We start from the raw sequence: 56,439 nt of genomic DNA on the forward strand, positions 1-56,439 counted from the left end.
GGCCGGCCGTTCACTCAGCAGCACGCGGGCGGTTTCCAGGATCGCGCTGCGGCGGGCCTCGACCTGCTCGGGGCTGCGGGCGCGCTGGAAGCTCATACTCCAAAAATATCAGACCGCCGGGCTCTTGTTAAGAGACCATCAGTCTGTTAGCTTGGTGACGGACGATAACAGCCCATCGGTCTCTTGGAGTGGAACATGGCCCGCTCGACACCCGACATCGCAGTCCCCGACCTCACCGGAAAGCTCGCTGTCATCACCGGCGCCAACAGCGGTCTCGGCTTCGGGCTCACCCGTCGCTTCGCCCAGGCCGGCGCCGAGGTGATCCTCGCGGTCCGCAACCAGCAGAAGGGCGAGGCCGCGATCGCGCAGCTGCGCGCCGACGTTCCGGCCGCCAAGCTCGGCCTCCGGCAGCTCGACCTCGCGTCGCTGGCGAGCATCGCCGCACTCGGTGAGCAGCTCAACGCCGAAGGCCGGCCGATCGACTTCCTGCTCAACAACGCCGGCCTGATGATGCCGCCACAGCGCGCCCTCACCGAGGACGGCTTCGAGCTGCAGTTCGGCGGCAACCACCTCGGCCACTTCGCGCTGACCGGGCACCTGCTGCCGTTGCTTCAGGCGGCCGGCACGTCGCGCGTGACGACGATGAGCAGCGGCATCGCGCGGATGGGCCGGCTCGACTTCGACGACCTGCAGAGCGAGCGTTACCAGCCGCAGCGGTCGTACGGCACGTCCAAGCTCGCCAACCTGATGTTCGCCCGCGAGCTCGACCGCCGCAGCCAGGCTGACGGCTGGGGGATCCGCAGCACCGCGGCACATCCCGGCGCGACGCGGACGAACCTGCAGACCACCGGCCCGACCCACGCCGGAGCCCGGCCCGGCCAGCTGGCCAGGATCTTCCAGCTCACCTACAACTGGCGCTGGATGTGGCAGGACGTCGACACCGGCTGCCTGCCGGCGCTCTACGCCGCGACCAGCCCGGACGCGGCCGGCGGCGGCTACTACGGACCGGACGGCTTCGGCGAGCTGACCGGCGGCCCGGCGCCGGCGAAGGTTCCGCCGCGGGCGGAGAACCAGGCCGACGCCGAACGTCTCTGGGCGGAGTCCGAACGCCTGACCGGCGTGCAGTTCCCCGCCGCGTAGGCCGGCTACTCGACCGCGAGGCCGAACACGCTCACGATCGTGTAGATGCCGAGGACGCCGATCGCGACACTGCTGATGACGAGCAACGCGTTGAACACCTTGCCGCCGTACAACCGGCTGTCCACCTCGGCCTTCCGCAGCCACCACATGGCGACGACGACCGCGAGCAGGAAGATGCCGGTCATCACGCCGCCGACCTGCACCATGACCACCGGCGAGGAGATCACCAGGAACGCCGCACCCCAGATCAGCGGCAGCGCGACGATGAAGCCGCGGATCCACTTCTGCCGGGTCACCGGGTCGCTCCAGTCGACGAGGCCCAACGTGGCGAGCACGTTGACGTACATCCGCGACCAGCTCGGGATCGCCGCCCACAACGTCGATCCGAGCACCGCGATCGCGCCGACCAGGAAGCCGATCGTGGCCCACTCGCCGAGCGTGTCGGTGTACATCCGGCCGAGCGTCTCCAGCATCTCGTTGCCTTCGGGCTTCAGGCCCTGCGGATGCAACACCGCCGCGCCCATCAGGTAGAACGCCAGCGTCGCGAACGTGTAGATCACCCAGGACAGGACGCAGTCCTTGTACATGACGCGAATCCAGCCGTTGGCGCGCCGCACCCAGGCCTCGCTGCCGTCCGGCGGTCCGGCCCAGCGCGCGTAGCCCTTCTCCACACACCAGTACGTGTAGAACGTGATCTCGTCCGCGCCGACGCCGGTGATGCCGAACATCGCGACGGCCGCACCGACCGCGGCGGCCGGCAGCCGGAACTCCAGGCCGGACAGCAGCTCGCCACCGCCGTACGCGAACGGCGTGAACGGCAGGCCGAACGCGATCAGCACGGTGACGATCGAGAAGACCACCACGAGGCAGAACGCACCACGCTCGATCAGGCTGTAGCGGTTGGCGTACAGCATCACGATGCTGACCGCGACGACGACGACCGTCCAGATCGTCAGCGACGTGGTGCCGAGCGGATCGCCGCCGATCGGCAACAGGATGCTGAGCGCGGCGGCGACCCCGCCGACGATTCCTCCGAGCTGCAGGATCTTCGACAGCGACAGGATGATCCACAGCACGTTGACCCAGCCGATCCGGCCGAACTTCGGCGGGACGTCGTTGTATCCGGTCAGCGCGGGCTTGCCGGTCGCGATCGTCCAGCGGGCCAGCTCGATCTGGACGGCCACCTTCACCGTGGTGGAGATGATGACCATCCACAGCAGGACGAAGCCGATCTGGGCGCCGAGTGCCGTGGTGGCGATCAGCTCGCCCGAGCCGACAATCGAGGCACTGACGATCAGGCCGGGGCCGAGATAGCGGAGGCTCGCGCCCCAGCCGGTCGGTGGTTCCTTGACACCTTCGGGTGTGAGCCGGTACGGATCCTGCACAGCCGCAACGGCGGCTGGTCGGTCGCTCGTCATCGGGCACCTCCGGTTTGTGACCAGGGTGCTTACCGAAGGAGCCGAGGTCTACCCATTTCGGCCGGATTCGGTCACTGCCGGCTGAGGGCACGATCCCCGCTCTATCCATGCGCCGCACGGAACTCGGTGAACGGCGTGCGGTCGAAGATGAAGCGGTTGTAGGTGATCCGCCCGTCGCGCACCTGAACGTACTCCGCCGCCGGCGCGCTTTTGGCCGGCACTGTTTCGGTGTCGTACATGAGGATCGCGCTGGTGTCGTCGCCGAACGCGGCGATCAGCTCCGCCCGGATCAGGAATCGCCCGGCGAACGGCCCGAGAAACTCGCGGTACCCGTCGAGGCCCACGATCCGGCCCGCCGGTGCGTCCAGGACGACGTCGGGGTCGATGTGGGTCAAGGCGGCGTCGAGGTCCTTGGCCGTCCACGCGTGAAAGTAGGCGAGGGCGGTCTGCAATGCTGTGTTCGTCATGCAGGTTGAGACACCAGGACCGCTCGGATCGGAACGGTCGGACTTCGATCAGCGAGTCGGGGCCTACCGCCGCGAGTTGTTGCTGCACTGCTACCGCATGGTGGGCTCACTCAGCGACGCCGAGGACGTGCTGCAGGAGACCCTGCTGGCGGCCTGGCAAGGGCTGCCGGGCTTCGAGGGCCGCTCCTCGTTGCGGGCGTGGCTCTACCGCATCGCCACCAACCGCTGCCTCAACCTGCTGCGCGACAACCGGCGGCGCATCCCGGCCGAGCCGCTGCCGCCGTTCGAGCCGCCCGAGCCAACCCGCCGCGCCGACCTGCCGTGGCTGCGACCATTCCCGGACGCGCTGCTGCCGGAGGACCGTTACACCGCGCTCGAGTCCGTCGAGCTCGCGTTCGTCGCCGCGCTCCAGCGGATCCCGCCGCGGCAGGTCGCCGTCGTCGTGCTCTGTGACGTCCTGGGGTACTCCCTCGCAGAGGCGGCGTCGATGCTCGACGCGACATCGACGGCGGTCAAGGGCCTGCTGCAGCGAGCCCGAAGCGCCTTGCGGCAGAGCGCCACCGCGACGCACCGGAGTCCCGGCACAGTGCGGGAGCAGGAGGTGGTCCGGCGGTTCGCCGAGGCGTTCACCAAGGACGACATCGACGGCGTACTCGACCTGCTCACCGACGACGCCTGGCTGGCGATGCCGCCCGCGCCGCACGAGTACGTCGGTGCGGAAGCGATCGCGGCGTTCCTGCGGGCAAGTACGGCCTGGCGGGTCGGGGAGAACCTGCGGATCGAGCTTCGACCCACGCGAGTCAACGGCCAGCCGGCGTTCGACTGCCTTCACGTCGGCGCCGAGGAGTATCCCGCCGGCACGATCGTGCTCACCCTCGCCGGCGCCCGGGTGCGGGGGATCACGCGCTTCCTGCCAGTCGGCTAGCCGAAGTCGGTCTTGCGGATCAGGGCATGGATGCCGGTCGTACGGTCGACCACCTGCGACACTTCGAAGTCGGTCGCGGCCGAGAGGTAGGCGTAGGCGACGGCCTTGGCCATGCCGAGTTCCTCGTGGAGGAACGCCAGTGCGTTGCGTACCGCCGTCTTCATCGCGAGGTCGAGCGACGTCTGTTGGCCGCCGACGGGGCCGTCCGGGTCGGACAGGCCGATCGGGATCCAGTAGTCGTCGGTCTCGGCGAAGGGGTACGAGAACGCAGCCTCCGGTGCGGCGCCGCCCGGCCGGATCACGGTCAGCCGGAACGTCGCGCGGAGCGATGCCTCCAGCGCGGTCAGCGCCACCTCCCCATCGCCCTGGGCGAAGTGGGGATCACCGGCGAAGAACAACGCGCCAGGCACCTGCACCGGCAGGTAGAGCGTCGAGCCCACGCCGAGCTCGTTGATGTCGATGTTCCCACCGGCGATCGTCGGAGGCACCGAGTGCACGCGATCGGACGTGTCGGTGGCCACACCCATCAGGCCCATGAACGGTGCGAGCGGGAAGCGGACCTCTCCCTTGCCCGCCGGCAGAATCCCGCGGCCGTGCCGGACGGGTGTGAAGACCGAGATGTTGTCGAACGCGTTGAGGTACGGCCGGCTGGCCGGGTCGTCCACGAAGCCTTCCGGATACTCGCCGGGCAGTGCGCCCTTGCCGTGCCGGTTCGAGATCACGCCGTACGGCACGCGAGGGAGCAATTCCAGCACGTCGATCCGGAGGACGTCGCCGGGCCGTGCGCCGCTGACGGCGACCGGGCCGGTCACCACGTGCGGGCCGTCGGCGTCGAAGTCGTGTACGAGCGGGGATGCCGCGATCGCCCTGGCATCGGCGAGCACCTGGTCCTCGGGTACGCCGTGGTCGCCGAAGTAGGTCACCGGATCCCTGCCCTGGTCCTCGAGGATCCCCTCGTGCGAAACGGTGTCGATCGTGACGGTCGACCCGGACCGGATCGTCAACACCGGCTTGCTCACTCGGTTGGGCAGGAACCCCCAGCTCACCGTCTCCGGCGTCGACGGCAGGTACGCTCCAGGCCGTCGCCCGTTACCGGGTTGCAGGATGGCCGGTGTCTCCGGTGCCGGCCCCGCCGCGGCAGGTGCCGGCCCCGCCAGCTCGTTCGCGGTCATACCGGTCGCGCCGAGTGCGGCGCCGGCCACGAAGAGATCTCGTCGTCCGATCATGCTGGCACGCTAGGCACGGCCGATTGCGTGCGTGTTGCGCCGGGATCACAAGGCTCGAACCTCGACGGGCCTCGGTGGGTCTCAGTAAGTCTTGTAGTAGATCAGCTCGCCGGCCTCGCCCAGTGCCGCTCCCTCGCTCGGCACGAACAACGTCACGACGAGCGCCGGCCGGCCGTCGGGCGCGCGTAGCGCCGTGACGCTCGGGTTGGCGAACGCCGTGCTCCCACCGGCGGTCCGGATCGTCGTCTGGTCGGCGTTCCCGGTCTGGTAGTCGTAGACGAACGTCCGCCAGGAGCCGAAGTCACCCTTCACGAACTGGCCCTCGATCAGCCCGAAGTCGTAGCCACGGAAGTGGACCGCGTCCCGGTCGCCGATGTTGCCGCCGACACCCCAGTACAGCAACGCGTTGTCGTAGTTCGGCTGCGCGGAGGTCGACCACGAGGAGAAGTTGGTGAGCCTGCCACGCTGTTGCCGGTCGCGGTCGCAGTTCCACCAGTAGTGCCCGCCGACGTCGATGACGGAATGGTCGATATCCGGGGAGAGCGTGACGGAGTAGATGTTCGGCGTGCCCTCGGCGCACGACGACAGCGAGAGTGGCGCGTCGAACCGCCGCGAGACCGCGCCGTTCAGCAGGTCGGCCCGGTTGGCGAAGTAGCGGAACGCGAAGTGGTTGCTGGGCTCCTGCTCCCACGCCATCACGTAGCCACCGTTGGAGATCTGCGTGATCGTCGGCTGGGAGGCGCCACCACCGGTTCCGCTGCCGGCGAGCTCGCGCACCCAGCGCCAGTTGAGGAGATCGCTCGACGTCGCGAGGTTGACCTTGAAGCGTCCGTCGGTGTGCATGTGGTGGTAGACCGCGAGGTAGCCACCGGTCGAGTCCTGGATGATCTTCGCCGTGTCCATCGTGTGGCCCGCGTCGTCGTGCGCGGAGTAGCGCACACCGTCCGCGCTCACAACGTTCTCCACGATGCCGCGTAGTTCGGCCCGCGCCGGATCGGATGGCGCCGCCGCCGAGGCGGGGGCGGCCAGAGCGGCGCCGGCGAGGACCGAAACGCCCAGGCACACAATGAGTCTCCGCATGCCGATATCGTGAACGTACGGCACGGCGCTGTGAAGCGATCCGGCAACAAGTGGTCAGCCCGGCAGCCCGACCGTGACGTCCAGCCCACCTGCGGGCTGCGCGACGGCCTGGATCCGCCCGCCGTGCGTGTGCACCACGGAGCGCACGATCGACAGCCCCAGCCCGACGCCGTGCCCGTCGGAGACCCGTGCGTCGCCGAGGCGGTGGAACGGCTCGAACAGCCCGTCGACCTCGTACGGCGGCACGTGCGGCCCGGTGTTGCGTACCCGGAGCTCCACCCAGCCCGGCTCCTCCGCGGGTCCGGTCGTCACCATGACCGTTCCGCCGGGGACGTTGTGCCGGACGGCGTTCTGCACCAGGTTCATCGCGACCCGTTCCAGCAGCGACGGATCTCCGGTGGTCGGGGCGGGCTCGGGTTCGGCGTCGACCACCACACCGGTCTTGGCGGCCTCGGCCACCACCTCCTCGACCGCGTGCGCCGCGATGTCGGACAGGTCGACCTCCCGCCGCTGTGGCGAGAGGTTCTCGCTGCGCGCGAGTACGAGCAGGCCGTCCAGCAGGCGTTCGCTGCGGTCGTTGGTGGCCAGCAGCGTGTTGACGACCGACCGCATCTCCGGCGACAGGTCCGTGGTGGTGCCGGCGACCTCGAGCAATGTCCGGTTGACGGCGAGCGGCGTGCGCAACTCGTGCGACGCGTTCGCCACGAAGCGGCGCTGGCTGTCGAACGACTTGTCCAGCCGCTCCAGCATCGCGTCGAAGGTGTCGGCGAGCTCCTTGAACTCGTCGCGCGGCCCGGGCAGGTTGATCCGTTCGTGGAGGCTGCGATCGGCCACCCTGCGGGCGGTTTCGGTGATCTTCTGCACGGGCCGCAGCGCACGTCCCGCCAGCAGCCAGCCGGCACCGATCGCCGCGAGCGCGATCACGCCGACCGCGAGGCCGGACTGCCGCAACATCGAGCCCAGCGCGTCGTCGCGCTGCCTGTCGAGCGCGGTCACGGCCTGTTTGATGAATTCGTTGCGCTGCTCGGCGGTGAAGTCCTCCGACGTCATCCGTTCGATCGCCTTCGGATAGTTTCGCGCCAGTACGGTCAGCGCCGAGCTTTTTCCGGTCGGGAAGCTGTTCTCGAACGCGGTGTAGAAGAACACGGTCAGCAGCGAGCAGGCGACCAGGAACAGCGCGGCGAACAGCAGCGTGAGCTTGACCCGCATCGTCGGGCCCAGGGCTCTGAACGGCGATCTCATGGGATCCGGTACCCCGCTCCCAGCACGGTCTCGATCGGACAGGGGTCGCCGAGCTTGCGCCGCAACGTCATCACGGTGACGCGTACGACATGGGTGAACGGGTCGATGTTCTCGTCCCAGGCCTTCTCCAGCAGCTGTTCGGACGAGACGACCGAGCCGTCGGCCCGCATCAGCTCCTCCAGCACGAGGAACTCCTTGGCTCGTAGCGTCAGCGGCCGGCCGTCTCGCGAGACGGCGCGGCGGGCCGGGTCGAGCCGGATGCCGGCGCGTTCCAGGACGGGCGGCGCGGGCTCGCGCGAACGCCGGCTCAGCGCCCGGATCCGCGCCACCAGCTCGGTGAACGCGAACGGCTTGGCGAGGTAGTCGTCGGCGCCGATGCCGAGCCCTTCGACCCGATCGTCGAGCTCACCGGCCGCGGTCAGCATCAGGATCCGGACCGGCGAGCCGGTGTCGACCAGGTGCCGGCATACGTCGTCGCCGTGGACTCGTGGCAGATCGCGATCGAGCACTACCACGTCGTAGTCGTTGACCGTGAGCCGTTCCAGCGCCGCGTCGCCCTCGTAGGCCACGTCGACGGCGAACAGCTCGCGGCGCAGGCCCTTGGCGACCGCCTCGGCGAGCGGTCGCTCGTCCTCCACTACCAGTACGCGCATGCCCCCATCCTCGCCCGCCCGCCGTCACATGGAGGTAAACGCGCGGTTTAACAGTGGTTTGACGCCGTCCCCGGTCGAATCGGCCTGCACAACCAATCCGATCCGATGGAATCCGATGAGACAGGAGACGACAGATGAGGCGGCAGTTGAGTTCCGCCGTACTGGCCGTGCCGCTGGTTCTCGTACTGCTGGCCGGCTGTAGTGCCGGCACCGACGGCGACCCGGACGTCGCGTCAGCCGACCAGGGGGCCACGACCAGCGCGAAGCCGACGACCAGTGCGGAGCCCGCGAGCGACCCGGACGAACGGATGTTGCAGTTCACGGAGTGCCTGCGTGATCACGGCCTGAACGTCAAGGACTACGACCCGAACGATCCCAATCCGTTCGGGGACCTGAAGGACGTCGACCCGAAGAAACGCCAGGCGGCGATGGACGAGTGCCAGAAGTACGCACCCGGCGGCAAGCAGGGCCCCGGGCTTTCGGAGGAGGGCAAGGCCCAGATGCTCGAGTACGTCAAATGCCTGCGCGGGCAGGGCCTGGAGATCGGCGACCCGGACCCGAACACCGGCATCCCTCCGATCGCGGACCTGAAGAAGATCCGGCAGGGCGGCAAGGACGTGAAGAAGGCGCAGGAAGCCTGCCAGGACAAGGCTCCCAAGGCGGTGATGGGGAAGTGAGCGACACCGACCTGAACTCGGAGGTGAAGCAGTCCCGCCCGGCCGAGCGCCGCCGGCGTCGCGGTGTCCGCAAGACCGCCGTCACGGTCGTCGTGCTGGGTGCGCTGGGCGCCGGTGGCTGGTACGCCTACAGCCAGGGCTATGTCGACCAGCTGGTCGAGCAGCTGCGCGACGGCGGGCAGGCGGCCGCGGCACCCACACCGACGCTGCCGCCGGAGACGACCACCGTGACCAGCCAGACCCTGCAGCGGACCGAGGAAGTCGAAGGGACGCTCGGCTACGGCGACGAGTACGAGCTCAAGAGCTCCAAGCAGGGCGTGGTGACCAAGCTGCCGGCCGAGGGCGCGACGGTCAGCCGCGGCCAGGCGCTCTACTGGATCGACAACCAGCCGGTCGTCCTGATGTACGGCGCGCTGCCGCTCTACCGCACGCTCGCCGACGGCGTGGACGACGGCCCGGACGTCCAGCAGCTGGAGGAGAACCTCGCGGAGCTCGGCTACGACGGCTTCACCGTCGACGAGGAGTTCACCGAGAACACCGCCGACGCCGTGGAGGAGTGGCAGGAGGACCTCGGGCTGGAGGAGACCGGCAGGGTCGACCCGGGCCAGATCGTCTTTCTCACCAAGGCCGTCCGGGTCGCCGACCAGCTGGCGAACGTCGGCGACCGCGTGGGCGGCCCGGTGCTGAAGTACACCGGAACCCAGCGTGTCGTCTCGATCGACCTCGACGTCGACAACCGCGGGCTGGTAGAGAAGGGCGACAAGGTGACCGCCACGCTGCCCGACGACACCGAGCTCAAGGGCACGATCGCGACCATCGGCACGGTCGCGCACACCTCGGGCGGCGGGCAGTCCGGCGAGGAGGAGACGTCGACGATCGACGTCACGGTCACGCTCGACGACCCGAAGTCGACGGCCGGCTTCGACCAGGCTCCGGTCGACATCGAGCTGGTCAGTGACAGGCGGGAGAACGTCCTCACCGTTCCGATCAGCGCGCTGCTGGCGTTGCGGGAGGGCGGTTACGGCCTGGAGGTCGTCGAGGGCGGCAAGTCGAGAGTCGTCTCCATCGAGGTCGGGATGTTCGCCGACGGCCGGGTCGAGGTCAGTGGCCCCGGCATCAAGGAGGGCGTCAAGGTCGGGGTGGCCAAATCATGAGTGAGGCCGTGAGCCAGCCGGTGAGTCGTCCCGTGAGTCGTCCCGTGAGTCGTCCCGTGAGTCGTCCCGTGAGTCGTCCCGTGAGTGTCGTGGAGTTGCGCGACGTCTGGCGTACCTATGTCGGCGTACAGGCGGTTCGCGGTGTCTCGTTCGCCATCGAGTACGGCGAGTTCGTCGCGATCGTCGGGCCGTCCGGCTCGGGCAAGTCGACGATGCTGCACCTGATGGGCACGCTCGACCGGCCGAGCAAGGGGGTCGTACGCGTCGACGGCCACGACATCTCCGCGATGTCGGACCGCAGGTTGTCGGCGTTGCGTGCCCGCCGGGTCGGGTTCGTCTTCCAGCAGTTCTTCCTGTCCGTCGGGCAGTCGGCGATCGACAACGTGGCCGACGGCCTGATGTACAGCGGGGTGCCGTTGCGCGAACGCCGGCGCCGCGCGGAGGCCGCGCTGCTGCAAGTCGGTCTCGGGCACCGGCTCGACCACCGTCCACATGAGATGTCCGGTGGTGAACGCCAGCGGGTGGCGATCGCCCGGGCCGTCGTCGGGCAACCGCCGTTGCTGCTGGCCGACGAACCGACCGGGAACCTCGACAGCCACTCCGGCGAGGAGGTCCTGCGGTTGCTGAACGAGCTGCACGCGAACGGCACGACGGTCGTGGTCATCACCCACGACCACGACGTCGCCGCGGCCATGCACCGGCAGATCGAGATGCGGGACGGCCGGGTGGTCGCCGACTCCGGAACACCTGTCCTGGAAGGAGTCGGACGATGAACCGGCTGAAGGGATCGAAGCTGCGGGCTCGCGATGTGATCCGGGTCGGCGGGCACGGCCTGCGTACCCGGCCGCTGCGGGTCGTGCTGTCCGCGCTGGGTATCGCGATCGGCATCGGCGCGATGGTCGCGGTGGTCGGCTTGTCGTCGTCCAGCCAGGCCGAGCTGAACCGGCTGCTCGCGCAGATCGGCACGAACCTGCTGACCGTCGCGCCCGGCCAGACGCTCGGTGGCGAACAGGCACAGCTGCCGGACGAGTCGGTCGCGATGGTCGAACGGATCGCGCCGGTCGAGCATGCGACGGCGACGGGAACGGTGGCAGACACCCACGTCTACCGCAACGACCACATCCCGGAGGAGGAGACCAAGTCGATCGCCGTGCTGGCCGCCCGGCTGGACCTGCTCGACACGGTGAGCGCGACGGTCGCGAGCGGCCGCTGGCTGAACGCGGCGACGTCGGAGTACCCCGGCGTCGTGCTCGGCCGGACCGCGGCTGAACGGCTCGGCCTGTACAAGGCGGGGCCGGACGTGCTGGTCTGGCTCGGTGGCGAATGGTTCAACGTGGTCGGGATCCTCGACCCCGCGCCGTTGGCTCCCGAGCTCGACAGTGCCGCACTGGTCGGCTGGCCGGTCGCCGAGCAACGGCTGGCATTCGACGGGCATCCGACGACGATCTACGAGCGTTCCTCCGACGCCGCGGTCGAAGCGGTGCAGGCGGTGCTGCCGCAGACCGCGAACCCGGAACACCCCGAAGAGGTCAATGTCAGCAGACCTTCTGACGCCTTGGCTGCCAAGGCCGCGGCCGACGAGACGCTCACCACCATGCTGCTCGGCCTCGGCGGAGTCGCGTTGCTCGTCGGTGGCGTCGGTGTGGCGAACACGATGGTGATCTCGGTCCTCGAACGCCGCAACGAGATCGGCCTGCGGCGTTCGCTCGGAGCGACCAAGGGACACATCACGGTTCAGTTTCTTTCCGAAGCCCTGTTGCTGTCCGGGATCGGCGGAGTAGCAGGAGTCGTGGTGGGTCTCGTGGTTACCGCCGGGTACGCCATGTCGCAGCAGTGGCCGACTGTCGTTCCACCATGGGCGATGGCCGGCGGTGTCGGCGCGACCTTGCTCATCGGTGCGATCGCCGGTCTCTACCCGGCCGTCCGCGCGGCCCGGCTCGCACCCACTGTCGCGTTGGCGACAACCTAGCCAGGACCTGTCTACGACCGAGAACGGACGTAGACATGTCCATCGGGGGCCCGGAGGCCGTCCCCGAGGTGATGCGGTCGACGCGGCCCGAGCGATAGGTGCAGAATGTTCACCCTTGGGGATGTGGGCCTGGGATTGGGCCCTGGGCAATGAGCGCTGCGCTGGTGTGGATGGGATCTGAAGGGTGAGGGTCGTGTTGATTCCGCTGTTCGTCGTTGCCGTCCTGGCTACGGTGGCCGGAGTCGTACTACTGGGACGAACAGATCAGTGGCACGGCCTCGCGCCCTGGTTCGACAGGGGACTGCGTCTGCTCTCGGTCGGGCTCGGTGCGCTGGCCGCGCTGCTGGCGTTCTTCAAGGTGACGGCGAACGGCTTCGCCGTCGTCCAGGTGCTGCTGCTCGTCGGCCTGCCGTTGGTTGTCGTCGTGCTCGCCACGTTTCTGCCGCTCTCGACGCGTGGCAACCAGATCGCGGGCTGGCTCGGCGCTGCTTTCCTGGTGGGCTTCGTGATCGTGCAGGCGTCGGGCGTCGGTGCGTACTTCGTGCTGCCCGCGCTCGTCATGGTCGCGGCGGCGGTGGCCGTGACGCCGCTACCGGTGCATGTCGCGCGCTGGCTGCACGTCGAGCCCCGATAGCGACGACCGCGGGTCGCTCAGGCCAGGCCGTCGAGGGTTTCGGCGAGCTTGGCCGGTTCGGAGAACATCGGCCAGTGGCCGGTGGGCACGTGCGCGAACTCCCACTGCTTGCCGCCGAAGCCGGCGAAGAACGGATGGCCGTCGGCGATCATCTGGTCGACCTGCTCGAGCGGGAACATGCATGTCACCAGCGCGTGCGGGATCGTGTTCCGGGCAGTCTCGTTGGTGTGGACCGGCCGCTGGGCGTTCGCGGCCAGCGGCTGGTCGACCGCCCGGCTCGCGAACGTCGCGCGTTCCTGCTCGCCCAGCCCTCTGATGATCGCCTCGTCGAAGTCCTCCCAGCGCGGCAGCGGACCGCGCCAGCCGTTCTCCGGGTCGTCCTTCATCCGTGCGAGTGCCGCGTCGCGCGCTTCGGGGCCTTCGGTGTCGAGCTGCGAGACGCCGCTCGGCAGCGGGCCGCTCTCGACGTAGACCAGCTTCGCGATCCGTTCCGGGATCCGCTCGGCGGCTCCGGTCACCGGCAGCCCGCCGTAGCTGTGCCCGACCAGCACCACGTCATGCAGGTTCGCGTACTCGATGGTGTTCACGATGTCGTCGACATGGGTGTCGAGCGTCACCTGCGCGCCGGCCAGGTGCACCCGGTCACCGAGACCGGTCAGCGTCACCGGATGAACCGCGTGCCCGGCCGCCGTCAGCCGTTCCGCGACCTGCTCCCACGCCCAGCCACCGAGCCAGTTCCCCGCCACGAGCACGTACGTCGCCATCTCGGAAGTCCTCTCGTTCGTCGTTGATGTCGAGGCTAAGCTTGAATCCGGGCGGATTCGGTCCGCATTGGCTCTGCTATTTACCGACGAAAGATGTGATCTGTGCCGCACTCGGCGTCCCGCGTGCTCGCGATGCTCGAGCTGCTCCAGGCGCACCACCGCCTGACCGGCGTCGAGCTGGCCGAGCGGCTCGGTGTCGACCAGCGGACCGTCCGGCGCTACGCCACCCAGCTGATCGAGCTCGGCATCCCGGTCGAGGCGGACCGTGGCCGGCACGGCGGCTACCACCTGCTGCCCGGATTCAAGCTGCCGCCACTGATGTTCACCGACGACGAGGCGACAGCTGTTGTTCTCGGCCTGCTCGCCGGTCGCGTCGTCGGACTGAGCACGACGTCGTCGACCGGACCGGCCACGGAGACCGCGCTGGCCAAGGTGCAGCGCGTGCTGCCCCGGCCGCTCGGCGAGCGGATCACGGCCGTCCAGGACACGCTCGGCCTCACGCTGCGGCCACGCGAGGGCGTCGCACCCGAGACGGCGACCGTGCTGACGCTGGCCGCCGCGGCGCACCAGCACCGGCGGGTCCACCTGGAGTACGGCTCGTGGCGCGGCGAGCGCACCGAACGCGACCTCGATCCGTACGGCCTGGTCGCCCACGGCGGGCGCTGGTACGTCACCGGCTTCGACCATCGGCGTTCGCAGGTCCGCACGTTCCGCCTGGACCGGATCGCGAGCCTGCGGCTGACCGCCGAGACGTTCACGCCACCCGACGACTTCGACCCGGTGGGCCACGTGGTGACCTCGCTGTCGAACGTGCCGTACGCCCACGAGGTCGAGGTCACGCTGCGCACGACGATGGAGCTCGCCCGGCGCCGGATCCCGCGCTCGGCCGCCCGGCTCACCCAGGCCGGCGACGACTCCGTACTGCTGCGCTCGCGGGCGGAGTCGTTGGACGGCATGGCCCAGCTGCTGGCGGGCCTCGGCTGGCCGTTCGTCGTCCACCGTCCTCCGGCGTTGCGTCAGGCCGTCCGCCGCCTGGCGGTTTCGCTGCAGGCGTACGCCGAAATGCCGGCGACCGACGCATAGTTGTAATCGTGTAATCAACCTTGCGTTCGGGAGGGGACGGCCGGCATGGACGCCTACTCGGAAATCGTCACGCGGGTCGCGGACGAGCTGATCCCAAGAGTCGCGAGCCTGAATGTCCGATTTGAGACATCAAGTGGACGCAACGAGGGAGCGGGCTCGGGAGTGGTGTTCACAGAGGATGGTTATGTCCTCACCAACGGGCATGTCGTGCAACATGCGCGTGAGGGCCACGCAGCGTTCGCCGATGGCACTGAGGCCGCCTTCGATGTCGTTGGTGTCGACCCTCTGTCCGATCTGGCCGTGCTCCGGGTCCGGCGGCAGGCGCCGGACCCGGCACGGCTGGGCGACGCCGACCAGTTGAAGGTCGGCCAGCTGGTCGTCGCGGTCGGCAACCCGCTCGGGCTGGCCGGCTCCATCACCGCTGGTGTGGTCAGCGCGCTCGGCCGCTCGCTGCCGGCCCGCGACGGCCGTACGGTCCGGCTGATCGAGGATGTCATCCAGACCGACGCGGCCCTCAACCCCGGCAACTCCGGTGGCGCGCTCGCGACCTCGGACGGCGAGGTGGTCGGCATCAACACCGCGGTCGCCGGCATCGGCGTCGGGCTCGCGGTGCCGTTGAACGCCACCACCCGCCGGATCATCGGCGAGCTGATGCACGATGGCCGCGTCCGGCGGGCCTACCTCGGCCTGGTCAGTACCCCAGCCCCCGTTCCGGCCGGGCTGGCCGGCAAGCTCGGGTTCGCCAAGGCCCTGCGGATCGCCGAGGTGGTCGGCGGCAGCCCGGCCGAGGCCGCCGGCCTGCACCCCGGCGACCTGCTGCTGGCCGCGGGCGGCAAGCCCACCCGGCGCGCGCAGGACCTGTCGTCGTTGATGTTCGCCGAAGCCATCGGCCACCCGATCGAGCTGACCGTGCTCCGCAACGGCGCCATGGTCGACGTGATCGCCGTCCCGTCCGAGCTGACCGCCCGCCGGCGTTAGCGCCTGGACGGCCGTCCCTCGAACCCTCGGCGGAGGGTCTGCCACCTCGCCGGCCGCGGGTGCCGATCGCGTAATCTGCCGTGCCATGACGAAATCTCCCGTACACGTGACGATCAGCGGCGCGGCCGGCAATGTGGCGTACCCGTTGCTGTTCCGCATCGCGTCTGGTGAGCTGTTCGGGCCGGAGACCCCGGTCGTGCTCCGGCTGCTGGAGATCGAGCCCGCGCTCGGCGCGCTCGAAGGCGTCGCGATGGAGCTCGACGACTGCGCGTTCCCGCTGCTCGCCGGCATCGTGCCGACGGCGAAGCTGGAGGAGGCGTTCGACGGCACGTCCTGGGCGCTGCTGATCGGTGCCATGCCGCGTAAGCAGGGCATGGAGCGCGGCGACCTGCTGTCGATGAACGCCGGCATCTTCGGCCCGCAGGGCCAGGCGATCGCGGCGCACGCGGCTTCCGACGTACGCGTCCTGGTGGCGGGCAACCCCTGCAACACCAACTGCCTGATCGCGGCGTCCAACGGTGCCGACGTGCCGGCCGACCGGTGGTTCTCGATGACCCGCCTGGACGAGAACCGCGCCAAGGCACAGCTCGCCAAGCGCGCGGGCGCCGGCTTCGGTGAGGTCACCAACCTGGCGATCTGGGGCAACCACTCGGCGACGCAGTACCCCGACGCGTTCCACGCCAGGATCCAGGGTCGCCCCGCCCAGGACGTGATCGGCGACGACGCCTGGCTGCGCGGCGACTTCCTCACGACCGTCCAGCAGCGTGGTGCCGAGATCATCAAGGCTCGCGGCGCGTCGTCGGCTGCTTCGGCCGCCAACGCCGTCCTCGACTCCGTACGTTCGATCGCGTTCGGCACGCCCGAGGGTGACTGGACCTCGCTGGGTGTGCAGAGCCGCGGTGAGTACGGCGTCCCGGAGGGCCTGAACTTCAGCTACCCGATCGCCACCGACGGCAGCCAGTGGCACGTCGTCGAGGGCATCGAGCACGACGCCGAGGCGCAGGAGCGGATCCGCAAGACGACCGACGAGCTGGTCACCGAGCGCGAGCTCGTGAAGGACCACCTCCGCTGAGCACTCGTTGGCCGGAGAGTCCGAACAGGTCCGCCGGCTCGGCCAGTTAAGTGGCGGCGGGAAACACGACCTAGCCCGGTCGGCGAAGTGCCGAGCGGGCCAGGGAGAACTCGGCTTCCCAGTCCTCCTCTGCCGGGTCGGTGCCGGCGAGATGGGTCGCGAGCACGGCCAGGTACGCATGCCACCCAGCGGCGTACCCAGGTGCGGGCCGGGCCTCCACGCCGGTCTGCAAGAGCTCGAGCCGGGTTCCGCCGCCGGCTGGAGCGAGCCGCATCGTCACCTCCGACTCGGTTTCCTCGTGGTCCCACTTCCATGACGTGACGAGCAGGTGGTCCGCCTCGCAGGTCCGTACGGTGCCGGTCGCCCTGCCGTTGGTGAAGGTCGCCGTCCAGGCGCTGCCGGACTCCAGCAAGACCGTCGCGAACCAGCGACGCAGCCGCGCCGGGTCGGTGACCGCGGACCACACGTCGGCAGGCGCGGCGGCGTACTGGCGTTCCGCGCGGAGGACGGCCGTCTCGCCTTCCACCGCGACCGACGGCAAGGGCTTGGCGTCCAGCGCCGCCCAGACCGGAGCCAGGGCGGCTTCGTTCGCAGGCCACGAGATCGCTTCGGGGTCGGCGGCGCGGACCAGAGCGTCCAGCCGCTCCAGGAAGTCCTCCCAGCCCGGGCCGTAGCCGGCGGCGCGAGCCGGTGCCAGCCGTTCGTGCTCCAACTCCAGCAGTGTTCCGCCTCCCTCGGCACGGAGCCGCAGCTCGACTTCGGAGTCCGGCTCGCCGGGATGCACCCACTGCACCCGCAGGCGTTCGGAAGGCTCACACACTTCGATCCGGCACTGCACGCGAATCTCGTCCGTCATGTCGACGACGGCGGTGCCGCCCTGCTTCAGTTCTCCGCTCACCTCGGCGAACCAGCGGCGCAGCCGCTCCGGCCGGGTCCAGGCGTCCCACACCTCGGCCGCGGTCGCGGCGTAGTGGCGCCGGATCAGCAGTGCCCTCGCGTCGCCGGCCAGCCGGACGTGCCGGTGCGTGCTCTCGCTCACGATGTCTCCTCTCGTCTGCCCCGCCGCAACTCGGTGTCCAGGGCGTCCAGGCGCTGTGTCCAGAAGCCGCGATAGCGGTCCAGCCAGGCGTCGATCTCCCGCAGCGGACCAGGCTCGAACGCGTAGATCCGGCGCGTGCCCTCTGCTCGTACGGTCGCGAAGCCGTTCTCGCGCAGCACGCGCAGGTGTTGTGACACCGCTGGCTGCGTGATCCCGAACTCGTCCTGCACAACGGCGCTCACCTCACCGGCCGGCAGCTCACCGTCGGCCAGCAGCTCGAGAATCCGCCGCCGCACCGGATCGCCGAGGACGTCGAACGCGTGCATGTCGCCGACTATTTCAGAGTGCGCTTAAATAAGTCAAGCCTTAAGTTCGGCCAGTACGGGTGGTTCCCAGCCGAAGGCCGACCCTGCGGCGTTCGCGAACAACGGCTCCGGAACGCCGAGCGCGATCGCGTTCCGCACCACGCCGACGACCGGGCTCGACGTCTGGAGCAGCCCGGCGAGCCGGCCGGAGAACCGAGCCATCCGCTGGCCACGCGGCCGCCGGGCGGCGTCGTAGGCGGGCAGGCCACCGGCGGCGAGCACCACGGCGTCCTCGATCGCCAGGCACGCGCCCTGCCCGATGTCGGGCGTGACGGCGTGCGCCGCGTCGCCGAGCAGCGCGACCCGGCCGCGGACGAAGCCCGGCAGCCGGGCACGGAGGTAGTAGACGTCGTGCCGGAGCAGCGCCTCTTCGGGCGTGGCCGCCAGCAGGTGGGGGATCGGCCGGTGCCAGCCCCGGAAGCGTTCGACCAGAGGCGCGAGCCGGTGCTCCGGCCGCGCGTGTTCGGGAAGGCTCTCGCCGGCGAACCAGTAGACCTGCCCGTCGTTGATGACCGCGTACCCGAAGCGCAGGCCCTTGCCCCAGGTCTCCGTCAGCACCGCGGGTACGTCGAGCCTCGCTGCGCGATCGGCGGGCACGAGTCCGCGCCAGACGGTGTAGCCCGCGTAGTCCGGCCCGGCGTACCGCGGGAACAGCTCCGCCCGCAGCCGGCTGTGGACGCCATCGGCGGCCACGACCAGGTCCGCCGTCGCGGTCACCGGGCCGCTCGGCGCGTCGAAACGCACCGTCCCCGCCTCCGGGGTGACGCCGACCGCGCGGTGACCCGTGTGCAAGCAGGCGGGATCCAGCCGGCGCAGCAGGATGCGGTGCAGCTCCGCTCGGTGCAGCGCGTAGAACGAAGCGCCGTAACGCCGGTCGATACCGGCGGCCGACAGGTGCGCCAGCCGGCGGCCCGACTGGGCGCGGACCTCAAGGCCGGCTTGGAGCCGGCCCCGCTCCCGCACGTCGTCGCCCAGTCCGAGAACGTCCAGCGCCTTCATCGCATTGGGTGCGATGCCGATCCCCGCGCCGACCGGGCCGATCTCCGGCGCCTGCTCGTAGACCTCGACCTGCCATCCCATGCGCTGGAGCGCGTGTGCTGCCGTCAGCCCGCCGATCCCGGCTCCGACGACGATTGCCGAACCTCTCATGCCGCATCCCTGCCCTCAATCGGTCGTTTGAAACGTTCGCTTGAAACGGACGATATAACATGTGCCGCGTGCCCACCCGAGAGCGGTTGATCGAGACGGCGATCGAGTTGTTCGGCGAACGCGGGATCGCGGCGACGTCGCTGCGCGCGCTGACCGAGACGGCCGGGACCAATATCGCGGCGGTCAACTACCACTTCCGTTCCAAGGAAGGCCTGTTGCGCGCAGTCATCGACGAGACCATGCGTGCGGTCAACGCCGAACGCCGGCGCCGGCTCGACGAGCTCGAGGCGGCGAGCCAACCGCCGCCGGTCCCCGAGCTGGTGCGCGCGTTCGTCGAGCCGGGCCTCCACCCCGACCGTGCGGTCGCGCGCTTCCTCGGCCGGGTGATCAGCGAACCCGACCCTCGGGTCCGGCAGCTGTTCGCCGAGCAGGTCGCCGCGGTCGAGGGCCGGTACGAGGCCGCGCTCGGTGCCTTCCCCTACGCCTGCATGCTCGGGCTGCTGGCCGTCCACCAGTCCGGTGCGTTCGCCGCGCTGGACGACGGCGAGCGGCTGATCGAGTTCATCACCGCCGGGGTGGTCGCATGCGGGTAGCCGGACTGATGTCGGGCACGTCGTACGACGCCATCGACGTAGCCGTCGCCGAGCTGAGCTTCGGCCGCGAACCAGGCGAGATCGAGCTGGTGCCGCTCGGCGCGCTCAGCGTCGACCACGACCCGGCCGTACGCGAGCTGATCGCCGCCGCGTTGCCGCCCGCCGAGGCTCCGCTCGAACTGGTCTGCCGGCTCGACACCCTGCTCGGTCAGGCCTTCGCCGCAGCCGCCCAGCAGGGCATCGACGCGTTCGCCGAGGATCAGGGCTGCGACCTCGTGGTCTCCCACGGCCAGACCGTCTTCCACTGGGTCGAAGCAGGCCGCGCCCGCGGCACGTTGCAGCTCGGCCGGCCCGCCTGGATCGCCGAACGCACGGGCTTGCCGGTCGTCTCCGACCTGCGCAGCCGCGACATCGCGGCAGGTGGTCAGGGCGCACCACTCGTACCGATCTTCGACCTGTTGTTGCTTCCGCCGGCCGGCGCTCCGCGGGCCGCGCTCAACCTCGGCGGCATCGCCAACATGACCGTCATCGCGCCCGGCCGCGACGTCGTGGCCTACGACCTCGGACCCGCCAACGCGCTGATCGACGCGGCGACGACCCGCTTCCACGGCGAGCCGTACGACCGGGACGGCCGGCATGCCGCGGCGGGCACCGTGCACGAAGGACTGCTGGCCGCGCTGGAGGACCATCCGTACTTTCGCCGCGAGGCACCCAAATCCACCGGCAAGGAGCTCTTCAACGCCGCCTACCTGTCCGACCGGCTGGCCGCTTTCGGCGAGCTCCCGCCGGACGACGTGATCGCCACCGTCACCGAGCTCACGGCGCGGATCGTCCGAGCCGACGCGCGTAAGCACGGCGTGACCGAGCTGGTCGTCTCCGGTGGCGGCGCCCGCAATCCGTCCCTCATGAGCCGGATCGCCGAGCACGTCGCGACCAGGCCGATCGACGACTTCGGCATCCCCGGTGACGCCAAGGAGGCCTACGCGTTCGCCCTGCTCGGATTTCTGACCGTCCACGGTTTGCCGGCTGCTGTACCGTCCTGCACGGGAGCTTCCAAGGCTTCCGTGTTGGGCAGCATCACTCCAGGAAAGAACGGCTGGCCACGCCTCGATCCGCCGGGAGTGCCGCCCACCCGGCTGCGGATCGCACCGACAGGCGGGAGAATCGACGCATGACCGATACGAACACCGAGACGACCGCGGCGGAGAAGCCCGAGGATTCGGCGGGGGCAGAGCCACAGGCCGCCGAACCGGCGCCGGCCACAGGTACGACGGGCACGGGGGAGAACGAAGAAGGGGCGCTCGCAGACATCGCGGTGACTGGCCTGGCGACGATGGGGCGCAACCTCGCCCGCAACCTCGCCCGGCACGGCCACACCGTCGCTGTGCACAACCGCACAAAGACTCGCACGGACGCGCTGATCGCCGAGCACGGCGACGACGGGAAGTTCGTTCCGGCCGGATCGCTCGAGGAGCTGGTCCAGTCGCTGAAGCGGCCGCGCACCGTCATCATCATGGTGAAGGCCGGCCCCGGCACCGACGCCGTGATCGACCAGCTGGCCGAGCTGCTCGAGCCGGGCGACATCGTGGTCGACGGCGGCAACGCGCACTACCTCGACACCCGGCGCCGCGAGTCGGCGCTGGCCGGCAAGGGGCTGCACTTCGTCGGCACCGGCATCTCCGGCGGCGAGGAGGGCGCGCTCAACGGGCCGAGCATCATGCCGGGTGGCACGCCCGAGTCGTACGAAACGCTCGGGCCGATGCTGGAGTCGATCGCCGCGAACGTCGACGGCACGCCCTGCTGTGTGCACGTCGGACCCGATGGGGCCGGGCACTTCGTCAAGATGGTGCACAACGGCATCGAGTACGCCGACATGCAGCTGATCGCCGAGGCTTACGACCTGCTGCGCAGCCTGCTGGGCCGGTCGCCGACGCAGCTCGCCGAGATCTTCGAGACCTGGAACGCCGGCGACCTCGAGTCGTTCCTGATCGAGATCACCGCCGAGGTGCTGAAGACACGCGACCCACGTACTGGCGGCTGGTTCGTCGACGTGATCCTCGACCAGGCCGAGCAGAAGGGCACCGGACGCTGGACCGTCCAGGCCGCGCTCGACCTCGGTACGCCGGTGTCGGGCATCGCCGAGGCGGTGTTCGCGCGGGCGTTGTCGGGCCACGCCGAGCAGCGTGACGCGGCCCGGGGCGTGCTGTCCGGTCCGTCGACCGAGGTGACGATCTCCGACCCCGACGCGTTCATCGACGACGTGCGGCAGGCGCTGTACGCCTCGAAGGTCGTCGCCTACGCCCAGGGGTTCGACATGATCCGCGCGGGCAGCGAGGCCTACGACTGGGACATCGACCTCGGTGCGATGGCGACGATCTGGCGTGGTGGCTGCATCATCCGGGCCCGGTTCCTGGACCGGATCAAGGAGGCCTACGACAAGACGGCCGAGCTGCAGTCGCTGCTGCTCGACCCGTACTTCGCCGACGCGGTCTCGCAGGCGCAGGAGTCGTGGCGGCGGGTCGTCGCGGCGGCCGCGTCGGCGGGGATCCCGGTGCCGGGATTCGCCTCGGCGCTGGCCTACTACGACGGGCTGCGGCGGGACCGGCTGCCGGCCTCGCTGCTGCAGGGCCTGCGCGACCTGTTCGGCGCACACACCTACAAGCGGGTCGACGTGCCAGGCGAGTTCCACATTGACTGGTCCGGCGACAAGTCCGAACAGGAGGCGTGAGCGCGTTGCAGATCGCACTTTCGTCGGACCTGTCCGCCGGTGTCGCGACCGTGCTCGCCGACGAGATCCGCAAGCGCGGGCACGAGGTCGTCACGCACGGAGCCTTGAACGCCGAGGAACGCGACGACTGGGCATGGGCATCCGAAGCCGCCGCCCGTGACGTCGCCGAGGGCCGGGCCGACCAGGCAGTCGTGTGCTGCTGGACCGGCACCGGCGCCTCGATCGCCGCCAACAAGGTGCCGGGCGTTCGCGCGGCGCTGTGCGCCGACGCCTACACCGCGACCGGCGCTCGTAAGTGGAACGACGCCAACGTGCTGGCACTGAGCCTGCGCGTGGTGTCGGCTCCGTTGCTGGGCGAGATCCTCGACGCCTGGTTCGAGTCGAAGCCGAGCACGGAGCCGGACGACCGGGCAAACGTCAGCCACGTCGACGAGATCGCCTCGAGCTGACTGCCGTCAGCTGTCGGCGGGAACCCTCGTAGCGGGGTTCCCGTCGACGGCGGCGGACAGCTGCGGCACCAGGCCGTCGACTCGGAGGCGTACTCTTGCCGACATGCCCGGAACCACCCCCGTCCGTTATGCCTATCTAGGCCCGGAAGGTACGTTCACCGAAGCCGCCCTGCGCACGATCCCCGGCACCGACGAGGCCGAGCTGATCCCGTGCGCGACCGTCCCGGTGGCGCTCGACGCCGTACGTTCCGGCGACGCCGACGGCGCTGTCGTACCCATCGAGAACTCCGTCGAGGGCGCGGTTCCGGTCACGCTCGACGAGCTGGCCGGCGGTCACCTGGTGATCACCCGCGAGGTGCTGCTCCACGTCAGCTTCGCGCTGCTGGCCCGGCCCGGCACGTCGCTCGAGGACGTCAAGACCGTCGCCACCCACCCGCACGCGGCGGCGCAGACCAGGCGCTGGGTCTCGGCGAACCTGCCACTGGCCGACGTACAGCTGACCAGCTCGACGGCGGCGGCCGCGGCGGCGGTGGGCGAGCCAGGCTCCACCCTCGACGCGGCGATCGCACCGCCGATCGCGGCCGGCCACTACGGCCTGACCGCGATCGCCGAGGAGATCGAGGACACCCAGGACGCCGTCACCCGCTTCGTTCACGTCGCGCGGCCGCGGCCGGTGACCAAGCCGACCGGCGCCGACAAGACCTCGCTGGTCGCGTTCATCCGCGACGACCACCCGGGCGCGCTGCTGGAGATCCTCGAGGAGTTCTCGGTACGCGGCGTCAACCTGACCCGGATCGAGTCGCGGCCCACCGGCGACGGGCTCGGCCGCTACTGCTTCTCGATCGACTGCGAGGGCCACCTGGCCGAGGCGAGGGTCGGCGAGGCCGTGATGGGCCTGCGCCGGGTGTGTGCCGATGTGCGCTACCTCGGCTCCTACCCCCGCGCCGACGGCACCCGGGTCACCCTGCGCGCCGGCACCACCGACGAAGACTTCCGGGGAGCCGAAGCCTGGCTGGCCGCGCTCAAGGCCGGCCGGACCGAGTAAGAAACCCAGAAATGAACGCCGCGGTCTTCGGGTCAGCGGGATAGAACGCCTCGATCGCGAGCTCCTCCACGGTCACGTCCATCGGCGTGCCGAACGCCGCGCTGATCGAGACGAAGCTCAGCTCGGTCTCGGCGTACCGGTAGCGCAACGGCACCACGATCGATCCGTGGCCGGTCTCGGGCTGCTCGCCACCGGGGTAAGCCCGCAGCTCCTCCCACAGCGTGACCAGCTCCGCCGACCCTGAGCGTTCCGCCTGCCGCCGTAGCCGCGCGAGGATGTGCGCGCGCCACTCGGCGAGGTTCGCGATCCGGCTCGCCATGCCGTCCGGATGCAGGCTGAGCCGCAGGGCGTTCACCGGCGGTTCGAGCAGGTGAGGTGCGGCCCCGGTCAGGAACAGGTCCACGCCCGCGTTCGCGTCGACCAGATCCCAGCCCTGGTCGACGATCAGCGCGGGGTTCGGCTCGTGGGCGTCGAGGAGCCGGCGCAGTGCGCTGGTGACCGCGCTCATCTCGGGTGCGTCCAGCTTCGACTCGGAGTACGCGGGCGCGAAGCCGCCGGCGAGCAGCAGCTGGTTGCGTTCCCGCAGCGGAACTTCGAGGCGCTCGGCCAGGCGGAGGATCATCTCACTGCTCGGCCTGGACCGTCCGGTCTCGACGAAGCTCAGGTGCCGGGAGGAGATCTCGGCGTCCAGCGCGAGGTCGAGCTGGCTGAGCCGCCGCCGCTGCCGCCAGTCGCGCAGCAGCTCGCCGACCGGTCGTTGCTTCGTCGTCACCACGAGCCCGACCGTATGCGACCAGACAGGGCTGGGCCATTACGTCCCACGTAATCGACGGGCTGACGTTCTCCGGCTTGGCTTCGGGTCATGAACAACGATGCGAACGATGTGAACACAGTGGTCGACCGGTACATCCGGTCGTGGAACGAGACCGACACCGAAGCCAGGCGGGCGTTGCTGGCGGAGCTGTGGACCGAAACCGGCAGCTACGTCGACCCGCTGGTCGTCGCGGACGGGCTGGACGCCATCGACGCGACGATCGCGGGGGCGCAGCAGCAGTTCGCGGGTCTGGAGTTCCGCCTCGTGCCCGGCGTGGACGCGCACCACAACCTGGCGCGGTTCAGCTGGGAGCTCGGACCCGCCGGCGGTGAGGCGATCGTGGTCGGGTTCGACGTCGCGGTGCTCGCCGAGGACGGCCGGTTGCGGGCAGTGCACGGCTTCCTCGACAAGGTCCCCGCGTAACGCTTGGCTGAGAAACGCTTGTTGCGAGCACTGTTGATCGGTACGGTGCCGTTCGTGACCGACACAGTGCTCGCCTACGCAGGGATCGCGGTCGGAGTACTCGGACTGCTGGTCGCGGTGTTCGCCCTCATTCGCGCCAATCGCGCCATGTACGGCGCGCCCGGGCAGCTCGTCGACGACGAAGAAGCAGAGCTGGCCCGGCTGCGTTCGGAGCTCGACGGCGTGCTGGTCGGGCTTTCGGAGACGCTTCGTCACATCGCGGTCGTGCGCTACGACGTCGCCGACGAGCTCGACGTCGCGGGCAGCAACCACTCCTGGTCGCTCGCCCTGCTCGACGACGCGGGCGACGGCGTGGTGCTCACGTCGTTGCCCGGTCGCGGCGACCAGCGGACCTACGCCAAGAACATCCGTGGCGGCGAGTGCGACATCGACCTCACCGAGGAGGAGCGACAGGCGGTCGACTACGCCCGTGGCGTCGCTCACGGCCGCTGAGCTCACCCAGGCGGCTGCCTGCTCAGCACGTCGATCAGCTTGCGGTACTCCTCCACGAACCGTTCCATGAACTCCGGAGAGCCCGGATCGGTCTCAGGGCCGAAGATGCTGCGCGCGACGTGTGGCAACGCCACAGGCGCAAGCGCGGCCGCCATCGACATCAGCAGGAAGTACTTCATGTCGAGCTCGGCGGGCAGCTCTCCCGCCGCCTGCCGCCGGCGTAGGTCCTCCACACCCGCGTCCATTCGCGCGGTGCGCGCGTGCGCGCCCGGATCGTCGGTGTCGTAGGTCAAGCCTTCCCAGATCAGCAGCCTGGCGAGCTTCCGGTCCTGCGGTCGCGGCGAGATGAAGCTCGCCGAGAGCTCGCCGATCGTCATGTCCCGCTGTTCGGGAGCGGCTTCGTGCTGGTCCTGCAGCCACTGCTCGGTGATCGCGCGGTAGAGCCCTTCCTTGCCGCCGAAGTAGTACGAGATCAGCTGCTTGTTGGCGCCGGCGCGCGCAGCGATCTCACTGACCCGTGCGCCGGCGTATCCGTGGGCCGCGAACTCGTCGGTGGCCGCTTCGAGGATCCGGGCCTTGGTGCGCTCGGGGTCGCGCTGGCGCCGGGCTGCTGGGGGTTGTCGAGCCATCACGCAAGCGTATCAAACCCTTGGTTGATTGTTTCATCCACTCGGTTGACAGTTTCATCCGTCTGGTTGATACTCGACGGCATGACGAATGAACAACGCACTTCCGTCCTTGTCGTTGGTGGCGCGCTGACCGGCTTGTCCAGTGCGTTCTTCCTGGCCTCGCACGGCGTCGACTGCGTGGTCGTGGAGCGCCACCCCGACCTCCTGCTGCACCCGCGCCTGCGCGGCATCAACCCCCGGACGGTCGAGATCTTCCGGCAGCTCGGCCTGGAGCAGGACATCCGGGCGAACTGCTTCGGCGACCCCGACACCTACGTGTTCCAGCTGATCCGTGCCGAGACCCTGGCCGACGAGGAGTACGGCACGATCGAGGAGGCCGAAGGCGGTGGTGGCCTGAGCGCGGCCAGCCCCTCGCCGTTCGCGCCGATCGACCAGGACAAGCTGGAGATCCTGCTGCGGGCTCACGCGCGGGAACGTGGTGCCGATCTCCGTTTCTCCACCGAGCTGGTGTCGTTCGAGGCTGACGACTCCGGCGTGACGGCTGTCCTGCGTCCGGCCGGCGGCGAGGAGTACACCCTCGCCGCCGACTACCTGGTCGCCGCCGACGGCGCGAACAGCCCGATCCGGAAGGCCCTTGGCATCGAGGTCGACGGCCCGGGCGTGCTCTACAACACGATCACCGCCATGGTCGACGCCGACCTCAACCCCGTCACGCTCGGCCGCGAGGTCGGGATCGCCTACCTGCAGCAGCCCCGGCCGTTCACCGCACTGCTGGCCCACGACCACGAGGCCAGGCAGTGGGTGTTCGCGATGGGCTACGACCCGGAGCGCGAGTCGATCGAGGAGTACACCGACGAGCGGGTCGCCGATGTGGTGCGAGCCGCCTCCGGGCTGCCGGACGTCGAGGTGACCGTGCGGTCGCAGATCCCCGGCACCGAGCTCAAGGTGCTGGGCTTCGCGATCAGCGCCCAGGTGGCGCGGCGGTTCGACGACGAGACCGGACGCGTCTTCCTCGCGGGTGACGCCGGCCGGACCAACCCGCCGACCGGTGGACTCGGCGGCAACATCGGCGTGCAGGACGCGCACAACCTGGCGTGGAAGCTGGCCGCCGTCCTTTCGGGGCAGGCGGGTCCAGAGCTGCTCCAGACATACGCGCAGGAGCGGCGGCCGGTCGCCGAGCTCAGCATGTGGCAGATGTTCGCGCGGTTCGGCTCGCGGATGGGGCAGGGCGCCGAGATCGAGATGATCGACTACGACGCGGTGGCGATGGGCTACCAGTACCGCTCGTCCGCGGTCGTCGGAGCGGCCGAGGACGCCTCGCCGCTTCCGCTGCCGCGGTTGTCCGCCCAGCCGGGCACACGCGCGCCGCACGTGGAGCTCGCCGCCGGCCGGTCCACGATCGACCTGTACGGCAAGGGATTCGTCCTGCTCACCGGCCCGGACGGCGACTGGGACAACCAGGCCAAGGCGGCTGCCGGACAGCTCGGCATCTCGCTTTCGACCCACGTTCTGGACAGCGCGGACGTGCGCGAGCGGCACGGCATCACGGCGTCCGGCGCGGTTCTGGTGCGTCCCGACGGGTTCGTCGCGTGGCGAGCTCCGGACGCATCTGGCGCACCCGGCAGCGAACTGGAGCAGGTGCTGCGTAATCTCCTGTCTCGTGTGGGATAAGGACATCCTCGGCGACGACTACCAAGCTCGTACGCTCGCGTTTCCCTCGGACTACCAAGGCGAGGCGCTCGCGACCCTCGTCAGGCACCGTCCGGCCTCGGTGGCCGGGCCCAGCTCCAGCCGGGCGGTGCTCTACGTACACGGCTACACCGACTATTTCTTCCAGACCCACCTCGCCGAGGCGTTCGCCAAGCAGGGTTACGACTTCTACGCGCTCGACCTGCGCAAGGCGGGCCGCTCGATCCGGCCGCACCACACTCCGCACCACATCCGCGCGATCTCGGAGTACTTCCCGGAGATCGCCGAGGCGGTGCGGATCATCCGGGAGGAGGAAGACCACGACACACTCGTGGTCAACGCGCACTCGACCGGCGGGCTCACGGTCTCGCTGTGGGCCGACAGCGTGCGCGGTCAGGGCCTGGTCGACGCGCTGACGCTGAACAGCCCGTTCTTCGACTTCAACGCCTCAGCCGTGGCCCGCCGGGTGCTGCCGCCGCTGGTCCGGCCGGTCAGCCGCCGCACACCGCTTCGCGTACTCCCGTTGGGCGTCTCGACCGTCTACGGCCGGAGCATCCACGCAGACCACGGCGGCGACTGGACGTACGACCTGGTGCTGAAGCCGCTGGCAGGCGCACCGGTGACCGCGGGCTGGCTGATGGCGATCCACGCAGCGCACCACCAGCTCCACCACGGCCTGGCGATCGACGTTCCCGTGTTCGTGGCGTGCTCGACGCAGACCTACCGCAAGCGCAACGCCCCCGCCGACGCCGCACGCATGGACACCGTGCTCGACGTCGACCACATCGCCCAGTGGACGCCGAAGCTGGGCCCGCACACCACACTCGTCCGCGTTCCCGGCGGCCTCCACGACCTGGCCCTGTCCGCGCGCGAGCCCCGCACGTTCTACTTCGACGAACTCTTCAAGTGGCTCGCGACGTACGGCACCTAGTTTGGTGCGGTCGGACTCTGAAGCTGAGGCCTCTCGGGTAGACGGCTGAGAGGCCCCAGGCCGTACCTCAGGGGCTAACGCGCTCTTGTGCGACTGCCGAAGTAGTAGGCACCGGCACCTATGACCAGCGTTCCTGCGGGATTCAGCAGTTGCTCGAAGAGCGCTCCCGCCTCTGTGGGTGGGAGGCGGAACGCGTTGACGATGGCCGCAAGGACGAGCAGAACGAACAGGACAATGGCCATCCACACCAGCCGTTCGCGTATGCGTGTGTTGCTCTGTTGGATCTCCCGGGTGATGTCGCGCCCCCTCCAAATGACACCGTGAGGGGTCTCTGGGCGCTCGTCTCGATCCAGCGTCCGAGTCTGGTCGGCCTCTTCGTGCTCGAGGCCTCCGGGGGTGATCATCGGGACGTTTCCTCCCGTGCTATCTCGATCTTCGGTTGCAGAGTGCGGGGTCCCTGCGATCCCCGGTTGGTGAACCTGGAGCTCCTCTCCTGTGTTGCTCCCCGAGCGGCCCATCAGCACGGCAGCTTACAGCAGATATACACACAGCGTACGCAAAAAATACGTAATCGATGTTGAAAGCATGTACACTGTGGGTGGATCAAGGGGCGACCGGCGGAAGGTGACTTTGTGAACCGGACGAGCACGCGAGAAGGAAACCGATTGAGCGGCTCTGGCGCTGACTCCGATGGCTACACCAGGCTCTCGGTGAACCTGGCCGCGGAGTCAGCGACCGTCCTGCGAGACCTGGTGCGGCGCCGGCGGGTGACCATCACCGAAGGCATCCGGCGAGCGATCGCGGTCTGGAAGTTCATCGAGGACGAGCAGGACAAAGGAAACCGGATAGCTGTGATCGAAGAGGACGGCGAAGGCAAGACTTCGATCCGAGAGGTCGTCCTTCTCTCCTAACGCCGTCCTCGGTTCGTGGGAAGGGGCTGTGGCGTACTGGCGTGGGCGTTCGCCACAGTCTTTGCCGTGCGACGCCGCACAAAGGTCGCCGGCGCGACGTCGTAAGCCATACTCGCAGGGTGAATGATCCATTCGCGACCACGGCGATCCGCGAGCGCGTGCTCGCGGCCTGGTCCGCCGCGCCCGTACGGTTTCGCGAGGACGCCAACACCGAAGAGGACTACGCGCTCGGAGGTCACCGCGAGCGGCTGCTCGTCGAGCTGGCGCAGAATGCCGCCGATGCCGCGGGACGCGCGGGCGTGCCCGGCCGGCTGCGGCTGACGCTGCGTGAGGGTGACCTGTTCGAGACCGCCGTCCTGGTCGCGGCGAACACCGGCGCACCGCTGGACGCCGAGGGCGTCGAGTCGCTGGCGACGTTGCGCGCGTCCGCCAAGCGCGACGACACCGCGGTCGGCCGGTTCGGTGTGGGTTTCGCGGCCGTGCTGTCGGCCAGCGACGAGCCGATCGTGTTGTCCCGTACGGGCGGAGTGCGCTTCTCCCGCGGCGACACGGCCGAGCTGGTCGCCGAGGCCGCGCAGCACAACGCGGCGCTCGGCGAAGAGCTCCGCCGCCGCGACGGGCACGTGCCTGTGCTGCGCCTGCCGTTCGCCGCCGAGGGCGAGCCGCCGGCCGGCTTCGACACCGCCGTCGTGCTCGCACTGCGCGACGAGCCGGCCGTCGACCTGGTCCGCCGGTTGCTCGCCGAGGTCGACGACGCCCTGCTGCTCGCGCTTCCCGGCCTGACCGCCATCGAGATCGACACCGGCGACGGGATCCGGGAGTTGTCCGGAGCCGACGAGCGGTGGGCGGTGCATCGCGCCGCGGGCATCTGGACCGACGCCGAACGCGGGCGGCTGCTGGCCGACCGTCCGACCGAGGAACGGGCCCGGCTCGGCTGGTCGATGCTGTGGGCCGCACCCCTCGAGTCCGGCGCCGCCATGCCTGCCACCCTGCACGCGCCGACGCCCACCGACGAGCCGGTGTCGTTACCCGCGTTGCTGCTCGCCTCCTTCCCGCTCGACCCCACCCGCCGGCACGTCGCACCCGGGCCGTTGAGCGATCGGCTGGTCGAGCTGGCCGCGGAGCAGTACGCCGAGTTCGTCCGGCAACGTGCCGAGGACGGCGCCGACGTCGTGGCGCTCGTCCCCGTCGGGCTTCCGGCCGGCCCGCTCGACGGCGTGCTGCGCGACGCGATCCTGCAGCGCCTCCCGGGCACCCCGATGCTGCGCTCGGTCGAGGATCCGGAGATCCTGCTGCGCCCGCGCGACGCCGTGACCGTCGAGGACGCCGGCACCGGGCTGGTCCGCGTGCTGGCGCCGATCGTCTCCGGCCTGGTCCCGCCGGCGTCCCGGGCTGCCTACGACGCGCTTGGCGTCCGCCGGCTCCCGCTGGCCGACCTCGTGGACGAGCTGGCCGCCGTCGGCGGCGCGCATCCGCCGCAGTGGTGGCGTGAGCTCTACTCCGCGCTCGACGAGGCGGTCCTCGACCCGCGGCTGCGCGACGCGCTCGGCAGCCTGCCCGTACCGCTCGCGGACGGCCGGCTGGTCCGCGGTGCCCGTGGGCTGGTGCTGCCCACCGACAGCGATGTCCAGGCCGACGCGCTCGGCCTCCTCGCGGAGTACGGACTGCGCGTCGTCCACCCCGACGCCGTGCACGAGACGCTGGAGCGGCTCGGCGCGGTCGCCGCCGACCCGCGCACGTTGCTCGGCGACGGCGCGATCCGTACGGCGGTCCGGGAGTCGGCCGACGACGAGGGCATGACCGATGCCGTGCTCGCGGTGGTCGCCGCCGCGGTCGCGAAGTCCGGCCTGCGACCCGGCGAGCTGCCCTGGCTCGGCGCGCTCGCCCTGCGCGACGACGAGGACGAGCCGACTCCCGCAGACGGCCTGGTACTGCCGGGTTCGGAGGCCCAGGCCATCCTCGATCCCGACGCGTTCGCCCCGGTCGATGCCGGGCTGGTCGAACGCTGGGGCGCCGACGTCCTGCGGGCTGTCGGCGTGATCGGCGGTCTCGGCCTGGTCCAGACGGCCGACGCCGACCTGCTCGACCTCCCCGACGAGCTCGACGACCTGCACGACTTCGATACCTGGGCCGAGGAGCACGGTGCTGGTGCCGGTGGCCTGGTCAGCGAGGTCCACGCGATCCGCGACCTCGACTTCGTCGACGACGAGCAGTGGCCGCGCGCGTTGCGGCTGATCGCGAACGACACCGACCTGCGCCGGGCCCTGCTCGAGCCCGCCAACGTGGTGCTCGCCGACGGCACCGGCCGCCGCGTCCGGTCGTACACCGCCTGGTGGATCCGGTTGCACGTGGAGCTCGACGGCGTGCCGATCGGCGCGCTGGCCGATCCCGAGGCCAGTCCCGCGCTGGCCGCGCTGCTCGAGCCGCCGCCTGCGTGGCTGGCGGAGATCGACCCGGAGGCGCGTACCGGCTTCGGGCTGATCCGCGGTGTCGGCGACCTGGACCCGGTCGGCGTCGGCCAGGTCCTGGCGCGGCTCGCCGATCCCGAGGTCGAGCTGGACGCCGCCGCCATGCTGGCCCTGTGGGACCAGCTCGGAGCCATCGAGGACGCGTTCGCACCGGTCGAGGCGCCGGATCAGGTCCGGGTGCTGGCCGGCGAGGGCACGCGGGTCGTCGACCACGACGAGGCGGTCGTCGTCGACTCGCCGATGTGGCTGCAGCGGACCGACCTCGGCGGTCTCGTGGTGGCCTCCAAGGAGCCGGCCGACCGGCTGGCGGACCTGCTGGACCTGCCGCTGGCGTCCGAGCTCGCAGAGGGTGAGCTCGCCGCGGAGGGCGTGCTGACCGACGTCCCGGACGCCGTACGCACGCTGCTGCCGGAGGCGCCGGAGCACTGGCTCGAGCACGAGGAGCTCGAGGTCGACGGCCAGCCGGTCGACTGGTGGGTCGACGCGGCCGGCCGCCCGCACGCGGCGACGGTCGAGGGCCTGGCGCGGGCTCTGGCCTGGTCGGCGGACCGCTGGACCGACCGCTTCCTGGTCGAGGCCGTGCTCAGCGAGCCCGAACGGGTGGGCGACCTGCTGGCCGACCGCCCGTTCGACTGACGCGCGTTCGGAGCCGTCAGGCGCGGGGCACGCGGACGACCAGTACGCCGGGCTCGATCTCGCAGCGCAGCTGGTGTCCCTCGCCCACGACATCGCCGTCGAGCTGCCGGTTGCAGGCCTCGAGAGCGCGGACGACCACCTTCTTGCCGGTCCAGTGGCTGAGCCGGTCGTCCTGCGCCTTGGACCGGGAGAGCACCCGCCAGGCGAGCTGCGGCCACTCGGTGATCCGCCGCGGCGCCAGCACGACGACGTCGAGCAGCCCGTCGTCGGGCGCGGCGTCGGGGAGCAGGGGGAGCCCGGCGTGCAGCGTGCCGACGTTGCCCACCACGACCATGCGTGCCCGCAGCCGGATCGGCCGGTGGTCGTCGATCTTGATGTCGACACGCACCGCCGGGAACGACAGGTTGCGGCTGAGCGACACGACGTACGCCGGCCAGCCCAGCTTGGCCTTCAGCATCGCCGGGGCCTCGCCGACCACGGCCGCGTCCATGCCGAGCCCGGCCATCACCGCGAACCGGTCGGTCGGCAGCCGGTCGCCGCGGACGCGTACGAGGTCGATCCGCCGGTCCCGCCCGCCGAGCGCGACGCGGATCGCCGTCGCGGGGTCGAGCGGTAATCCGAGGTTGCGGGCCAGCAGGTTGCCCGTGCCGACCGGCACGATGCCGACCGGTACGTCGGATCCGGCGAGCTCGCTGCACACGACCCGGACGGTTCCGTCGCCGCCGGCCGCGATCACCAGGTCGGCCTTGGCGTCGAGCGCCTGCTTGGCCATCGCGTGCCCGGCGTCGTCGACCGTGGTCTCGAACCACAGCGGCTTACGCCAGCCGCGCTCGTCGGCGAGCCGGTTGAGCTGCTGCCGGAACCCGACAGGGTCCTCCAGCTTGGACGGATTGATCACGACGGCCACCCGCCGCCGGCCGTACCCGCGGGCAAGCGCCCGCCGCCGGATCGCGCCGGGAGTCAGGCCGAACGCCAGGCCCATCCCGGCCAGCACCACGATCGCGAACAGCCAGCCGGCCACCACGTCGGACATGAAGTGCAGCCCGAGCGCGACCCGGTCCAGGCCGACCAGCGCCGCGACGAGCAGCCCACAGATCCAGGCCGCGGCCCGCCGCTTCCGGATTCCCCAGTCGCGCTGCACCAGCACCAGGAACGCGCCGATGAACAGTGCGGAGGCGAACGCGTGCCCGGACGGGAAGCCCGAGCCGGCCCGCTCCAGGAACGGCTCCGGCAGCTGGGGCCTCGGCCGTTCGACCGCGGCCTTGACCATGATCTCGACCAGCAGGTTCACGATCACGAGCGAGACCAGCCAGGACGCGACCCGGCGCTCGCCCCGGCGGTAGAGCACGACGGCGACCACGACGGCCAGGCCGCGCCAGACCCACGGGTCGAAGCCGTAGTCGAGGACTTCCAGCACGCTCACGACGAGCGGCGCGGCCTGGAGCAGCTGGTGGAACCAGTCGGCGACCGCCTCGTCGATGGTGGTGACCCAGGACCAGTCGGTGCCGATGCCGACCAGGAGCGCGGCGAACAGGATCCCGGCGGCCGCCATCCCGGCGATCACCAACCGATCCACGACCCTACTCACGATGCAAATGTCTACCCCCACCCGGCGCCGAGGATCCCCACGGGTGCACCCAGTGCACAAACCGGTGGCGGAAAGGTAGGGGCGGACGGCTAATCTCAGAGCCATGATCGACCCCAAACTGCTACGTGACGACCCCGACCGTGTGCGCGAGAGCCAGCGGCGACGGGGCGCCTCGGTCGAGCTCGTCGACCAGGTGCTCGCCGCCGACGAGGCACGCCGCTCGTCGATCGCCACGTTCGAGCAGCTGAGGTCGCAGCAGAAGGCCCTCTCCAAGCAGATCCCCAAGGCGCAGGGCGAGGAGAAGCAGCAGCTGCTGGCCAAGACCAAGCAGCTCGCCGCCGACGTCAAGCAGGCCGAGGCCGCGCAGAGCGAGGTCGAGCAGAGCTACGACCGGCTGATCCGCGAGCTGCACAACCTGGTCGACGAGGACGCGCCGGTGGGTGGTGAGGACGACTTCGTCGTGCTCGACCACGCCGGCCAGCCGCGCGACTTCGCAGCCGAGGGCTTCGAGCCGCGCGACCACGTGGAGCTCGGCAAGCTGCTCGGGGCGATCGACATCGAGCGCGGCGCGAAGGTGTCCGGCAGCCGGTTCTACTACCTCACCGGCGCCGGCGCGCGGCTCGAGCTCGCGCTGATGAACCTCGCGTTCGAGCAGGCGATGTCCTACGGCTTCACGCCGATGATCCCGCCGTCGCTGGTCACGCCGAAGGCGATGGACGGCACGGGCTACCTCGGCCAGGGTGCGGCCGACGACGTCTACCGCGTCGCGCAGGACGACCTCTACCTCGTCGGCACGTCCGAGGTCGCGCTCGCGGCCTACCACATGGACGAGATCCTCGACACCGCGAAGCTGCCGCAGCGCTACGTCGCGTTCAGCCCGTGCTTCCGGCGCGAAGCCGGCTCGCACGGCAAGGACACCCGTGGCATCTTCCGCGTGCACTGGTTCGACAAGGTCGAGATGTTCTCGTTCTGCCGGCCCGAGGACGCCAAGGACGAGCACCAGCGGCTGCTGGCGTGGGAGCGCGAGTTCTTCGACAAGCTCGAGCTGCCGTACCGCGTGATCGACGTCGCCAGTGGCGATCTCGGCGTGAGCGCGGCGCGCAAGTTCGACATCGAGGCGTGGATCCCGACGCAGAACCGCTACCGCGAGGTGACGTCAACCTCGAATTGCACGGAGTTCCAGTCCCGGCGGCTCGGCATCCGCTTCCGCGACGATGACGGTACGCGTCCGGTCGCGACACTCAACGGCACGCTGGTCGCGATGACGCGTCCGATTGTCGCCATTTTGGAGAATCACCAGCAGGCTGACGGTAGCGTTCGGGTTCCGAAGGCGTTGCAGCCATACCTTGGGGGAGCCGAAACTCTGGAGCCGCTTGGATGATCACCAGCCTCACACCGGATGCCAACCTGGACGAGCGTTGGCGGCCGAGGCTGGTGGCGCTCGACATCGACGGCACCCTGGTCGACCCAGACAACAACTATTCACCGGCGGTCGAGGCCGCGGTCCATGCCGTGCTGGAAGCCGGCACCCACGTGGTGCTGTCGACCGGCCGCGGGCTGACCGCGACCCGGCCGGTCGCCGAGCGACTCGGCCTGCCGAAGCCCTACCTCGTCTGCTCCAACGGCGCGGTGACCGTACGCCTGCATCCCGAGCCCGAGCTGCTCGACATCGTGCGGTTCGATCCCGGGCCGGTGCTCCAGTTGCTGCTCGAACGGATGCCCGACGTTCTGGTCGCGGTCGAGGAGCTCGGCGTCGGCTACCGCGTGAACAAGCCCTTTCCGCCGGGTGAGCTCACCGGCCAACTGGTCGTCGAGCCGCTTTCGAAGCTCGTGGCCGAGCCGGCCACCCGCGTCATCCTGCGCGAGCCGTCCAACGAGGCGGAGCGCTTCCTCGACGTGATCGACCGGGTGGGCCTGCACGGCGTGTCGTACTACATCGGCTACACCGCCTGGCTCGACATCGCACCCGACGGCGTGAGCAAGGCCACGGCTTTGGAGAAGATCGCCCGCCGCCTCGGCGTCGGCCGCGCCGACGTCCTGGCGATCGGCGACGGCGCCAACGACGTCGAGATGCTCGACTGGGCAGGCCGCGGCGTCGCGATGGGCAACGCCACCCCGGCCGTCCAGGAGATCGCCGACGCCGTCACCAAGTCCCGCGCCGACGACGGTGTGGCGGTCGAGCTGGCCCGCTGGTTCGACATCCCCGACCCGACGTGACCGAGCCGCCGCCCACGCCGCGGCGGCGATCACCGAGCTCGCTCGGTGAGCCGGCGTCCACGCCTGGTCAGGTGCTGACTGGCGATCCCGATCCCGCAACTTTTAGGCTGGAAGCTGCCGTCTACTTCTAGTCCAATCATCACCGGGACACTGGACCAGAGCCGAAAAAGCACAAAGGGGGACGAACGTGCGATTCGCGGTGCTGGGCTCACTCGAGGTGGCTGATGATCATGGCGAGCCCGTCGTCCTGTCGTCGGCGAGGCAGCGTGGGCTGCTCGCCATCCTGTTGTGCCATGCGAACCAGGTCGTCTCGGTCGACAGCCTGATCGATCAGCTGTGGAGCGGTGACCCGCCCAAGTCGGCGCGTACCAACCTGCAGGTCTACGTTCACCGGCTGCGCCAGGTGCTGGGCGGCGAGCGGATCCTGCTGCAGCCGCCCGGCTACCAGCTGGTGGCGCGGCCCGGCGAGCTCGACGCGCAGGAGTTCGAGGATCTCGTCGCGGCCGGTCAGCCCGCGGAGGCGTTGCGGTTGTGGCGCGGCGATGCCTATGCCGGCCTGACCGAGATCGAGCCGCTGGCCACCGAGGCCGCTCGCCTCGACGAGCTCCGGCTGGTCGCGCTGGAGGATCGGATCGAGGCCGACCTCGACGCCGGCCGGCAGGTCGCGCTGGTCGCCGAGCTGACGAAGCTGACCGCGCGGCATCCCCTGCGGGAGGGCTTTCGCGCGCAGTTGATGCTCGCCCTGCATCGTTCCGGGCGGGGCGTCGAGGCACTGGAGGTCTACCGCGACACCAGGCAAGCCCTGATTGACGAGCTGGGCGTCGAGCCGGGTGCACGGCTTCGCGAGCTGGAGCGGGCGATCCTCAACGACGACCCTTCGCTGCACCAGCCGGCAGCGGCGCCGGCGGACACCGGTGCCGGCGCGGCGGAGCCGGCATCGACCGGCTACAAGGTCGTCGTGCCTGCCGAGTTGCCGGCCGCGACCACCACGTTCACCGGACGGCATCCCGAGACCGGGAAGCTCACCGCGCTGCTGACCAAGCGCAACGCCGCACCGGCCGTGATCGCGATCGCGGGTCCGGGTGGCGGCGGCAAGTCCGCGCTCGCGCTGCACGTGGCCCAGGCGGTCGCCGCCGACTTCCCGGACGGTCAGCTGTACGTCAACCTGCACGGCGCCACGCCTGGCGTGCCTCCGATGAAGCCGCACGACGTACTCGCGAGGTTCCTGCGCGCGCTCGGCTTCGAGGACAGCCGGATACCGGCCGACCCGGACGAGGCGGCCGCGCGCTTCCGGTCTCTCACCGCCGGCCGCCGGCTGCTCGTCGTCCTCGACGACGTGGCTTCCGCCGAGCAGGTCCGTCCGCTGCTGCCCGGTGGGTCCGACTCGGCGGTACTGATCACCAGCCGGACGGTGCTGGCGACGCTCGACGGCGCCCATCACGTCCACCTCGGCGCACTGTCCGACGACGAGGCCGTCGTCCTGCTGGCGAGGCTCGCGGGTACGGAACGGGTCGCCCAGCAAGGTGAGGCCGCCGAGGCGATCGTCCGGCTGTGCGACGGCCTCCCGCTCGCGATCCGGATCGCCGGTGCGCGGCTCGCGGCCCGGCCGGACCTGTCGCTGCGCACGCTCGCCGATCGCCTGTCCGACACCCGGCACCGGCTCGACGAACTCGAGCACGCCGACTTCGCGATCCGCAGCAGCTTCGCCGTGAGCAAGCAGGAGTTGACGCCGGACGGCGCGGCTCTGTTCGTGTTGCTCGGCCTGCTCGACCTGCCGTTCGTCACGGTGCCCGCCGCGGCCGCGCTCGCCGACCGGACGAGCAACCAGGCCGAGCGCGACCTCGAGTGCCTCGTCGAGGCGCAGCTCGTGCAGCCGGACAGCAACCAGCGTTACGTCCTGCACGACCTGATCCGCCTCTACGCCAGGGAGCTGGCCCGGCAAGGGCTGGACGAGGCCGAACAGGATCGCGCGATCCGGCGAACCCTGCACTGCGGCATCGCCACCGCGCGCCGGGCCATCCAGCTGCTCGACCCAGGGACCGAGGCGCGTACGAAGATCGGCACCGACGCCGGCGTGCTGACCCGGCCCGGGCTGAAGCTGGAAGACAGGCAAGCCGCGCTTGACTGGTTCGATCGCGAGCGGGACATCCTGGCCGCCGTCTTCCGGATCCCGGACCTCCCCGTTGGTTACGCGTCCGAGCTGGCCGCCCTGGCCGCCGCGCTGCGCCCGCTGTTCCACACCGCCGGCCGCTGGATGGACCTGGCCGCGATCAACCAGACCGTGCTGCGTACCGCCGGGCATGGCTGCCCGGAGCTCACAGCGCTCGCGCATCGCGACCTCGGATCCGCCTACGGCGAGCTCGGCCGTTACGACGAGGCCATGGTTCACCTTCGTAAGTCCGCCGAGGAGTGGACGGAGCTCGACCATCCCGCCGGCCAGGCCACCGCGCTGGACGCGATGGCGAACGTCGAGGCCGAGCTCGGCGACCACGAGCGGGCGATCCCGCTGTACGACCAGGCCCTTTCGATCAACCGTGCGCTGGGCAAGCGCGACAGTGAGGCGCGCGTGCTCAACAACCTCGGCATGGCCTACCTCAACACGAGCCGGTTCGACCAGGCGAGGTCGACGTTCGAGGCTTCGCTGGCGATCCGCCGCGAGCTCGGCGACGCCCGCGGCATCGGCATCACGATCGGCAACCTGGCCTGGACCTGGTTGCGGGCCGGGTCGCCCGAGCAGGCGCTGCCGGCGTTCGAGGAGGCGCTCCTGCTCTACCGCGAGTTCGGGCTCAGGTTCCCGGAGGCCAAGCTGCTCTGGGCCTTCGGTGAGGCGCTGGAAGCCTGCGGTCACGGCGAGCCGGCCAGGCAGCGCTGGCGGCAGGCGGTGGACATCCTCACCGAGCTGGGGCCGATGAGCAAGGAGGAGGCCGAGCACGTGCTGGCCGAACCGCTGGCCCGGAAGCCCGATGTCCTCCGCTAGCCGGCCGCCGCGGTTCGGTGTGCTCGGCACGCTCGTGGTGACCGGCGATGACGGTGAGCCCGAGGAGGTGTCGTCGCCGAAGCTGCGTACGGTGCTGGCCGTCCTGCTGCTCCACGCCAACCAGGTCGTCCCGGTCGACCGGCTGGTCCATCTGGTGTGGAACGGTGAGCCGCCGAAGTCCGCACGGACCAACCTGCAGGTCTACATCCACCGGCTGCGGCAGACGCTGGGCGAGTCGTCGATCGCCCGCCGCCCTCCCGGCTACCAGCTCGTCGTCCGGCCGGGCGAGCTCGACTCCGAGCGGTTCGAGGGGCTGGTCGCAGCCGGCTCGCCCGCGCAGGCGCTGCGGTTGTGGCGAGGCGATCCCTACTCCGGGCTGGACCACATCGACGAACTGCGGACCGAGGCCGCCCGCCTGGGGGAGCTCCGGCTGGTCGCGCTGGAGGATCGGGTCGACGCCGACCTGGCGGCCGGCAGGCAGGCCGAACTGGTCGCCGAGCTGACGGCACTGACCGCCCGGCACCCGTTGCGTGAACGGTTTCGCGCCCAGCTGATGCTCGCGCTCCATCGTTCGGGGAGGTCCGCCGCGGCGCTCGAGGTCTACCGGGACACCCAGCAGACGCTGGTCGACGAGCTGGGCGTCGAGCCGGGCGCGCGGCTACGCCAACTGGAGCAGGCGATCCGCGCCGGGGACCCCGAGCCGGCGCGGGAACCACCCTCGGCCCAACAGTTGGCCCAGGGGTTGGCCCAGGGATTGGCACAGCGGCCCAACGTGCCGGCCGAGCTGCCACCGGTGTCGGCGATCTTCACCGGCCGGCACCTCGAGGTCGCGAACGTCGCCAAGTGGCTCGGCGAGTCGTGGGAGGAGAGCGTCGGCCGCCGGATCGTGACGATCGCCGGCCCGGGCGGTGCCGGCAAGTCCGCGCTGGCGGCACACGTCGCCCACAGCGTCGCGGAGGCGTTCCCGGACGGTCAGCTCTACGTCAACCTGCACGGCGCGACGCCCGGTCTGCGGCCGCTGGCGCCAGGTGAGGTGCTGGCGCGGTTCCTGCGCGCACTCGGCTGGGCCGGCGCCGACATTCCGTCGGACCTCGACGAGGCGGCCGCGGCGTTTCGTACCCAGACCTCCGACCGCCGGATCCTCGTCGTACTCGACAACGCGGCCGACGCCGGGCAGGTCCGCCCACTGCTGCCGGGCGGCAGCGGGTCGGCCGTGCTGGTCACGAGCCGTACCTCGCTGTCGACGCTCGACGGCGCCCGGCAGGTGCTGCTGGAGTCGTTGTCGGAGGACGAGGCCGTCGTGCTGTTCGCCCGGCTGGTCGGCCAGGAGCGGGCCGCGGCCGAGCCGGAGGCGGTCGCCGAGATCGTGCAGCTGTGCGACCGGTTGCCGCTGGCCGTCCGGATCGCCGGCGCCCGCCTGGCGGCCCGGCCGGGCTGGTCTCCGCGGGCGCTCGCCGAGCGGTTACGAGACACCCAGCACCGGCTCGACGAGCTGCAGCACGCCGACCTGGCGCTGCGAACGAGCATCGCGGTCAGCCGGCAGGGCCTCCGGCCGTCGGCCGCCCGGCTGTACGCACTGCTCGGCGCCCTCGCTCTTCCCGACTTCACCCCGCCCGTGGCGGCCGCGCTCGCGGATCGCCCGCATGCGGAGATCTGGCGGGATCTCGACGAGCTGGTCCATGCGCAGCTGCTGCAACCGGCTGGTGGCGAGCGCTACGCGTTCCACGACCTGATCCGGCTCGACGCGAACGAGCAGGCTGGCCACGCGATCCTGGAGCAGGAGCGCACGGAGGGCGTGCGCCGCGTCCTGCTTCACTACCTCGCGACCGCCCGCACGGCGATGCGGATCTTCGACCCGGGCAACGCCGAGCGGCGGATGGATGTCGGCGTACGCGACGCAGACCTCCGCCGGCCGGGAGCCGGGCTGGCCGGCCACGAGGCGGCCTGGACCTGGATCGACGCCGACCGCGCCAACCTGACCTCGGCGGTCGGCCTGGCCCGGCGCAGTGGTCCTCCCGGCGACCCGATCGCCGTGGCCCTGGCCGCCGCGATGTTCGCCTGCTTCGCCGGTCGTGGCTACTGGGCCGAGCTGATCGCGGCGAACCGGGAGCTGCTCGACCTCGCCGACGCCCGCCCGGCCGAGTTCGTCGAGGTGCACCAGGACCTCGGCATCGCCTACCAGGAGGTCGGGCGGACCAAGCTCGGCATCGACCACCTGGAGCGGCTGGTCGAGACCGTACGAAAGAGCGGCGACCGGCTCTCGGAGGTGACCGGCCAGACCGCGCTCGGCATCGCGTGGCTGCGGCTCGGCGAGTCCGACGTAGCGGCCGGCTACCTCACACAGGCCCGCGACCTGTGCCGGGCGCTCGGCGACCGTAACCGGGAGGCACGCGTCCTCAACAACCTCGGCTCGGTGGCGCTCGTACGCAGGCGGTACGACGAGGCGGAGGCGATCTACACCGACGTGCTCGGGCTCTACCGCGAACTCGGAGACGCGCGAGGTGAGGGGATCGCGCTGCAGAACCTCGGCGAGACACTGCTGCGGGCCGGGCGGCCGCAGGCGGCGGTCGAAGCGCTGCGGTTGTCGGCCGTGCTCCAGCACCAGACAGGGCACCGGGCCAGCGAGCCGACGACGTTGTGGGCGCTCGGCGAGGCCCACCACGCGCTCGGCGAGCTGGAGCAGGCGAGGCAGCGCTGGCGGGAGGCGTTGTCGATCCTGCACGAGGACGGCAACCTCACCGCTGAGGAGATGGAGACGATCCTCGCCGACCCGCTGCCGAACAAACCGCTGCTGCGGCATTGAGTGCGCTGGTACTCTTGCTCGCATGGCGAGTTATCGGCATTCCGTGATGATGCGGCCCCACCAGGGGTCGGATCGGTAGCCGTTCGCGCGCACCAGCCAAGGCCCCCGGTGAGGGGCCTTTTTCGTTGTCTGGGCCGCCCGCCGAGGGCTCCTGATTCCCCAGAGGAACCAAGGGAGCACTGATGGATTTCTACGTCACGACGTCGATCCCGTACGTCAACGCCGATCCGCACATCGGCTTCTCACTGGAGATAGTCCAGGCCGACGCACTGGCGCGACATCGCCGGCTGCGCGGTGACGACGTGCGGTTCCTGACCGGTACCGACGACAACTCACTGAAGAACGTGCAGGCCGCGGAGCGGCAGGGCATCCCGGTCGCCGAGTTGGTCAACACCCATGCCGTCGCGTTCGAGGCCCTCCGTGAGCCGTTGAACCTGAGCTGGGACGACTTCATCCGGACCAGCCACGATCCGCGCCACCGACCCGGTGTCGAACGGTTGTGGGAGGCGGCCGCGGCCAGTGGTGACCTGTACCGCAAGCACTACGAGGGCCTGTACTGCGTGGGCTGCGAGGCCTTCTACGAGCCCGACGAGCTCGTCGACGGGCTGTGCCCGTCCCACGGCACCGAACCGCAGCTGGTCACGGAGGAGAACTGGTTCTTCCGCCTCTCCCGGTACGAGGACCAGTTGCGCGAGCTGTACCGGACCGGGCAGATCCGCGTCGAGCCGAAGGTCCGCGAGAACGAGGTGCTGGCGTTCATCGAACGCGGCCTGCGCGACTTCTCGGTCTCGCGTTCGGTGCGGCGTGCGCGAGGCTGGGGGATCCCGGTGCCCGGCGACCCGAGCCAGGTCACCTACGTCTGGTTCGACGCGCTCGGCAACTACATCACGGCCCTCGACTATGGCGATGGCGACGGCGACGGCTCGGAGGCGCCGGCGTTCGAGCGTTGGTGGACCGGATCCGGCCGGCAGGTGCACGTGATCGGCAAGGACATCGTGCGCTTCCATGCGATCTACTGGCCGGCGTTCCTGCTGTCTGCGGGGCTGCGGCTGCCGCGCGAGATCTTCGTGCACGACTTCCTGACGGTGAACGGGCAGAAGATCAGCAAGTCGCTCGGCAACGTGATCGACCCGGTAGCGCTGACGCGGACGTACGGCACGGACTCCCTGCGCTGGTGGCTGCTGTCGCAGGTGCCGAAGGTCGGCGACACCGACTTCACGCTGGACCGGCTGATCTCGACGGCGAACCGCGATCTGGCGGGCGGCATCGGCAACCTCGCGCAGCGGGTGGCGACGATGGTGCACAAGTACCGTTCGGGTGTGGTGCCGGCGGAGTACGCCGACCTCGGCCTGGACCAGGGCTCCGCGCCGCTGCGGCAGACCACGACCGAGCTGCCGCGCCTGGTGGACGAGGCACTCGCGGTGTTCGACTTCCGTTCGGCTGCCGCCGCGATCGTCAACGCGATCACCGAGGCGAATCGTTACGTGGAATCCGTGGCGCCCTGGATATTGGCGAAATCCGAGCGGACAAATCTCGACGCGGCTCGCGAACTGGATATCGCACTTCGTGTTCTTGTCGACACGATAAGGAATATCTCCAGCGAGCTGACCCCTTTCGTTCCGCAGTTGGCGGAGAAATTGGCCAGCCGGTTCAGGGCCGATACGCTGCCTGCGCCCGAGCCGGTTTTTCCGCGTATCGAGGTGCCGGTCAGGGCTGTGGATGGCGAGTAAGCGACCAACTCCAAACTCCGTTAAGGTTCGTGCCCGTGCGTAAAAAACTGATCCAGGGACACCGTGTCGCCATTGCATTGGCTGCGATCGGTGCGATGACCCTTGCCGGCTGTAGTGGAAACGGTGACGACACCCAGCCGGTCAAGGACTCTGACAAGTCCGGATCTGTCCAGGGGGAAAAGACCGGCGACAAGAAGCCGGCGCCCATCAAGGCTTCGACGGCGGTCGGAAAAGCGCTGCTCAACGACGGCGATATCGGCCCCGACTTCTCCCAGCAGGACAGCGATGACGGTCTGGAAGCCCCGACCAACGACATCTGCGGCAAGACCTGGGCGACCAACAAGCGTCGCGAGGCACGGCAGCAGGACTTCTTCTGGGACAGCTCCGACAAGTCCCCGGATGTCGTGGTGAGCAACGAGGTCGTCGTCTACAAGGCCGGAGAAGCCCCCGACGCGCTCGCGGAGATCAAGGCCGCGGTCGCCGACTGCGACGGCTGGAAGCACGACCAGGGCGAGATGTCCAAGCTGCACGTGGTCGACCCGCCGTCCGACGCGCTGAAGGGCGCGGTTTCCTGGGAGGGCAAGGACGACCGCGACGGCGTCGACTACTCCTACGGCGCCGTCTACCAGATCGAGGGTGACGTGCTCAGTGCGATCTACGTCTGGGCGCGCGACTCCGACAAGGTGGGCGACATGCTCGACGACCTCACGCCGAAGGCCGCCAGCGGGCTGCACAAGGCGCAGGGTTGAGCTGACCGTTGCCCGCACCACCCGCAGTGCCTGAAGTACCCGACACACCGGTACGGCTGATCGCGACCGACCTCGACGGCACGCTGCTGCGCGCCGACGGCTCGGTCTCCAGGCGCACCCGCGCCGCGCTGGCCCTCGTCGAGGAGGCCGGCGCGACGCTGGTGCTGGCCACCGGCCGGCCGCCCCGCTGGATCGAGCCGATCGCCGAGTTGATCGGCCACCGCGGCTACGCCGTCTGCTCCAACGGCGCGCTCGTCTACGACCTGCACGACGGCCGCGAGTTGTCGCGTACGGTCCTGGCGCCGGAGATCGGCCTGGCGGTCGCCGCTGCGGTCCGTGGCGCGCTGCCGGACGCGACGTTCGGCGTCGAGCACGGGCAGTCGTTCGGGCACGAGCCGGCGTACGAGATCGCCGGTGACTACGGCGACCTGTACGTCGGCGCGGTCGAGGAGCTGTTCGCCCGGCCGGCGGTCAAGCTGCTGATCCGGCATGCCGGCTACGACGTCGGCAAGCTGGCCGCGAAGGTCGGGGAGATCGTGGGCGACCTCGCGGAGTTCACCTACTCCAGCAAGGAGCCGCTGATCGAGGTCGCGGTCAAGGGCGTCACCAAGGCCGCGACGCTCGCGCTGCTGTGCGAGCAGTGGGGCATCGAAGCCTCCGAGGTCGCCGCGTTCGGCGACATGCCGAACGACGTCGGCATGCTCTCGTGGGCCGGCACCTCGTACGCCGTCGGCAACGCACATCCCGAGGTGCTGGCGGTGGTCGACCACGTGACCGGCACCAACGAGGAGGACGGCGTGGCGCAGGTCCTGGAGAGGATTTTCGCCTGATGGACCGGCACATCCGCTCGGTCGACGACGTCCTGAAGCTGCTGGACGGGCTGTTCGCGCCCGCGTCGGATCGCTGGACCGAGGGCGGCGCGGACTGGTGGGACGGCTTCTACGCCGACCGTTCCAAGTCGGTGCCGTTCTTCGTCTCCAAGCCCGACGAGAGCCTGGTGTCATACCTCGACCGCGGCCTGGTGAGTCCTGGTGGGCGCGCCCTCGATCTCGGCTGCGGGCCGGGGCGGAACGCGATCCTGCTCGCCTCGCGTGGCTTCCAGGTCGACGCGATCGACCTCTCGCCGACCGCCATCGCGTGGGCCGGGGAACGTGCCCGCGAGGCCGAGGCGTCCGTCCGTTTCGTGTGCGCCGACGCGTTCAGCGGTGCCGGCGAGGCCGCGCTCGACGGCCCGTACGACCTCGTCTTCGACTCGGGCTGCTTCCACCATCTGCCCCCGCACCGGCGGGTCAGCTACCTCGCGCTGCTGTCCCGCGTGCTCGCACCCGGTGGCGCGTTCGGCCTTACCTGCTTCGCATCCGGGGCGATGGGCTCGGAGCTGCCGGACGAGGAGTTCTACCGGGAGGCCGGCCTGCAGGGCGGTCTCGCGTACACCGACGAGTCGCTGCGCTGGATCTTCTCCGAGTTGACCGAAGTCGAGTTGTGCCGCATGCACGACGAGCCGGACGACTCACCGCGCTTCGGCGAGCCGTTCCTGTGGACCGCCTTGTTCCGCAAGTGAATCGGCCCCGCCGACCGTGATCAGCACGGTCAGCGGGGCCGATTCTGCTTGCTTCTAGGCGAATCTAGCGACTTCTACGGCGATCTACTACGGCCGGCCGAGCCCGAAGGCGGTGCGAGCGGCCGTGTCCTCGATGCCGGTGAAGCCCTCGCTCGGCACGAACGTGTCTTCACCGAAGTCGGTGTCGATGTCGTCGGCGGTTCCGCCGATCTCATCCGGCCCGACGCCGAACAGGCCCTTGAACTCGCCGCCCTGGTCCATGATGTTCGGCTGGGCGTCGAACTGGTCGGTGTGCCAGTTACCGAAGAAGTGACCGGCCTCGTGCGAGGCCAGGTTCCCCACCGCCTGCGCGACGAACGCGGTCCGGTTGCTGGCCGGAGTGATGTAGTGGTTGAGCGAGAACTCCAGGCTGGCGCTGTCGCTCACCGCGTCGAGCAGGACCAGCGCGCTGTCCTCGTGCCCGTAGTTGCCCGGGTCGATGTACTGCGCGATGCCGATCGTGTCGATGCCGGACTCGGCGATGGTGCCGCCGATGATGACGCGGCTGACGTTCTCCTGCCCGAACGTGTCGGGGTTGTCGAGCGAGTTCTTCACCTGCACGCGGATCTGCCCGGCGAGACCGGACTCCTGCAAGTCGCGCTTCACGTTCTCCTCGACGGTCGCTGAGATGCGGCGGATCAGCGCGTTCTCGTCGGCGCGAGTGAGACCCCACCGGCCGAGGAACGCACGGAACGGGCTCAGCTCACGTACGCCCGGCCCGCCGAAGATGCCCGTGTTGACCCGGGCGCCGTCGAAGTCGAGGAACAGGGTCTGCACCTTGCTCTCGCTCTCGGCGGTCGGCCGGTAGACCTCGACGGTGGCGTCGTAGCTGCCGGTGCCGCTGGTGAACGCGATGTAGTAGTCACCGGCGGTGGCCGCGACGTGCTCGGTCACCGCGTTGCCGCCACCGGGCAGTGGCGAGTTCAGCGGGTAGAGCGAGCTGGCGTCCTGGTCGGAGCCGTGCACCTCACGCCCGGCCGGGTCGAAGATGGTCGCGCGGGTCGCGCCACCCTTGATCGAGGCCGACACCACGTCGCCCGGGCGCAGCGAGACGGCGTAGTAGTCGCGGTCGACCGCCTGCTGGCCGATCACGACGGAGTAGGTGCCTTCCTCGCCCGCACCATCACCACTGGCGGGATCGGAGGGGTCCGACGGGAACGTGGGATAGCCGGTGACGGCCGCGTAGTAGTCGCCGTCGGCCGTGACGCTGTAGCGCAGCAGGGAGTTGAAGCTGCCACCCGCGTCGTCGTTGAACGCGACCAGGTTGCCCTCGGAGTCCCACAGGAACGCCATCGAGTCGGCGAGCGTCGTGCCCGTGACGTCGACGACGATCTCGGTGCCGGCCTTGCCGGTCAGCTTGTAGTAGTCGAGGTCGCCGGTGCCGGTTCCGGCGCTGCCGTGCGGCCCGTCCCCGATGGTTCCGGTCGTACGGATGGCCGATCCCGCGTCGACGATGCCGGTGTCCCTGGCCAGCGGGATCGCGCCGTCGTCCTCCGAGTTCGGCGAGAGGGTGCGGATGGCAACGGCCTGCGGAGACAGCTGCCCGAGCACCCGGGCCCGGTTGTTCTGCCGGCGTCCGGTGCCGAAACCGTCGACGAACTGCGCGGTCGCGGGCGTGTCGTTGCTGCCGTTGACGCCGGCGGGCTCGTCCTCGTCGACCAGGATCGGCTGGGCCGCGGCCGCGAGCGGGTTGGGCGTCTTCGCGAGCTTCGCGGCGCGCGCCTTGCCCTTGCTGGTAAGCGCCTTCTTCCAGCCGGCGTAGTCGGCGTTGTCAGGGTTGCGCATCAGCGCGAGGTACGGGTTCGGGCCTTTGGGTTTGCCCGAAACGGACTTCGGCGCCTTCTGCAGGCCGGCCTGCTGTGCCAGGGTCGGCGCGGCGTTGGAGGTGGACTGCTGGGGCGAGACGGGGCTAGGTCCCGCGTAGGCCATTGCCGGCACGACAAGCGCGGCACCGAAGATGGCGACTGCTGATATGCGCAAAGAGCGCGCAGAACTATGCATCAGATGGACCCCTCCCATCCGCGGCATGGAGTCGCGGACTCATTGACTGGCGAGTGATATCGCCAGTCACAAGTCCTACGACACAGGGAGGGGCTCTGTGCTGTGTTTCGGGTTTTCTTTACAACGGTGGCCCGAAAGCGTCCGCATCTTTCGATTTGTTGTGGATTAGCGCCAGAGGCCCCGGGTGTCGATGACGGCCTTGCCCGCGAGCTGGTCGGCTCGGACGGCCCGGAACGCGTCGTGGTCGACCAGGACGACGACGATCGACGACTTCTCCAGCGCCTCCTCGACGCCGGTGAGCCGGACGTTCTCGAACGCGCGAAGCTGCGGCGGCAGCGCGTCGACGTGCGGCTCGACGGCCAGGATCTGCACGCCGGGCAGGTTCTTGGCCAGCTCCTCGGCGACCTCGAGCGCGGGGCTCTCACGCAGGTCGTCGATGTTGGCCTTGAACGCGAGCCCGAAGCACGCGATCGTGCCGTCGGCGAGCCCGGCCGCGGCTGCCTTGACCTGGCTCACGACGTGGTGCGGCTTGCCGTCGTTGACGTCACGCGCCATCTTCATCAGCCGCGCCTGCTCGGGGGCGGCCGACACGATGAACCACGGGTCGACGGCGATGCAGTGACCGCCCACACCGGGGCCGGGCTTCAGGATGTTGACCCGGGGGTGCAGGTTGGCCAGCTCGATGACCTCCCACACGTCGATGCCGAGGTGGTCGCTGACGAGCGACAGCTCGTTGGCGAACGCGATGTTGACGTCGCGGTAGGCGTTCTCGGCGAGCTTCGTGAGCTCGGCGGACTCGGCGTCGGTGAGCCGTAGCGCGCCCTGGGCGAACGTGCGGTAGAGCTTCGCGGCGCGCTCGGCGCACTCGCGGGTGAGGCCGCCGACCACGCGGTCGTTGGCGACGATCTCGATCATGATCCGGCCCGGCAGCACGCGCTCGGGGCAGTGCGCGACGTGGACGTCGGGCCGCTCGCCGGAGGCGAGGGCGTGCGGGAACTTCAGGTCGGGACGCAGCTCCGCCAGCCACTTGCTGACCTGGCGGGTCGCACCGGGTGGGGAGGTCGACTCGAGGATGACCAGCGCGCCTCCGCGGAGCATGGGCGCGATCGCCTCGGTGGCGGACTTGATGTACGACAGGTCGGCCTGGTGGCCCTCTTTGAACGGCGTCGGCACGGCGATGATGTACGCGCGCGCTTCCGGCATCTCGGAGCCGGCGGACAACCGGCCCATCGACACGGCACCGCTCACCGCGACCGCGAGGTCGGGCTCGACGAACGGGACCTCACCACGGTTGACCGAAGCGACCGTGTGCTCGTTGACATCGACACCGAAGACTTCGGCGCCCTGGGTCGCGAGGGCGGCCGCGGTCGGCAGGCCGATGTAGCCCAACCCGACGACGGCCACGTCGTACTGGAACTCCGTCACCTGTGTCCAATCCCGTCCGGATAGTGGGTGCCGCCGATTCGTCTGTGCCGCGGCCCTGTGAATTGTCCCTGCCGGGCCCGCCGCCTTTGCGACCGCGTCCCATAGCGAAGCCAGGCGCGTCAGCGTACACACACTCGGTGAACCCGCGGCAAACCTGGCGAGACGTTCCAGTACGGAGCCGACACGAAATGTGAAAGTTCGGCCACAGCTTGTGTCTGATCACGTTACCCGCTAGCATCCTGGCTTCGGATGCGCACGTAAGGCGAGTAGGTCGTCACGGTGGGTGTCCGGAATCCGTATGACAGAGCAGTCCTACAGCAGAACACAAACACCCGATGAGGGGGCTTGATGCTCCAACGCAAAGCCAGCCGCCGCACTATCGGCATCCTGACTTCGGCCCTGGCCGGGTTGGGCGCCTTGGCTGTGGTGGCGCCGTCCGCTCAGGCTATGAACCCGATCGCGCCCTCGGGCTCGACCGGCTCCAGCTTGAACGGCGTTCTCGCACCCCTTGCCTCCCCGCAGGTCGGCTTCATCGCTCAGGCAGCCGGCACGTACGCGTACACCAGCGGCAAGAATGTCGTGCACGGGCCGTCCGCGCAGGTCACGGTTGCCTGCACGTCGGCGACGGGGCAGAAGCGGACGGCCAACGCCGCTGCTGCCGACCTCCGTGGCCTGGGTCGTACCGGCGCCACCGAGACCGTTGCGGAGACGGTTGCGGACGGAGGCAAGAAGTCGTCGGTGTCGTACGCGCACACCGAGGGCGGCCAGTTGCTCAACGGGCTGGTGAAGTGGGGTGCCATCACCTCCAAGGCGGTTGCCACGACTGATGGCTACACCTACACCCCCAAGCACAGCTCGAAGATCGCGAGCCTGACGATTGCAGGCAAGCCGATCAACGTTGAGGCAGGACCCAACACCAAGATCGAGATCAAGCTTCCGGGCGTTGGCTCGATCGGTGAGGTCACGATCAACGAGCAGAGCGCGAAGTGGATCGGCGACGAGTACAAGGTCAACACGACCGCCCTGCACGTCGCGATCCTCAAGGACAACCCGCTGGGTCTGAAGGTCGGCACGCACGTGTTCCTCAGCCAGACCCGCTCCAGCCTGCTGAAGCCGATGCCCGGCTTCCTCGCCGGCGGTGCGTTCGGCACCCGCCTGACGCTGGCCAACGGCGTGGTCAAGCACGGCCCGACCTCTCAGGTCGCGCTGAAGTGCCTGGGCGGCAAGTCCAAGAACACCATTGGTACGGGCGAGGTCGGCAAGGCCGCTCACGCCGGTGCCATCGAGGCGCGGGCCGAGGGCAAGGTCACCACGTCCGAGACTTCGGGTACGTCCCAGGTCTCGATCGCGGGTGCCGATGTGCTCAACAGCCTCGTGTCTGCCCGGGCGATCCGGGCCGTCGCTTCCGTCAAACGTGACGCGAACGGCGAGATCGTGCTGTCCGACAAGGGTTCGCAGCTTGTGGACCTCAAGGTCGGTGGTACCGCTGTCGGGGACCACATCGGGCCGAACACCACGCTCGAGGTCAAGGGTCTCGGCAAGGTCACGCTCAACAAGGTCGTCAAGACCAAGAGCAGCATCACCGTCACGATGATCGAGGTCGTGATCGGTGAGAAGGGCCTGGCCTACCCGCTCGGCACCAAGCTGGAGATCGCCCAGGCTCGGGCTGAGATCCGCAAGTAGCACCCCTAGTCCCCATCGGGGGGACCATTGCGAAGGGCGGCACCCATGCGGGTGCCGCCCTTTGTTTGGCGGAGACTTTGTTCCTGTCAGCGACTCTGCTTGTCAGCGACCGGCGGCGTCGGCGAGCTCGGCCATCCGCTTCTCGGCGTCCGGCTCGTCGCCGAACCGGACCGCAACGGCCTCCGCCCCTGCGGCGGCGAACGCGCCGACCTGTTCCACGACCGCGGCGACCGGTGTCGTACCGGCCGGCCAGTCGATGCGCGTCGTCGCTCGTACCCGGCGATCGGACAGCTCGCGCAGCCGCGCCAGCCGCTCGCCGAAGCCGACCGGATCCAGCGCGAACGCCTGCCACTCGTCGCCCAGCGCGGCCGCCCTTCGCAGCGCGGCGTCGCTGGTGCCACCGACCATGATCGGGATCTCGCGGTCTGGCCGCGGCTCGAACACGCCGGTCTCGTAGCCGTAGTAGCGGCCCTCGAACCGGCCCTCCCTGGAGAAGAGGTGCCGCAGCAGCGCGATCGCCTCGTCCGTGCGCGCGGCCCGCTCCCGGAAGTCGACACCGACCGCGGCGAACTCCGTACGTTCCCAGCCGATACCGACGCCCAGCGTGAGCCGGCCGCCGGAGAGCCGGTCCAGCGTGGCCGCCTGCTTGGCGACGACGAACGGGCTCCGCAACGGCAGGACGAGTACCGACGTACCGAGCCCGATCGTCTGAGTTCGCGCGGCGAGGTACGACAGCGACACGAGCGGCTCGTACACGCCGCCGAACCGTTGGCCGTACTGTCCCGGAGGCAGCAGATGATCGGGTAGCCAGACCTTCCGGTACCCAAGGCATTCCGCCACGACCGCCAGCTCGGCGAGCCGCTCGGGCGGCATCGCGGCCGACTCGTCGGGCAGGACCACCTCGAGGTCGACCGCAGGTGAGGAGAGCTTGCTCATGCGGTCGACGCTAAGGCCTCACATCAGTGTGAAGGTCAAGCGCTCCAGAACGTGATCCGCGGGCCGTAGTCAGCGTCGTTCGCGCCGGAGACCTCGACCGTGATCCGCCGGTCGGAGTAGCGCCGGCCCAGCACACCCCGCCAGCACTCGGCGATCGAGTCGGCCAGCAACGCGAGATCCTGGTCGCTGTAGGGATCGAGGTCGGCGTTGGTGAAGAAGTCGTACAGCGTGATGCCGTTGACCATCTTCTCCGCGCCGTGCACGTCGCCACCGAAGTGCGCGACCCACTTGTCGGCGTTCTCGGCGCTGAAGCGCTCGGTCAGGAAGATCCCGCCGTTGTGCTCGGTCGTCTCGGGGTTGAACAGCCACGCCGACAGCAGGACGAACGGGACCGCCTGGTCCTGGCCGAGGTAGTCCGACGGTGTGAAGCCCGGGCCGCCAGGCTCGAACCCCGCCCGCCAGTTGAGGAAGAAGCTCGGAAGCGGACGCGATCCCTGCCAGGACTGGACTTCGGGTTCGTTGCTCATATGTCAGTACTCGCATCCCAGGGATCGACTGTCTTGTTGGACTGGACGTGGACCCGTCCGTCCGGCCCGGTGTTGTGTGTGTACCGCAACGTGTGCGGGGTGGGGACGCCGCCGTGTGCCGCACCCTGCATGTCGACGCGCGACGTGATCCGGCCGTTGGCATCGTAGGTCGCGTAGTGGCGGACGTTGCCGTTCTCGTCGAGCCGGTACAGCGTGCCGTTGGCTGGACCGTTCTCGTTGGGGAACTTGTTCTTCGCCCGCCCCTTGCCGGTGCCGACGTGCTGCGTCGCATTCGGGCCGAGGTCGTTGGGCTTGAGGTTGTTCGGGCCGAGTGGGGTGTTCGGTCTCGGCGGCGAAGGCGTTGGAGTGGGTGTCCGGGGTGGGGTTGGAGCCGCCCGCCCGGGTCGCCGGCGTCGCACCGGGCGAATCAGGTCGCCAAGCATCTTCTTCAAGAATCCGCCCGCGCCTTTGAGCCCCTTCGCCATGATCACGAAGCCTAGCGGCTGGGGCGATTCAGCGCAGTGTGCGAACGTGCAGACCGATCTCCGGCGGGACGATCACTTCCTGCGCCGCCGCAACCTCCTCCACGGTCAACGCCGCGTCAACCGGGGTGTTGCGCCGGAGTACGGCGAGCGCGATCGGCCCGAGCTCGGCGTGCCGGACGCTGCTCGTGATCCGTCCCACCTCGCGTTCACCCTGGAGCACTGGAGCGCCGCGGGCGGGCAGGCGTTCGGCCGAACCGTCGAGATGCAGGAACGTCAGCCGCCGCGGCGGCCGGCCGAGGTTGTGCACCCGGGCGACCGTCTCCTGGCCGCGATAGCAGCCCTTGGTGAGGTGGACGGCGGTGTCGAGCCAGCCGACCTCGTTGGGGATCGTCTTGTGATCGGTCTCGAAGCCGAGCCGCGGCAAATGAGCGGCGACGCGCAGCGCTTCGTACGCCCACAGCCCGGCCGCGGGCCCGGCGCCGTCGGCGTACGCCGGAAGCGACTCGCGAGGAACGAACAACTCCCGCCCACCGAGCGAGTCGTCCGCACTGCGAACCAGGTGCTCGGCCGCACCGTCGGAACGCGGCTCCCACACGACGGCGTAGTCGTCACTCAGGTCGGCGACCTCGACCCGCAGCATGAACCGCATCGAGTCGAGAAACGCGGCGGCGGCCGCAGCCGTCCCCGGCTCGACGTGCGCCCACGTCGCCGTCCCGTCGTCGACGAGATAGAGAGCGTGCTCGACATGCCCGTGCGGCGACAAGATCAGCGCGGTCGTCGCCCCACCGGGTGCCAGATCCTCCAGAGCCTGCGTGGTCAGCGAGTGCAGCCAAGACAGCCGATCCGGCCCGGTGACCCGCACCACCCCACGATGCGACAGGTCCACGAAGCCGGCGCCATCCTCCAGCTGCCGCTGCTCCCGAAACGGGTCGCCGTAGTGCGCGGCCACCCCGGAGTCAGGGGCGTCACCCGGAACAGCACCGGGCAGGGACAGCAAAGGACTGACGTAATCGCTCACATCTACCGAGCCTACGACGCCACCGGGATATTCCACCGCTCCGCCGCCACCAACCCACCGGACCCCAGCCCAAGGCCGTCAGCCCGATCAGCCGCTGTTGGCCTTCCGCTTCGCACAATCCGCACAGTCGCCCTGCACGGTCAGATGCCGGATGTCGGTCACGAAGCCGTACCGCTCCTGCAGCGCATGCACCAGCGGCTCCACCACATCCGGATCCACCTGCTGCACACGGTCACAGCTCCGACACACCAGATGAGCATGATCGGGCGCGCTGGCCGGATGATACGTCGGCGCTCCGTGCCCAAGATGGGTGTGCGTCACCAGCTCGAGCTCTTCGAGCAGCTCCAGCGTGCGGTAGATCGTCGACTGGTTGACGCCCCTGGCCTTGCTACGAACGGCGGTCAGGACCTCGTCGGGCGTGGCATGCCCCAGTTCTTGGACGGCCTCGAGCACCAGCTGGCGCTGCGGCGTCAAACGGTAGCCACGCGATCTCAGCTCGTGCTGGAGTTCCTGCGGAAGCGACTCGGTCATGACAGACGTCAAGATTAGTTCGCGCGGTCGAGCTTCGCCCACAGATGGGACTGCAGGGATTCGCCCACCGCCGCCATGTCGAACGTCCAGAGCAGCGAGCCCTCGACCAGGCCGTAGAGCCTCTGACCTCCGACGTATTCCTTCGCCGACGTCGTACGGGCCACGACGTCGGTGGCTATCTCGATCTTGGCGCCGTCAACCCGGCCGTACCAGATCTCGGCGAAGCCGGTCGGGTGCGCCATCACGACCTCGAGCCCGCCGTCCGGCTGGGGACGCCAGAAGCCGGTCTCCATCGCCAGCGGGCGGATGGCGGTGCCTTCCTCGTCGATCAGCCAGCTACGGCTGGTGTAGTAGAGGAACGGCTTGCCGTTCTGGCTGAACACGACCTCCTGGCCGAACTCGAACGGCTCGATCGTGGGGTACTCGCCGCGCCCGCGGCCTTCCCAGCGGCCGAGCAGGAACGCCAGCGGCATGACGGCCGGGTCAAGATCGTCTGGGATCTGGAATGGAGCGCTCATCGGCCCTCACTCTAGTGCGCTCAGTGTTCCCCAGGTCACAACCGGGCCTACCGCTGCTCAGCAACCGTCCGTAGACTCCCTTCCACGGCATATGCACAGTAACCGTCCGGGACAACCACGCGTCTTGTCTATGCGTCAGTGTTATCGGGGCTGGTCCTCGAAGGCACTGGCCACCGACCCACGGGGAGCACGTCGCCCGAACCAACCGAAGGCGCACGAGGGACTTGATGAGCAACTACTACCGCACCGACGACGAGCCGCGGCCGCTTTACCGGCGCGACGACGGTAACGACGACGGCTACTACTACGACGACGACCAGACCGCGGCGGAGGCTTACCCTCCCGCGCCCGCGCAGCGTCGGCGCAAGCGGAACAAGACCAAGACCGCGCTCCTCATCGCCCTTGCCTCGCTGCTGATCCTGGCCGGCGGTGGCGTGCTGACGATCTACCTCTGGTCGGAGAAGGTCGGCAACCAGGTCCAGCGTTTCCAGGCCTTCGACGGCATCGACGAGTCGAAGCGTCCCAAGGAGGTTACGCAGGGTGCCGGCGCCGGAGCGATCAACATCCTGCTCGCCGGCACGGACGCCCGGGAAGACGCTGATGGTCAGACGGTTGACGACCTCCAGAAGAGCGGTCAGCGTTCCGACACCATCATGATCTTGCACATCACCGGTGACCGGAAGAACGCCTACCTGATCTCGGTCCCGCGCGACACCTGGGTCACCATCCCCGGCCGGAGCGGCAAGAACAAGATCAACTCCGCGTACTCCTTCGGCGGGCCGAAGCTCTACGTCGAGACGCTCGAAGA

54 protein-coding genes (2 of these 54 cut by a window edge) are annotated in these 56,439 nt (G+C 69.7%); 31 read left to right on the forward strand and 23 right to left on the reverse strand.

Annotated elements, in window-relative coordinates:
* Nucleotides 1-96: the start of a TetR/AcrR family transcriptional regulator gene (locus ACYVF6_RS07690; RefSeq protein WP_460517734.1), read on the reverse strand. The gene continues 594 nt to the left of window position 1, outside the view; only the first 96 of its 690 coding nucleotides appear in the window; it begins with the start codon at nt 94-96; its stop codon lies beyond the left edge, outside the window.
* Between the two features lie 99 nt (nt 97-195).
* Here ACYVF6_RS07690 and ACYVF6_RS07695 point away from each other — a divergent pair, with 99 nt between their 5' ends.
* Entirely contained in the window at nt 196-1,140 is a 945-nt protein-coding gene (locus tag ACYVF6_RS07695) for a Rossmann-fold NAD(P)-binding domain-containing protein (RefSeq protein WP_460517737.1), read from the forward strand.
* 5 nt (nt 1,141-1,145) lie between these two features.
* On the opposite strand, the gene ACYVF6_RS07700 is transcribed toward ACYVF6_RS07695, so the two are convergent.
* Together ACYVF6_RS07700 and ACYVF6_RS07705 are read right to left on the reverse strand one after the other, a co-directional pair.
* Nucleotides 1,146-2,558, reverse strand: coding sequence for an NRAMP family divalent metal transporter (locus ACYVF6_RS07700; protein WP_460517740.1), 1,413 nt, complete (start codon nt 2,556-2,558; stop codon nt 1,146-1,148).
* A gap of 101 nt (nt 2,559-2,659) precedes the next feature.
* Entirely contained in the window at nt 2,660-3,025 is a 366-nt protein-coding gene (locus ACYVF6_RS07705) for a nuclear transport factor 2 family protein (RefSeq protein WP_460517743.1), read from the reverse strand.
* On the opposite strand from ACYVF6_RS07705, the gene ACYVF6_RS07710 reads away from it, so the two are divergent.
* A complete protein-coding gene (locus ACYVF6_RS07710) occupies nt 3,024-3,950 on the forward strand; it encodes an RNA polymerase subunit sigma-70 (protein WP_460517745.1) in 927 nt (308 codons plus the stop codon). The two genes, ACYVF6_RS07705 and ACYVF6_RS07710, sit on opposite strands and share 2 nt — an antisense overlap.
* Here ACYVF6_RS07710 and ACYVF6_RS07715 read toward each other — a convergent pair.
* From ACYVF6_RS07715 to ACYVF6_RS07730, 4 genes are all read right to left on the reverse strand, one after another.
* Nucleotides 3,947-5,176 (reverse strand): acetamidase/formamidase family protein, encoded by a 1,230-nt coding sequence (locus ACYVF6_RS07715; RefSeq protein ID WP_460517748.1) that lies wholly within the window; start codon nt 5,174-5,176, stop codon nt 3,947-3,949. The two genes, ACYVF6_RS07710 and ACYVF6_RS07715, sit on opposite strands and share 4 nt — an antisense overlap.
* Nucleotides 5,177-5,257: 81 nt before the next feature.
* A complete protein-coding gene (locus ACYVF6_RS07720) occupies nt 5,258-6,256 on the reverse strand; it encodes a hypothetical protein (protein WP_460517750.1) in 999 nt (332 codons plus the stop codon).
* 54 nt (nt 6,257-6,310) lie between these two features.
* Nucleotides 6,311-7,498, reverse strand: a complete 1,188-nt coding sequence (locus ACYVF6_RS07725) for a sensor histidine kinase (protein WP_460517752.1) — start codon at nt 7,496-7,498, stop codon at nt 6,311-6,313.
* The gene (locus tag ACYVF6_RS07730; RefSeq protein WP_460517755.1) at nt 7,495-8,151 is read right to left on the reverse strand and encodes a response regulator transcription factor; all 657 of its coding nucleotides are present in this window, start codon (nt 8,149-8,151) and stop codon (nt 7,495-7,497) included. The genes ACYVF6_RS07725 and ACYVF6_RS07730 overlap by 4 nt, the downstream gene beginning before the upstream one ends.
* Before the next feature lie 134 nt (nt 8,152-8,285).
* Between ACYVF6_RS07730 and ACYVF6_RS07735 the strand changes: the two genes are divergently transcribed.
* From ACYVF6_RS07735 to ACYVF6_RS07755, 5 genes are all read left to right on the forward strand, one after another.
* Nucleotides 8,286-8,828 (forward strand): DUF3558 domain-containing protein, encoded by a 543-nt coding sequence (locus ACYVF6_RS07735; RefSeq protein WP_460517758.1) that lies wholly within the window; start codon nt 8,286-8,288, stop codon nt 8,826-8,828.
* A complete protein-coding gene (locus ACYVF6_RS07740) occupies nt 8,825-9,982 on the forward strand; it encodes an efflux RND transporter periplasmic adaptor subunit (protein WP_460517761.1) in 1,158 nt (385 codons plus the stop codon). Before ACYVF6_RS07735 ends, ACYVF6_RS07740 begins: the two co-directional genes overlap by 4 nt.
* Before the next feature lie 68 nt (nt 9,983-10,050).
* Complete coding sequence (locus ACYVF6_RS07745; protein ID WP_460517764.1) at nt 10,051-10,755, forward strand: ABC transporter ATP-binding protein; 705 nt, start codon at nt 10,051-10,053, stop codon at nt 10,753-10,755.
* The gene (locus ACYVF6_RS07750; protein ID WP_460517766.1) at nt 10,752-11,951 is read left to right on the forward strand and encodes an ABC transporter permease; all 1,200 of its coding nucleotides are present in this window, start codon (nt 10,752-10,754) and stop codon (nt 11,949-11,951) included. The genes ACYVF6_RS07745 and ACYVF6_RS07750 overlap by 4 nt, the downstream gene beginning before the upstream one ends.
* Nucleotides 11,952-12,144: 193 nt before the next feature.
* The gene (locus ACYVF6_RS07755; RefSeq protein WP_460517769.1) at nt 12,145-12,585 is read left to right on the forward strand and encodes a hypothetical protein; all 441 of its coding nucleotides are present in this window, start codon (nt 12,145-12,147) and stop codon (nt 12,583-12,585) included.
* Between the two features lie 17 nt (nt 12,586-12,602).
* Here the strand turns inward: ACYVF6_RS07755 and ACYVF6_RS07760 are convergent, their stop codons facing one another.
* Nucleotides 12,603-13,349, reverse strand: coding sequence for an alpha/beta fold hydrolase (locus ACYVF6_RS07760; protein ID WP_460517772.1), 747 nt, complete (start codon nt 13,347-13,349; stop codon nt 12,603-12,605).
* Between the two features lie 102 nt (nt 13,350-13,451).
* Here ACYVF6_RS07760 and ACYVF6_RS07765 point away from each other — a divergent pair, with 102 nt between their 5' ends.
* The 3 genes from ACYVF6_RS07765 to ACYVF6_RS07775 all read left to right on the forward strand — a co-directional run bounded on the left by ACYVF6_RS07765 (nt 13,452) and on the right by ACYVF6_RS07775 (nt 16,482).
* A complete protein-coding gene (locus ACYVF6_RS07765) occupies nt 13,452-14,432 on the forward strand; it encodes a helix-turn-helix transcriptional regulator (protein ID WP_460517775.1) in 981 nt (326 codons plus the stop codon).
* A 45-nt stretch (nt 14,433-14,477) separates the two neighbouring features.
* Nucleotides 14,478-15,410, forward strand: a complete 933-nt coding sequence (locus ACYVF6_RS07770; RefSeq protein ID WP_460517778.1) for a S1C family serine protease — start codon at nt 14,478-14,480, stop codon at nt 15,408-15,410.
* A gap of 85 nt (nt 15,411-15,495) precedes the next feature.
* Entirely contained in the window at nt 15,496-16,482 is a 987-nt protein-coding gene (locus ACYVF6_RS07775; RefSeq protein ID WP_460517782.1) for a malate dehydrogenase, read from the forward strand.
* A gap of 70 nt (nt 16,483-16,552) precedes the next feature.
* Here the strand turns inward: ACYVF6_RS07775 and ACYVF6_RS07780 are convergent, their stop codons facing one another.
* From ACYVF6_RS07780 to ACYVF6_RS07790, 3 genes are read right to left on the reverse strand one after another with little or no spacing between them, the layout of a single operon-like run.
* Entirely contained in the window at nt 16,553-17,521 is a 969-nt protein-coding gene (locus ACYVF6_RS07780; RefSeq protein ID WP_460517784.1) for an SRPBCC family protein, read from the reverse strand.
* Nucleotides 17,518-17,847 (reverse strand): ArsR/SmtB family transcription factor, encoded by a 330-nt coding sequence (locus tag ACYVF6_RS07785; RefSeq protein WP_460517787.1) that lies wholly within the window; start codon nt 17,845-17,847, stop codon nt 17,518-17,520. The genes ACYVF6_RS07780 and ACYVF6_RS07785 overlap by 4 nt, the downstream gene beginning before the upstream one ends.
* Before the next feature lie 33 nt (nt 17,848-17,880).
* Nucleotides 17,881-19,035 (reverse strand): flavin-dependent monooxygenase, encoded by a 1,155-nt coding sequence (locus ACYVF6_RS07790; protein WP_460517789.1) that lies wholly within the window; start codon nt 19,033-19,035, stop codon nt 17,881-17,883.
* Nucleotides 19,036-19,103: 68 nt separating this feature from the next.
* On the opposite strand from ACYVF6_RS07790, the gene ACYVF6_RS07795 reads away from it, so the two are divergent.
* The 5 genes from ACYVF6_RS07795 (at nt 19,104) to pheA (ending at nt 23,850) form a co-directional block, all read left to right on the forward strand.
* Entirely contained in the window at nt 19,104-19,628 is a 525-nt protein-coding gene (locus ACYVF6_RS07795; RefSeq protein WP_460517792.1) for a TetR family transcriptional regulator, read from the forward strand.
* Nucleotides 19,619-20,803 carry an anhydro-N-acetylmuramic acid kinase gene (locus ACYVF6_RS07800; RefSeq protein WP_460517795.1) on the forward strand — a complete coding sequence of 395 codons (1,185 nt, stop codon included), beginning with the start codon at nt 19,619-19,621 and terminating at the stop codon, nt 20,801-20,803. The genes ACYVF6_RS07795 and ACYVF6_RS07800 overlap by 10 nt, the downstream gene beginning before the upstream one ends.
* The gene (gndA, locus tag ACYVF6_RS07805; RefSeq protein WP_460517797.1) at nt 20,800-22,356 is read left to right on the forward strand and encodes an NADP(+)-dependent, decarboxylating phosphogluconate dehydrogenase; all 1,557 of its coding nucleotides are present in this window, start codon (nt 20,800-20,802) and stop codon (nt 22,354-22,356) included. Before ACYVF6_RS07800 ends, gndA begins: the two co-directional genes overlap by 4 nt.
* Entirely contained in the window at nt 22,353-22,805 is a 453-nt protein-coding gene (locus tag ACYVF6_RS07810) for an RpiB/LacA/LacB family sugar-phosphate isomerase (RefSeq protein ID WP_460517799.1), read from the forward strand. The genes gndA and ACYVF6_RS07810 overlap by 4 nt, the downstream gene beginning before the upstream one ends.
* Before the next feature lie 103 nt (nt 22,806-22,908).
* Nucleotides 22,909-23,850 (forward strand): prephenate dehydratase, encoded by a 942-nt coding sequence (gene pheA / locus ACYVF6_RS07815; protein WP_460517801.1) that lies wholly within the window; start codon nt 22,909-22,911, stop codon nt 23,848-23,850.
* Here the strand turns inward: pheA and ACYVF6_RS07820 are convergent.
* A complete protein-coding gene (locus tag ACYVF6_RS07820) occupies nt 23,828-24,625 on the reverse strand; it encodes a helix-turn-helix domain-containing protein (RefSeq protein ID WP_460517803.1) in 798 nt (265 codons plus the stop codon). The two genes, pheA and ACYVF6_RS07820, sit on opposite strands and share 23 nt — an antisense overlap.
* An 87-nt stretch (nt 24,626-24,712) precedes the next feature.
* On the opposite strand from ACYVF6_RS07820, the gene ACYVF6_RS07825 reads away from it, so the two are divergent.
* On the forward strand, nt 24,713-25,087 hold the full coding sequence (locus ACYVF6_RS07825; RefSeq protein ID WP_460517805.1) for a nuclear transport factor 2 family protein: 375 nt from the start codon (nt 24,713-24,715) through the stop codon (nt 25,085-25,087).
* Nucleotides 25,088-25,141: 54 nt separating this feature from the next.
* Entirely contained in the window at nt 25,142-25,579 is a 438-nt protein-coding gene (locus tag ACYVF6_RS07830) for a DUF4446 family protein (protein ID WP_460517807.1), read from the forward strand.
* Nucleotides 25,580-25,581: 2 nt separating this feature from the next.
* Here ACYVF6_RS07830 and ACYVF6_RS07835 read toward each other — a convergent pair whose 3' ends face one another.
* Entirely contained in the window at nt 25,582-26,208 is a 627-nt protein-coding gene (locus tag ACYVF6_RS07835) for a TetR/AcrR family transcriptional regulator (protein ID WP_460517810.1), read from the reverse strand.
* Between the two features lie 81 nt (nt 26,209-26,289).
* Here ACYVF6_RS07835 and ACYVF6_RS07840 point away from each other — a divergent pair, with 81 nt between their 5' ends.
* Nucleotides 26,290-27,879 carry an FAD-dependent monooxygenase gene (locus ACYVF6_RS07840; protein WP_460517812.1) on the forward strand — a complete coding sequence of 530 codons (1,590 nt, stop codon included), beginning with the start codon at nt 26,290-26,292 and terminating at the stop codon, nt 27,877-27,879.
* Nucleotides 27,869-28,828, forward strand: a complete 960-nt coding sequence (locus ACYVF6_RS07845) for an alpha/beta hydrolase (protein ID WP_460517814.1) — start codon at nt 27,869-27,871, stop codon at nt 28,826-28,828. Before ACYVF6_RS07840 ends, ACYVF6_RS07845 begins: the two co-directional genes overlap by 11 nt.
* Before the next feature lie 74 nt (nt 28,829-28,902).
* On the opposite strand, the gene ACYVF6_RS07850 is transcribed toward ACYVF6_RS07845, so the two are convergent.
* A complete protein-coding gene (locus ACYVF6_RS07850) occupies nt 28,903-29,232 on the reverse strand; it encodes a hypothetical protein (protein ID WP_460517816.1) in 330 nt (109 codons plus the stop codon).
* A 261-nt stretch (nt 29,233-29,493) separates the two neighbouring features.
* On the opposite strand from ACYVF6_RS07850, the gene ACYVF6_RS07855 reads away from it, so the two are divergent.
* Entirely contained in the window at nt 29,494-29,739 is a 246-nt protein-coding gene (locus ACYVF6_RS07855; protein ID WP_460517819.1) for a hypothetical protein, read from the forward strand.
* A 119-nt stretch (nt 29,740-29,858) separates the two neighbouring features.
* Nucleotides 29,859-32,843, forward strand: a complete 2,985-nt coding sequence (locus ACYVF6_RS07860) for a sacsin N-terminal ATP-binding-like domain-containing protein (RefSeq protein ID WP_460517822.1) — start codon at nt 29,859-29,861, stop codon at nt 32,841-32,843.
* Nucleotides 32,844-32,859: 16 nt separating this feature from the next.
* On the opposite strand, the gene ACYVF6_RS07865 is transcribed toward ACYVF6_RS07860, so the two are convergent.
* Nucleotides 32,860-34,431: a bifunctional phosphatase PAP2/diacylglycerol kinase family protein gene (locus ACYVF6_RS07865; RefSeq protein ID WP_460517824.1), complete on the reverse strand. Its 1,572-nt coding sequence runs from the start codon at nt 34,429-34,431 to the stop codon at nt 32,860-32,862.
* A gap of 103 nt (nt 34,432-34,534) precedes the next feature.
* Here ACYVF6_RS07865 and serS point away from each other — a divergent pair, with 103 nt between their 5' ends.
* From serS to ACYVF6_RS07905, 8 genes are all read left to right on the forward strand, one after another.
* Complete coding sequence (gene serS, locus ACYVF6_RS07870) at nt 34,535-35,812, forward strand: serine--tRNA ligase (protein ID WP_460517827.1); 1,278 nt, start codon at nt 34,535-34,537, stop codon at nt 35,810-35,812.
* Nucleotides 35,813-35,862: 50 nt separating this feature from the next.
* On the forward strand, nt 35,863-36,648 hold the full coding sequence (locus ACYVF6_RS07875; RefSeq protein ID WP_460519408.1) for an HAD family hydrolase: 786 nt from the start codon (nt 35,863-35,865) through the stop codon (nt 36,646-36,648).
* Nucleotides 36,649-36,835: 187 nt separating this feature from the next.
* Nucleotides 36,836-39,625, forward strand: a complete 2,790-nt coding sequence (locus ACYVF6_RS07880) for an AfsR/SARP family transcriptional regulator (protein WP_460517830.1) — start codon at nt 36,836-36,838, stop codon at nt 39,623-39,625.
* Complete coding sequence (locus ACYVF6_RS07885) at nt 39,612-42,428, forward strand: AfsR/SARP family transcriptional regulator (RefSeq protein ID WP_460517833.1); 2,817 nt, start codon at nt 39,612-39,614, stop codon at nt 42,426-42,428. The genes ACYVF6_RS07880 and ACYVF6_RS07885 overlap by 14 nt, the downstream gene beginning before the upstream one ends.
* A gap of 182 nt (nt 42,429-42,610) precedes the next feature.
* Nucleotides 42,611-44,158 (forward strand): methionine--tRNA ligase, encoded by a 1,548-nt coding sequence (locus tag ACYVF6_RS07890; RefSeq protein WP_460517836.1) that lies wholly within the window; start codon nt 42,611-42,613, stop codon nt 44,156-44,158.
* A gap of 35 nt (nt 44,159-44,193) precedes the next feature.
* Nucleotides 44,194-44,907 carry a hypothetical protein gene (locus tag ACYVF6_RS07895; RefSeq protein ID WP_460517839.1) on the forward strand — a complete coding sequence of 238 codons (714 nt, stop codon included), beginning with the start codon at nt 44,194-44,196 and terminating at the stop codon, nt 44,905-44,907.
* A gap of 26 nt (nt 44,908-44,933) precedes the next feature.
* On the forward strand, nt 44,934-45,737 hold the full coding sequence (locus ACYVF6_RS07900; protein WP_460517842.1) for an HAD family hydrolase: 804 nt from the start codon (nt 44,934-44,936) through the stop codon (nt 45,735-45,737).
* Nucleotides 45,737-46,468: a class I SAM-dependent methyltransferase gene (locus tag ACYVF6_RS07905; RefSeq protein WP_460517845.1), complete on the forward strand. Its 732-nt coding sequence runs from the start codon at nt 45,737-45,739 to the stop codon at nt 46,466-46,468. Before ACYVF6_RS07900 ends, ACYVF6_RS07905 begins: the two co-directional genes overlap by 1 nt.
* 87 nt (nt 46,469-46,555) lie before the next feature.
* Here ACYVF6_RS07905 and ACYVF6_RS07910 read toward each other — a convergent pair whose 3' ends face one another.
* Together ACYVF6_RS07910 and wecC are read right to left on the reverse strand one after the other, a co-directional pair.
* The gene (locus ACYVF6_RS07910; RefSeq protein WP_460517848.1) at nt 46,556-48,436 is read right to left on the reverse strand and encodes a PPC domain-containing protein; all 1,881 of its coding nucleotides are present in this window, start codon (nt 48,434-48,436) and stop codon (nt 46,556-46,558) included.
* 237 nt (nt 48,437-48,673) lie between these two features.
* On the reverse strand, nt 48,674-49,933 hold the full coding sequence (gene wecC / locus ACYVF6_RS07915) for a nucleotide sugar dehydrogenase (RefSeq protein ID WP_460517851.1): 1,260 nt from the start codon (nt 49,931-49,933) through the stop codon (nt 48,674-48,676).
* A 447-nt stretch (nt 49,934-50,380) separates the two neighbouring features.
* On the opposite strand from wecC, the gene ACYVF6_RS07920 reads away from it, so the two are divergent.
* Nucleotides 50,381-51,616 carry a choice-of-anchor P family protein gene (locus ACYVF6_RS07920; RefSeq protein ID WP_460517854.1) on the forward strand — a complete coding sequence of 412 codons (1,236 nt, stop codon included), beginning with the start codon at nt 50,381-50,383 and terminating at the stop codon, nt 51,614-51,616.
* A 102-nt stretch (nt 51,617-51,718) separates the two neighbouring features.
* Here the strand turns inward: ACYVF6_RS07920 and ACYVF6_RS07925 are convergent, their stop codons facing one another.
* The 6 genes from ACYVF6_RS07925 to ACYVF6_RS07950 form a co-directional block, all read right to left on the reverse strand.
* The gene (locus ACYVF6_RS07925; protein ID WP_460517857.1) at nt 51,719-52,552 is read right to left on the reverse strand and encodes an LLM class oxidoreductase; all 834 of its coding nucleotides are present in this window, start codon (nt 52,550-52,552) and stop codon (nt 51,719-51,721) included.
* A gap of 35 nt (nt 52,553-52,587) precedes the next feature.
* Nucleotides 52,588-53,079 (reverse strand): hypothetical protein, encoded by a 492-nt coding sequence (locus ACYVF6_RS07930; RefSeq protein WP_460517859.1) that lies wholly within the window; start codon nt 53,077-53,079, stop codon nt 52,588-52,590.
* Nucleotides 53,076-53,564, reverse strand: coding sequence for a polymorphic toxin type 24 domain-containing protein (locus ACYVF6_RS07935; protein WP_460517862.1), 489 nt, complete (start codon nt 53,562-53,564; stop codon nt 53,076-53,078). The genes ACYVF6_RS07930 and ACYVF6_RS07935 overlap by 4 nt, the downstream gene beginning before the upstream one ends.
* 28 nt (nt 53,565-53,592) lie before the next feature.
* Nucleotides 53,593-54,582: a YgfZ/GcvT domain-containing protein gene (gene ygfZ, locus ACYVF6_RS07940; RefSeq protein WP_460517865.1), complete on the reverse strand. Its 990-nt coding sequence runs from the start codon at nt 54,580-54,582 to the stop codon at nt 53,593-53,595.
* An 87-nt stretch (nt 54,583-54,669) separates the two neighbouring features.
* On the reverse strand, nt 54,670-55,113 hold the full coding sequence (locus ACYVF6_RS07945) for a Fur family transcriptional regulator (RefSeq protein WP_460517868.1): 444 nt from the start codon (nt 55,111-55,113) through the stop codon (nt 54,670-54,672).
* A 14-nt stretch (nt 55,114-55,127) separates the two neighbouring features.
* Entirely contained in the window at nt 55,128-55,631 is a 504-nt protein-coding gene (locus ACYVF6_RS07950; protein WP_460517871.1) for a heme-binding beta-barrel domain-containing protein, read from the reverse strand.
* 227 nt (nt 55,632-55,858) lie between these two features.
* Between ACYVF6_RS07950 and ACYVF6_RS07955 the strand changes: the two genes are divergently transcribed.
* On the forward strand, nt 55,859-56,439 hold the 5' portion of the coding sequence (locus ACYVF6_RS07955) for an LCP family protein (RefSeq protein ID WP_460517874.1). It continues 583 nt past the right edge of the window; the window shows 581 of its 1,164 coding nt (coding positions 1-581); it begins with the start codon at nt 55,859-55,861; the stop codon falls past the right edge of the window.

It is taken from the genome of Flindersiella endophytica, from assembly GCF_054779015.1.

Bases quoted from the DNA above. Each gene is read 5' to 3' on its own strand.
- ACYVF6_RS07695 (WP_460517737.1), top strand. From the start codon at position 196: ATGGCCCGCTCGACACCCGACATCGCAGTCCCCGACCTCACCGGAAAG.
- ACYVF6_RS07700 (WP_460517740.1), bottom strand. From the start codon at position 2,558: ATGACGAGCGACCGACCAGCCGCCGTTGCGGCTGTGCAGGATCCGTAC.
- ACYVF6_RS07710 (WP_460517745.1), top strand. From the start codon at position 3,024: ATGCAGGTTGAGACACCAGGACCGCTCGGATCGGAACGGTCGGACTTC.
- ACYVF6_RS07705 (WP_460517743.1), bottom strand. From the start codon at position 3,025: ATGACGAACACAGCATTGCAGACCGCCCTCGCCTACTTTCACGCGTGG.
- ACYVF6_RS07715 (WP_460517748.1), bottom strand. From the start codon at position 5,176: ATGATCGGACGACGAGATCTCTTCGTGGCCGGCGCCGCACTCGGCGCG.
- ACYVF6_RS07720 (WP_460517750.1), bottom strand. From the start codon at position 6,256: ATGCGGAGACTCATTGTGTGCCTGGGCGTTTCGGTCCTCGCCGGCGCC.
- ACYVF6_RS07725 (WP_460517752.1), bottom strand. From the start codon at position 7,498: ATGAGATCGCCGTTCAGAGCCCTGGGCCCGACGATGCGGGTCAAGCTC.
- ACYVF6_RS07730 (WP_460517755.1), bottom strand. From the start codon at position 8,151: ATGCGCGTACTGGTAGTGGAGGACGAGCGACCGCTCGCCGAGGCGGTC.
- ACYVF6_RS07735 (WP_460517758.1), top strand. From the start codon at position 8,286: ATGAGGCGGCAGTTGAGTTCCGCCGTACTGGCCGTGCCGCTGGTTCTC.
- ACYVF6_RS07750 (WP_460517766.1), top strand. From the start codon at position 10,752: ATGAACCGGCTGAAGGGATCGAAGCTGCGGGCTCGCGATGTGATCCGG.
- ACYVF6_RS07760 (WP_460517772.1), bottom strand. From the start codon at position 13,349: ATGGCGACGTACGTGCTCGTGGCGGGGAACTGGCTCGGTGGCTGGGCG.
- ACYVF6_RS07770 (WP_460517778.1), top strand. From the start codon at position 14,478: ATGGACGCCTACTCGGAAATCGTCACGCGGGTCGCGGACGAGCTGATC.
- ACYVF6_RS07775 (WP_460517782.1), top strand. From the start codon at position 15,496: ATGACGAAATCTCCCGTACACGTGACGATCAGCGGCGCGGCCGGCAAT.
- ACYVF6_RS07785 (WP_460517787.1), bottom strand. From the start codon at position 17,847: ATGCACGCGTTCGACGTCCTCGGCGATCCGGTGCGGCGGCGGATTCTC.
- ACYVF6_RS07790 (WP_460517789.1), bottom strand. From the start codon at position 19,035: ATGAGAGGTTCGGCAATCGTCGTCGGAGCCGGGATCGGCGGGCTGACG.
- ACYVF6_RS07800 (WP_460517795.1), top strand. From the start codon at position 19,619: ATGCGGGTAGCCGGACTGATGTCGGGCACGTCGTACGACGCCATCGAC.
- gndA (WP_460517797.1), top strand. From the start codon at position 20,800: ATGACCGATACGAACACCGAGACGACCGCGGCGGAGAAGCCCGAGGAT.
- pheA (WP_460517801.1), top strand. From the start codon at position 22,909: ATGCCCGGAACCACCCCCGTCCGTTATGCCTATCTAGGCCCGGAAGGT.
- ACYVF6_RS07825 (WP_460517805.1), top strand. From the start codon at position 24,713: ATGAACAACGATGCGAACGATGTGAACACAGTGGTCGACCGGTACATC.
- ACYVF6_RS07835 (WP_460517810.1), bottom strand. From the start codon at position 26,208: ATGGCTCGACAACCCCCAGCAGCCCGGCGCCAGCGCGACCCCGAGCGC.
- ACYVF6_RS07840 (WP_460517812.1), top strand. From the start codon at position 26,290: ATGACGAATGAACAACGCACTTCCGTCCTTGTCGTTGGTGGCGCGCTG.
- ACYVF6_RS07850 (WP_460517816.1), bottom strand. From the start codon at position 29,232: ATGATCACCCCCGGAGGCCTCGAGCACGAAGAGGCCGACCAGACTCGG.
- serS (WP_460517827.1), top strand. From the start codon at position 34,535: ATGATCGACCCCAAACTGCTACGTGACGACCCCGACCGTGTGCGCGAG.
- ACYVF6_RS07885 (WP_460517833.1), top strand. From the start codon at position 39,612: ATGTCCTCCGCTAGCCGGCCGCCGCGGTTCGGTGTGCTCGGCACGCTC.
- ACYVF6_RS07890 (WP_460517836.1), top strand. From the start codon at position 42,611: ATGGATTTCTACGTCACGACGTCGATCCCGTACGTCAACGCCGATCCG.
- ACYVF6_RS07905 (WP_460517845.1), top strand. From the start codon at position 45,737: ATGGACCGGCACATCCGCTCGGTCGACGACGTCCTGAAGCTGCTGGAC.
- ACYVF6_RS07910 (WP_460517848.1), bottom strand. From the start codon at position 48,436: ATGGCCTACGCGGGACCTAGCCCCGTCTCGCCCCAGCAGTCCACCTCC.
- ACYVF6_RS07920 (WP_460517854.1), top strand. From the start codon at position 50,381: ATGAACCCGATCGCGCCCTCGGGCTCGACCGGCTCCAGCTTGAACGGC.
- ACYVF6_RS07925 (WP_460517857.1), bottom strand. From the start codon at position 52,552: ATGAGCAAGCTCTCCTCACCTGCGGTCGACCTCGAGGTGGTCCTGCCC.
- ACYVF6_RS07930 (WP_460517859.1), bottom strand. From the start codon at position 53,079: ATGAGCAACGAACCCGAAGTCCAGTCCTGGCAGGGATCGCGTCCGCTT.
- ACYVF6_RS07935 (WP_460517862.1), bottom strand. From the start codon at position 53,564: ATGGCGAAGGGGCTCAAAGGCGCGGGCGGATTCTTGAAGAAGATGCTT.
- ACYVF6_RS07945 (WP_460517868.1), bottom strand. From the start codon at position 55,113: ATGACCGAGTCGCTTCCGCAGGAACTCCAGCACGAGCTGAGATCGCGT.
- ACYVF6_RS07950 (WP_460517871.1), bottom strand. From the start codon at position 55,631: ATGAGCGCTCCATTCCAGATCCCAGACGATCTTGACCCGGCCGTCATG.